52 protein-coding genes (1 of these 52 only partly in view) are annotated in these 56080 nt (G+C 70.2%); 30 read left to right on the top strand and 22 right to left on the bottom strand.

Annotated features, from left to right (window positions below; translation table 11 throughout):
• The 3 genes in view from ACZ7LS_RS07410 to ACZ7LS_RS07400 are tightly spaced (at most 34 nt apart) and all read left to right on the top strand, a layout consistent with a single transcriptional unit that may run on beyond the window.
• Positions 1–71 carry the 3' portion of a hypothetical protein gene (locus ACZ7LS_RS07410; RefSeq protein WP_382528440.1) on the top strand. It extends 778 nt beyond the left edge of the window, so 71 of the gene's 849 nt are visible here — the last part of the coding sequence; its start codon lies off the left edge, out of view; the stop codon is at positions 69–71.
• Between the two features lie 34 nt (positions 72–105).
• Positions 106–2241, top strand: a complete 2136-nt coding sequence (locus tag ACZ7LS_RS07405; RefSeq protein WP_385135134.1) for a fumarate reductase/succinate dehydrogenase flavoprotein subunit — start codon at positions 106–108, stop codon at positions 2239–2241.
• Positions 2238–3041 carry a succinate dehydrogenase/fumarate reductase iron-sulfur subunit gene (locus ACZ7LS_RS07400; RefSeq protein ID WP_382664439.1) on the top strand — a complete coding sequence of 268 codons (804 nt, stop codon included), beginning with the start codon at positions 2238–2240 and terminating at the stop codon, positions 3039–3041. Before ACZ7LS_RS07405 ends, ACZ7LS_RS07400 begins: the two co-directional genes overlap by 4 nt.
• 80 nt (positions 3042–3121) lie before the next feature.
• Here ACZ7LS_RS07400 and ACZ7LS_RS07395 read toward each other — a convergent pair whose 3' ends face one another.
• The 3 genes from ACZ7LS_RS07395 to ACZ7LS_RS07385 all read right to left on the bottom strand — a co-directional run bounded on the left by ACZ7LS_RS07395 (position 3122) and on the right by ACZ7LS_RS07385 (position 5789).
• Positions 3122–3676 (bottom strand): isochorismatase family protein, encoded by a 555-nt coding sequence (locus ACZ7LS_RS07395; RefSeq protein WP_385135137.1) that lies wholly within the window; start codon positions 3674–3676, stop codon positions 3122–3124.
• 177 nt (positions 3677–3853) lie between these two features.
• Positions 3854–5254: an MFS transporter gene (locus ACZ7LS_RS07390; RefSeq protein ID WP_385135180.1), complete on the bottom strand. Its 1401-nt coding sequence runs from the start codon at positions 5252–5254 to the stop codon at positions 3854–3856.
• 76 nt (positions 5255–5330) lie between these two features.
• Entirely contained in the window at positions 5331–5789 is a 459-nt protein-coding gene (locus ACZ7LS_RS07385; protein WP_382881798.1) for a MarR family winged helix-turn-helix transcriptional regulator, read from the bottom strand.
• Between the two features lie 190 nt (positions 5790–5979).
• Between ACZ7LS_RS07385 and ACZ7LS_RS07380 the strand changes: the two genes are divergently transcribed.
• Positions 5980–7047: a LacI family DNA-binding transcriptional regulator gene (locus tag ACZ7LS_RS07380; protein WP_382528431.1), complete on the top strand. Its 1068-nt coding sequence runs from the start codon at positions 5980–5982 to the stop codon at positions 7045–7047.
• A 31-nt stretch (positions 7048–7078) separates the two neighbouring features.
• Here the strand turns inward: ACZ7LS_RS07380 and ACZ7LS_RS07375 are convergent, their stop codons facing one another.
• From ACZ7LS_RS07375 to ACZ7LS_RS07365, 3 genes are all read right to left on the bottom strand, one after another.
• Positions 7079–7312, bottom strand: coding sequence for a hypothetical protein (locus tag ACZ7LS_RS07375; RefSeq protein WP_385135140.1), 234 nt, complete (start codon positions 7310–7312; stop codon positions 7079–7081).
• 300 nt (positions 7313–7612) lie between these two features.
• Entirely contained in the window at positions 7613–7813 is a 201-nt protein-coding gene (locus ACZ7LS_RS07370; RefSeq protein WP_382528426.1) for a DUF397 domain-containing protein, read from the bottom strand.
• A gap of 9 nt (positions 7814–7822) precedes the next feature.
• On the bottom strand, positions 7823–8671 hold the full coding sequence (locus tag ACZ7LS_RS07365; RefSeq protein WP_382528424.1) for a helix-turn-helix domain-containing protein: 849 nt from the start codon (positions 8669–8671) through the stop codon (positions 7823–7825).
• Positions 8672–8918: 247 nt separating this feature from the next.
• On the opposite strand from ACZ7LS_RS07365, the gene ACZ7LS_RS07360 reads away from it, so the two are divergent.
• Together ACZ7LS_RS07360 and ACZ7LS_RS07355 are read left to right on the top strand one after the other, a co-directional pair.
• On the top strand, positions 8919–9446 hold the full coding sequence (locus tag ACZ7LS_RS07360; RefSeq protein ID WP_385135142.1) for an ATP-binding protein: 528 nt from the start codon (positions 8919–8921) through the stop codon (positions 9444–9446).
• 77 nt (positions 9447–9523) lie between these two features.
• Complete coding sequence (locus tag ACZ7LS_RS07355; RefSeq protein WP_385135144.1) at positions 9524–9742, top strand: hypothetical protein; 219 nt, start codon at positions 9524–9526, stop codon at positions 9740–9742.
• Between the two features lie 1426 nt (positions 9743–11168).
• Here the strand turns inward: ACZ7LS_RS07355 and ACZ7LS_RS07350 are convergent.
• Positions 11169–12152, bottom strand: coding sequence for an acetylxylan esterase (locus ACZ7LS_RS07350; RefSeq protein WP_385135146.1), 984 nt, complete (start codon positions 12150–12152; stop codon positions 11169–11171).
• A gap of 322 nt (positions 12153–12474) precedes the next feature.
• Here ACZ7LS_RS07350 and ACZ7LS_RS07345 point away from each other — a divergent pair, with 322 nt between their 5' ends.
• From ACZ7LS_RS07345 to ACZ7LS_RS07325, 5 genes are all read left to right on the top strand, one after another.
• Positions 12475–13719 (top strand): sugar ABC transporter substrate-binding protein, encoded by a 1245-nt coding sequence (locus tag ACZ7LS_RS07345; RefSeq protein WP_382528412.1) that lies wholly within the window; start codon positions 12475–12477, stop codon positions 13717–13719.
• 5 nt (positions 13720–13724) lie between these two features.
• Positions 13725–14699 carry a carbohydrate ABC transporter permease gene (locus ACZ7LS_RS07340; RefSeq protein WP_382528409.1) on the top strand — a complete coding sequence of 325 codons (975 nt, stop codon included), beginning with the start codon at positions 13725–13727 and terminating at the stop codon, positions 14697–14699.
• Positions 14696–15574, top strand: a complete 879-nt coding sequence (locus ACZ7LS_RS07335) for a carbohydrate ABC transporter permease (protein WP_382528406.1) — start codon at positions 14696–14698, stop codon at positions 15572–15574. Before ACZ7LS_RS07340 ends, ACZ7LS_RS07335 begins: the two co-directional genes overlap by 4 nt.
• Before the next feature lie 131 nt (positions 15575–15705).
• Positions 15706–17559: a GH39 family glycosyl hydrolase gene (locus ACZ7LS_RS07330; RefSeq protein ID WP_385135149.1), complete on the top strand. Its 1854-nt coding sequence runs from the start codon at positions 15706–15708 to the stop codon at positions 17557–17559.
• 234 nt (positions 17560–17793) lie between these two features.
• Positions 17794–19293, top strand: a complete 1500-nt coding sequence (locus tag ACZ7LS_RS07325; protein ID WP_385135150.1) for a glucoamylase family protein — start codon at positions 17794–17796, stop codon at positions 19291–19293.
• Positions 19294–19360: 67 nt separating this feature from the next.
• Here the strand turns inward: ACZ7LS_RS07325 and ACZ7LS_RS07320 are convergent, their stop codons facing one another.
• Complete coding sequence (locus tag ACZ7LS_RS07320; RefSeq protein ID WP_385135152.1) at positions 19361–20437, bottom strand: glycoside hydrolase family 18 protein; 1077 nt, start codon at positions 20435–20437, stop codon at positions 19361–19363.
• A gap of 259 nt (positions 20438–20696) precedes the next feature.
• Between ACZ7LS_RS07320 and ACZ7LS_RS07315 the strand changes: the two genes are divergently transcribed.
• Positions 20697–22763 (top strand): TPM domain-containing protein, encoded by a 2067-nt coding sequence (locus ACZ7LS_RS07315; RefSeq protein ID WP_385135154.1) that lies wholly within the window; start codon positions 20697–20699, stop codon positions 22761–22763.
• A 102-nt stretch (positions 22764–22865) separates the two neighbouring features.
• The gene (locus tag ACZ7LS_RS07310; RefSeq protein WP_382528391.1) at positions 22866–23576 is read left to right on the top strand and encodes a PspA/IM30 family protein; all 711 of its coding nucleotides are present in this window, start codon (positions 22866–22868) and stop codon (positions 23574–23576) included.
• Positions 23577–23682: 106 nt separating this feature from the next.
• Here ACZ7LS_RS07310 and ACZ7LS_RS07305 read toward each other — a convergent pair whose 3' ends face one another.
• From ACZ7LS_RS07305 to ACZ7LS_RS07285, 5 genes are all read right to left on the bottom strand, one after another.
• Positions 23683–26238 carry a SpoIIE family protein phosphatase gene (locus ACZ7LS_RS07305; protein ID WP_382528389.1) on the bottom strand — a complete coding sequence of 852 codons (2556 nt, stop codon included), beginning with the start codon at positions 26236–26238 and terminating at the stop codon, positions 23683–23685.
• Between the two features lie 147 nt (positions 26239–26385).
• Positions 26386–26856, bottom strand: a complete 471-nt coding sequence (locus tag ACZ7LS_RS07300) for an ATP-binding protein (RefSeq protein WP_382664412.1) — start codon at positions 26854–26856, stop codon at positions 26386–26388.
• Positions 26857–27140: 284 nt separating this feature from the next.
• Positions 27141–27560, bottom strand: coding sequence for a (deoxy)nucleoside triphosphate pyrophosphohydrolase (locus ACZ7LS_RS07295; RefSeq protein WP_382528383.1), 420 nt, complete (start codon positions 27558–27560; stop codon positions 27141–27143).
• 59 nt (positions 27561–27619) lie between these two features.
• A complete protein-coding gene (locus tag ACZ7LS_RS07290; protein ID WP_356514563.1) occupies positions 27620–27799 on the bottom strand; it encodes an SPOR domain-containing protein in 180 nt (59 codons plus the stop codon).
• A 388-nt stretch (positions 27800–28187) separates the two neighbouring features.
• Positions 28188–28940, bottom strand: coding sequence for a GntR family transcriptional regulator (locus ACZ7LS_RS07285; RefSeq protein WP_129770539.1), 753 nt, complete (start codon positions 28938–28940; stop codon positions 28188–28190).
• 219 nt (positions 28941–29159) lie between these two features.
• Between ACZ7LS_RS07285 and ACZ7LS_RS07280 the strand changes: the two genes are divergently transcribed.
• The 3 genes from ACZ7LS_RS07280 (at position 29160) to ACZ7LS_RS07270 (ending at position 31645) form a co-directional block, all read left to right on the top strand.
• Entirely contained in the window at positions 29160–30380 is a 1221-nt protein-coding gene (locus tag ACZ7LS_RS07280) for a threonine synthase (RefSeq protein ID WP_385135156.1), read from the top strand.
• Positions 30381–30481: 101 nt separating this feature from the next.
• On the top strand, positions 30482–30826 hold the full coding sequence (locus ACZ7LS_RS07275; protein ID WP_385135157.1) for a hypothetical protein: 345 nt from the start codon (positions 30482–30484) through the stop codon (positions 30824–30826).
• Positions 30827–31045: 219 nt separating this feature from the next.
• On the top strand, positions 31046–31645 hold the full coding sequence (locus tag ACZ7LS_RS07270; RefSeq protein ID WP_385135159.1) for a DoxX family protein: 600 nt from the start codon (positions 31046–31048) through the stop codon (positions 31643–31645).
• An 84-nt stretch (positions 31646–31729) separates the two neighbouring features.
• On the opposite strand, the gene ACZ7LS_RS07265 is transcribed toward ACZ7LS_RS07270, so the two are convergent.
• From ACZ7LS_RS07265 to ACZ7LS_RS07255, 3 genes are read right to left on the bottom strand one after another with little or no spacing between them, the layout of a single operon-like run.
• Positions 31730–32731: an alpha/beta fold hydrolase gene (locus ACZ7LS_RS07265; protein ID WP_385135161.1), complete on the bottom strand. Its 1002-nt coding sequence runs from the start codon at positions 32729–32731 to the stop codon at positions 31730–31732.
• A 12-nt stretch (positions 32732–32743) separates the two neighbouring features.
• A complete protein-coding gene (locus ACZ7LS_RS07260) occupies positions 32744–33694 on the bottom strand; it encodes a YncE family protein (protein WP_385135163.1) in 951 nt (316 codons plus the stop codon).
• A 50-nt stretch (positions 33695–33744) separates the two neighbouring features.
• A complete protein-coding gene (locus tag ACZ7LS_RS07255) occupies positions 33745–34761 on the bottom strand; it encodes a cupin domain-containing protein (protein ID WP_382664403.1) in 1017 nt (338 codons plus the stop codon).
• A 562-nt stretch (positions 34762–35323) separates the two neighbouring features.
• On the opposite strand from ACZ7LS_RS07255, the gene ACZ7LS_RS07250 reads away from it, so the two are divergent.
• From ACZ7LS_RS07250 to ACZ7LS_RS07240, 3 genes are all read left to right on the top strand, one after another.
• Positions 35324–35773 (top strand): Uma2 family endonuclease, encoded by a 450-nt coding sequence (locus ACZ7LS_RS07250; RefSeq protein WP_385135165.1) that lies wholly within the window; start codon positions 35324–35326, stop codon positions 35771–35773.
• 236 nt (positions 35774–36009) lie between these two features.
• Positions 36010–36279, top strand: a complete 270-nt coding sequence (locus ACZ7LS_RS07245; RefSeq protein ID WP_385135167.1) for a type II toxin-antitoxin system Phd/YefM family antitoxin — start codon at positions 36010–36012, stop codon at positions 36277–36279.
• Positions 36272–36535 (top strand): type II toxin-antitoxin system RelE family toxin, encoded by a 264-nt coding sequence (locus ACZ7LS_RS07240; protein WP_385135169.1) that lies wholly within the window; start codon positions 36272–36274, stop codon positions 36533–36535. Before ACZ7LS_RS07245 ends, ACZ7LS_RS07240 begins: the two co-directional genes overlap by 8 nt.
• Positions 36536–36668: 133 nt before the next feature.
• On the opposite strand, the gene ychF is transcribed toward ACZ7LS_RS07240, so the two are convergent.
• Positions 36669–37757 (bottom strand): redox-regulated ATPase YchF, encoded by a 1089-nt coding sequence (gene ychF / locus ACZ7LS_RS07235; RefSeq protein ID WP_382528356.1) that lies wholly within the window; start codon positions 37755–37757, stop codon positions 36669–36671.
• Between the two features lie 205 nt (positions 37758–37962).
• Between ychF and ACZ7LS_RS07230 the strand changes: the two genes are divergently transcribed.
• Positions 37963–38616 (top strand): DUF6542 domain-containing protein, encoded by a 654-nt coding sequence (locus ACZ7LS_RS07230; protein ID WP_382528354.1) that lies wholly within the window; start codon positions 37963–37965, stop codon positions 38614–38616.
• A gap of 80 nt (positions 38617–38696) precedes the next feature.
• On the opposite strand, the gene ppgK is transcribed toward ACZ7LS_RS07230, so the two are convergent.
• The gene (ppgK, locus tag ACZ7LS_RS07225; protein WP_382528351.1) at positions 38697–39434 is read right to left on the bottom strand and encodes a polyphosphate--glucose phosphotransferase; all 738 of its coding nucleotides are present in this window, start codon (positions 39432–39434) and stop codon (positions 38697–38699) included.
• A 145-nt stretch (positions 39435–39579) separates the two neighbouring features.
• Positions 39580–40608: a 4-hydroxy-3-methylbut-2-enyl diphosphate reductase gene (locus ACZ7LS_RS07220; RefSeq protein ID WP_382664396.1), complete on the bottom strand. Its 1029-nt coding sequence runs from the start codon at positions 40606–40608 to the stop codon at positions 39580–39582.
• Between the two features lie 85 nt (positions 40609–40693).
• Between ACZ7LS_RS07220 and ACZ7LS_RS07215 the strand changes: the two genes are divergently transcribed.
• The 4 genes from ACZ7LS_RS07215 to ACZ7LS_RS07200 all read left to right on the top strand — a co-directional run bounded on the left by ACZ7LS_RS07215 (position 40694) and on the right by ACZ7LS_RS07200 (position 44658).
• Positions 40694–42196, top strand: coding sequence for an APC family permease (locus tag ACZ7LS_RS07215; protein ID WP_385135173.1), 1503 nt, complete (start codon positions 40694–40696; stop codon positions 42194–42196).
• A 93-nt stretch (positions 42197–42289) separates the two neighbouring features.
• A complete protein-coding gene (gene xseA, locus ACZ7LS_RS07210) occupies positions 42290–43510 on the top strand; it encodes an exodeoxyribonuclease VII large subunit (RefSeq protein WP_385135175.1) in 1221 nt (406 codons plus the stop codon).
• 96 nt (positions 43511–43606) lie between these two features.
• Positions 43607–43858, top strand: a complete 252-nt coding sequence (locus ACZ7LS_RS07205) for an exodeoxyribonuclease VII small subunit (protein ID WP_382528342.1) — start codon at positions 43607–43609, stop codon at positions 43856–43858.
• Positions 43859–44067: 209 nt separating this feature from the next.
• Positions 44068–44658: a malonic semialdehyde reductase gene (locus ACZ7LS_RS07200; RefSeq protein ID WP_385135177.1), complete on the top strand. Its 591-nt coding sequence runs from the start codon at positions 44068–44070 to the stop codon at positions 44656–44658.
• 164 nt (positions 44659–44822) lie between these two features.
• Here ACZ7LS_RS07200 and ACZ7LS_RS07195 read toward each other — a convergent pair whose 3' ends face one another.
• Positions 44823–45392 carry a DUF4245 domain-containing protein gene (locus ACZ7LS_RS07195; RefSeq protein WP_382528337.1) on the bottom strand — a complete coding sequence of 190 codons (570 nt, stop codon included), beginning with the start codon at positions 45390–45392 and terminating at the stop codon, positions 44823–44825.
• 123 nt (positions 45393–45515) lie between these two features.
• Here ACZ7LS_RS07195 and glpX point away from each other — a divergent pair, with 123 nt between their 5' ends.
• A complete protein-coding gene (gene glpX / locus ACZ7LS_RS07190) occupies positions 45516–46547 on the top strand; it encodes a class II fructose-bisphosphatase (protein ID WP_382664383.1) in 1032 nt (343 codons plus the stop codon).
• A 91-nt stretch (positions 46548–46638) separates the two neighbouring features.
• Here the strand turns inward: glpX and ACZ7LS_RS07185 are convergent, their stop codons facing one another.
• Both ACZ7LS_RS07185 and ACZ7LS_RS07180 read right to left on the bottom strand, forming a co-directional pair.
• Positions 46639–47013 (bottom strand): WhiB family transcriptional regulator, encoded by a 375-nt coding sequence (locus ACZ7LS_RS07185; protein ID WP_129770557.1) that lies wholly within the window; start codon positions 47011–47013, stop codon positions 46639–46641.
• Between the two features lie 174 nt (positions 47014–47187).
• Positions 47188–47886: a DUF1707 SHOCT-like domain-containing protein gene (locus tag ACZ7LS_RS07180; protein WP_382528331.1), complete on the bottom strand. Its 699-nt coding sequence runs from the start codon at positions 47884–47886 to the stop codon at positions 47188–47190.
• Positions 47887–48102: 216 nt separating this feature from the next.
• Between ACZ7LS_RS07180 and ACZ7LS_RS07175 the strand changes: the two genes are divergently transcribed.
• From ACZ7LS_RS07175 to ACZ7LS_RS07155, 5 genes are all read left to right on the top strand, one after another.
• A complete protein-coding gene (locus tag ACZ7LS_RS07175; protein WP_382528328.1) occupies positions 48103–49767 on the top strand; it encodes a fumarate hydratase in 1665 nt (554 codons plus the stop codon).
• A gap of 172 nt (positions 49768–49939) precedes the next feature.
• Entirely contained in the window at positions 49940–51337 is a 1398-nt protein-coding gene (locus ACZ7LS_RS07170; protein ID WP_382528325.1) for a class II fumarate hydratase, read from the top strand.
• Positions 51338–51400: 63 nt separating this feature from the next.
• Positions 51401–52075 carry a cytidylyl-2-hydroxypropylphosphonate hydrolase gene (fomD, locus tag ACZ7LS_RS07165; RefSeq protein ID WP_382875851.1) on the top strand — a complete coding sequence of 225 codons (675 nt, stop codon included), beginning with the start codon at positions 51401–51403 and terminating at the stop codon, positions 52073–52075.
• 391 nt (positions 52076–52466) lie between these two features.
• The gene (locus ACZ7LS_RS07160) at positions 52467–54344 is read left to right on the top strand and encodes a SpoIIE family protein phosphatase (RefSeq protein ID WP_382528319.1); all 1878 of its coding nucleotides are present in this window, start codon (positions 52467–52469) and stop codon (positions 54342–54344) included.
• Positions 54345–54527: 183 nt separating this feature from the next.
• Entirely contained in the window at positions 54528–55991 is a 1464-nt protein-coding gene (locus ACZ7LS_RS07155; RefSeq protein WP_382528317.1) for a catalase, read from the top strand.
• The last annotated feature ends 89 nt before the right edge of the window (positions 55992–56080 follow it).

Genomic DNA, 56080 nt, shown 5'->3' with positions numbered 1-56080 from the left:
GCGTCGCCGTCTGCGACTTCTACGTGTACCTGCTCGCCACCGGGGCCTTCGCCGACCCGCGCCTCTTCTGACGATCCGCGCCTCTTGTAGGGAGAGCCTTCCGATATGACGCAACTCGAACGCCGGCAGTGGGACGTCGTGGTGGTGGGTGCGGGAGGAGCGGGCCTGCGCGCCGCCATCGAGGCACGCGAGCGGGGCGCTCGTACCGCCGTCATCTGCAAGTCCCTCTTCGGCAAGGCCCATACGGTGATGGCCGAGGGCGGAATCGCCGCCTCCATGGGCAATGTGAACTCCGGCGACAACTGGCGGGTGCACTTCCGCGACACCCTGCGCGGCGGGAAGTTCCTCAACCAGTGGCGGATGGCGGAGCTGCACGCCCAGGAGGCGCCGGACCGCGTCTGGGAGCTGGAGACCTGGGGCGCGCTGTTCGACCGTACGCCCGACGGAAAGATCTCCCAGCGCAACTTCGGCGGGCACGAGTACCCGCGGCTCGCCCATGTCGGCGACCGTACGGGCCTGGAGCTGATCCGCACCCTCCAGCAGAAGATCGTCGCGTTGCAGCAGGAGGACTTCCGCGAGTACGGGGACTACGAGGCGCGGCTCAAGGTCTACCAGGAGTGCACGGTCACCCGGATCCTCAAGGAAGGCGGCCAGGGGGACGGCGGCGCGCAGGACGGCGGCGGGGCCGAGGGGGCCGGGGACGGCAGCCGGGTCGCGGGGGCCGGGGACGGCGGCCGGGTCGCGGGGGTCGGGGACGGCGGCCGGGTCGCGGGGGTCTTCTGCTACGAGCGGGAGTCCGGCCGCTTTTTCGTGCTGGAGGCCCCGTCCGTCGTGCTCGCCACGGGCGGGATCGGCAAGTCCTTCAAGGTGACCTCGAACTCCTGGGAGTACACGGGCGACGGCCACGCGCTGGCGCTGCTCGCGGGCGCTCCCCTCCTCAACATGGAGTTCGTGCAGTTCCATCCGACGGGAATGGTCTGGCCGCCGTCGGTCAAGGGCATCCTGGTCACCGAGTCGGTGCGCGGCGACGGCGGGGTACTGCGCAACTCCGAGGGCAAGCGGTTCATGTTCGACTACATCCCGGACGTCTTCAAGGAGAAGTACGCGGAGTCGGAGGACGAGGGCGACCGCTGGTACGACGACCCGGACCACAACCGGCGTCCCCCCGAGCTGCTCCCCCGCGACGAAGTGGCCCGCGCCATCAACTCCGAGGTCAAGGCGGGCCGCGGCTCTCCGCACGGCGGTGTCTTCCTCGATGTCTCGACGCGGATGTCCGCCGACGTGGTCAGGCGCCGGCTGCCGTCGATGTACCACCAGTTCAAGGAGCTGGCGGATGTCGACATCACGGCGGAGGCGATGGAGGTCGGCCCCACCTGCCACTACGTGATGGGCGGGATCGCCGTCGACTCGGAGACCGCCGCGGCGCCCGGGGTCGCCGGGCTGTACGCGGCGGGCGAGGTCGCGGGTGGAATGCATGGTTCCAACCGGCTCGGCGGGAACTCCCTCTCCGATCTGCTGGTCTTCGGCCGTCGGGCGGGACTGCACGCCGCCGCGTACGCCGCCGGGCTCGGCGCGCGTCCGGCCCTGGACGAGGGACAGATCGACGCGGCGGCGGCCGAGGCGCTGCGCCCGTTCGGCGCGGGTGGGACGCCGCGGGGCGACGGGGGCGGGCCGGGGGCTTCGGGCGACCGGCCCGCGGAGAACGCCGAGTACGCGGAGTACGCCGAGAACGCCGAGAACGCCGAGAATCCGTACACCCTCCATCAGGAGCTCCAGCAGACGATGAACGACCTCGTCGGCATCATCCGGCGGGAGCACGAGATGGAGCAGGCGCTGGAGAAGCTGGCGGAGCTGCGCGTACGGGCGGGGCGGGCGGGGGTCGAGGGCCACCGCCAGTTCAACCCCGGCTGGCACCTGGCGCTCGATCTGCGGAACATGCTGCTGGTCAGCGAGTGCGTCGCACGGGCCGCCCTGGAACGGACCGAGAGCCGGGGCGGCCACACCCGGGAGGACTGGCCCGGCATGGACGCCGACTGGCGCCGGGTCAATCTGTACTGCCGGCTCATCGGTACGGAGGAGGGCGCGACCGCCGGTACGGAGAGCGGCGCGGCCACCGGTCTCGCGGCCGGCCGGATCGCGCTCACGCGCCGGACGACCGAGCCCATACGTCCCGACCTGCTCGCTCTGTTCGACAAGGAAGAGCTGGTCAAGTACCTCGCCGAAGAGGAGCTTCACGAGTGAGTGCGAGTACGGGTACGAGCGCGAGCGCGTCGACGACATACGAGGCGAAGTTCCGGGTCTGGCGAGGCGACGCCGACGGCGGGGAGCTGAAGGACTTCGCCGTCGAGGTGAACGACGGGGAGGTGGTCCTCGACATCATCCACCGGCTCCAGGCGACCCAGGCGGCGGATCTGGCGGTGCGCTGGAACTGCAAGGCGGGCAAGTGCGGTTCGTGCAGCGCGGAGATCAACGGCCGGCCGCGGTTGATGTGCATGACCCGGATGTCGGTCTTCTCACGCGAGGAGACGATCACGGTCACCCCGCTGCGTGCCTTCCCGGTGATCCGCGATCTGGTGACGGACGTCTCCTTCAATTACGCGAAGGCGCGGGAGGTGCCGTCGTTCGTGCCGCCGCCTGGGGTGGCCGCCGGTGAGTACCGGATGCGGCAGGTGGACGTGGACCGCTCGCAGGAGTTCCGTAAGTGCATCGAGTGCTTCCTGTGCCAGGACACCTGTCATGTGGTGCGGGACCACGAGGAGAACAAGACCGCGTTCGCCGGGCCGCGCTTCCTGATGCGGGTGGCCGAGCTGGATATGCATCCGCTGGACGCGGCGGAGGAATCGGGGCTCGACCGTAAGAAGACCGCCCAGGACGAGCACGGCCTCGGCTACTGCAACATCACCAAATGCTGCACCGAGGTGTGCCCGGAGCACATAAAGATCACCGACAATGCGCTGATTCCGCTCAAGGAGCGGGCCGTGGACCGGAAGTACGACCCGCTGGTGTGGCTGGGCAACAAGATCCGGCGGCGCGGCGAATGACGTAGCTGTAGATACGGGAGGGGCCCGTGGCTCCGGGCCCCTCCTGCTTTCGCGCTGTGGCGCGTCAGCTCTCTGGCGCGTCAGCCGAGGAGCTTCACGATCGCCTCGGTGGTACCGGTCTCCCCGAGCCGCGGAAAGATCTTCTCGACGCTGTTCCGGTGCGCGTCCTCGTCCATGTCGGCGACCGCGTCGACGGCGACGGTGACGTTATAGCCGTGCTCGTACGCGGCGCGGGCGGTGGACTCGGCGCCGATGCTGGTGGCGATGCCCGTCACCACGACCTGGGTGACGCCCCGGCGGCGCAGCTGGAGGTCGAGATCGGTGGCGTGGAAAGCGCCCCACTGCTGCTTGGTGACCACGATGTCGCCGTCCTGCAAGCCCAGTTCGGGCACGAGGTCGGCCCAGTCGGCGGCCGGCTGCCCACCGCGCATCGGAGCCTCGGTACGGCCGGGCGCGCCGCTGGTGACGCGGACGAACACGACGGGCAGCCCCTTGGCGCGGAAGGCGGCGGCGAGCTCGGCGGAGCGCGCCACGACCTCGGCGGCCGGGTAGGGGGCGGTCGGCAGGGCGACGACGGCCTTCTGGAGATCGACGACGACCAGGGCGGTCTTGGGGTCGAGGGTGGTGACGGTCATGGTGGTGCTCCTTGCGGTACGGAATGCGGTACAGGATGCGGTAGGGGGTGTGGGTCTCGGACGTGGTCTCGGACGGTGTCCTGGACGTGGTCCCGGACGTCGTCTCGGACGTGGTCCGGGACGTCGTCTCGGACGTGGTCCGGGACGTGGTCCGGGACGTGGTCCGGGACGTGGCGGTTATCGGTGGTGGGCGCGGAGCGCCCGGTCTGTGACGGTCAGGATGATCAGCAGCACGCAGAGGACGGCGGAGGCGCCCGCCATCAGATGCAGTCCGCTGTCGCTCGCCGCCTGGCCATAGGCGAGCGCGATCAGGCTCGATGCCGATATGGCGCCGATGTACTGCGCGGTGCGCTGGAGCCCGGCCGCGGACCCGATGGACTCGGGCGGGGCATGCGCCTGGACCGCGGCCTGGTTGCTCGTACCGATCAGCCCCTGCGGAACGCCGAAGCACGCCCCCGCGAGGAGCAGTACGGCGATCGGGGTGCTGTCGTCCACGAAGAGCAGCAGGCCCGCGCCGCCGGTGAGCAGCAGACAGCCGAGGACGAGCGGGCCGCGGATGCCCTTGGTACGGGCACCGAGCAGCGAGCAGACGAGCGCGGTCACCGACATCGGCAGCATGAGGAGTCCGCTCTCGCCGGCGGAGAGGCCGCGGCCGTCCTCCAGCCACTGCGTGAAGCCGTACATGACGCAGTAGATGACCAGATAGCTGACGCCGTGCCGCAGATAGGTACGGGCGAGCGGGCCGTTGCGCATGATCATCCGCAGATCGATGAACGGCTTCGGCGTACGCAGCTGCCACCACACGAGCACGGCCGTCAGTACGCCGAAGGGCGCGAGCAGCCACCACATCGGATGGGCGAGATCGAGCAGGAAGAAGACGAGGAGCGTCAGGGCCGTGGCGAACAGCCCGATGCCGAGTGGGTCGAGCGTGAGGCGCGGTGAACGGCCGGGGGCTCCGGCGCCGGTGGGCTCGCGCGGCGGGTCGGCGGGGATCCAGATGAGCCCGGCGACGAAGGCGATCAGCGCGATGGGCAGATTGACGGCGAAGATGCCGCGCCACCCGACCAGGGCGACAAGGAGTCCGCCGAGCGTGGGTCCGACGGCCGCGCTGCCGAGCGAGGCGAAGGAGAGCCGGGCCAGCACGGTACGCGGGGCGGGGTGGCCGACCCGTCGGCCCTCGTCACGTAGTACGGACATGGCCGCCGGATAGGCGGCGGAGGTACCGACGCCGAGCAGCAGCCGGGAGACGATGAGCCAGCCGAAGGACGGTGCCACCGCGCCGACCAGTCCGGAGGCGAAGACGATGACCAGGCCCGCGAGGAAGATCCGGCGCGGGCCGAGCGCGTCGGCGAGCTTGCCGAGAACGGGCTGCGCGACGGCGCTGGCGAGATAGAGGACGGAGATCAGCCAGGCGGTGTCGGCGGCGCCGATCCCGAAGCTGTGTCCGATCGCCACCAGCGCGGTGGAGATCATGGTGGTGTTGAGCGGGTTGAGCAGCGAGCCCAGGAGCAGCGGGGCGGTGAGCCTGCCTCGGAAACCGGGGGCCTCGGGGCCGCTGGGCTCACCGGGAGCCGTCAGCCCCGGATGCGTATGCGGTTGTGTCTGTGTCTGCCGTACGTCGGGTGCGCCTTCTTCCGTCCCGCGGGCTTCCGTGTCACTCACTCCTCTCCACCAGCCGCCCCAGCAGGGCCGCCGCCTCGGCCAGCGCGCGGCGTTCCGCGCCGTCCAGTTCGCCCGCGATCGCTTCGGAGAGCCAGCCCTGCTTGGCCGCGCGGGCCGCGGCGAGCGTGGCGTGGCCGGCGTCCGTGACCGAGACGACGGACTGCCGCCCGTCGTCGGGGTCCGGCGTCCGCTCGACCAGGCCCTGTTCCTCCAGGACGCCGAGGGTCAGCCGCATGGACTGCGGACGTACGTACTCCGCGCGGGCCAGCGCGGCCGTGGTCGACGGCCCCTCGCCGTCCAGTCGCGCCAGGACCGATTGCTGGGACGGCGTGAGCCTGCTGTCCGGCGTCGCCGTACGCAGCCGCCGCACCAGCCTGCGGACCACCGCGGTGAGATCGGCGGCGACCTGCTCGGCGGTCGGGTCTTCGGGCCGCTCGGAGTCCTCGTACATACGTCCACCGTAGGAGTTAGACAGGCAACCTTGCAAGTTTCCCTGTCAATCTTGGCTGGATACCGGCCCCGGCCAGGAGAGCCCGCCTTGCTCCGCGGACAGCGCGGCGCCTAGGGTGAATGCGCTTTCATGAGTCACGCGAGTAACAGTGCACGCGCAACAGGGAAGAAGAAGGGGACGGGTCGGTCGGGTGAGTGCCCCTACGGTCTACGACGTCGCCGAGCGGTCGGGCGTCTCCATCGCGACGGTCTCGCGGGTCTACCGGAACCCCGATTCCGTACGCGCCCAGACCCGCGACCGGGTACTGGAAGCGGCGCGCGCGCTCGGTTACGTACCGAGCGGCAACGCGCGCGGTCTGGCCAGCAGGACCACCGGCGTGCTCGGGCTCTGCTTCCCCGACTACTCCGATCCGGACGCCGAGACGGACGCCGAGGCGGACGACACGTACGACGACTCCGCGGTGATGCTCTACTCGGACCAGATCATCCGGGGCATGGAGCGGGCCGCGCGACGGCACGGCTACGCGCTGCTGATCGCCGCGTCCCTGAAGGGCGGGCCGGAGTCGCTGGTGGCGAAGGTGGCGGGGCGGGTCGACGGATTCGCCGTGCTGGCGCGGACCGTCCCGACCGAGGACCTGGAGGTGATCTCGCGCCGACTGCCGGTGGTGATGCTGGCGGGGCCACGCGAGATCGACCATCTCGACCACATCGAGGTGGCCAACTCCGACGGCGAACGGGAACTGACCCGCCATCTGATTCGCGACCACGGCCTGCGCGGACTGGTCTTCGTCGGGGGCGAGAAGGACTCACCGGACGCGGAGGCGCGGTTCCGGGGGTTCAGGGACGCCTGCGCCGAGGCCGGGCTGCCGGTCCCGGACGAACCCGATCTGCGCACCGCGATGATGACCCAGGCCGAGGGGGAACGGGCCGCGGAAACGCTGCTCGACCGCGCCGACCGGGACGGGGGCCGCCCCCAGGCCATGCTCTTCGCCAACGACCAGATGGCGATCGGCGCGCTCCACGCGCTGGAGCGACGCGGAGTACGGGTACCCGAGGACATCGCGGTCGCGGGGTTCGACGGGATCCCCCTGAGCCGCATGGTGCGCCCGGCGCTGACGACCGTACGCCAGCCGATCCGCCGGCTCGGCGAGGAGGCGGTGGAACTGCTCGTACAACGACTCGCGGAACCGACGCGCGAACCGGTCTCCCTGATGCTCCCGGTCTCGGTGGCCCGCAGGGCGAGCTGCGGCTGCGGGTAGCGGGGGGCCGGGAGAGCGAGCGGCTGGGGGCTCATCGCGGTGGCGAGTCACCAAAGATCCTCCTGAACAGCTCGGCTTCGTTCAGGTCGCTCAACTCGGGGGCGGGCAGCGGTGATTCAGCAGGTTCCGACGACGGCGACGGTCCCGGCGACCCAGACGGCTCAAGCGGCTCAGGCGGGGCGTTCTTGGGGATGACGAGCGCGCCGTTCATTCCGAATGTGGCGAACAGCCACGACAGGCGCTGCCGCGCCTCACTGGCCGTCATACGACCAACTCCTCAGCATGTGGTGCGGGACGGGGCGTGGGGATGGGGTGCGGGGGATCCGGGGAGGGAGTGGCCCCCTGTCCACGCGCCGGCATGACGAGCGGCGGACAGGGGGCAACCCTGCGACGCACCACTCGGGGCGCGATCCCGCTGAGGATCCGACCCGGAGGGGCGACGCACAGTGAAGTTAGCGTCACAGAAGAGCATGGCGCAACTGTGGGACGTACCAATTTTGGGGCCACAGACGCCAAACGCCCCCCATCCATGCAGGGATGGGGGGCGCGAGGGGGTGCGCGTTCATCAGATCAGGTGATCGAACTCCCCCGCCTTGACGCCCAGGAGGAAGGCGCGCAGCTTCTCGGGGCTCGTGGTGACGACTGCGTCCGGGACGTCGCTCTCACGCATCACGATCTGCCCGTCAACACTGGCCAGTTCGACACAGTTCGGATTGTTGTCAGCCCCTGAGAAAGAGGACTTCTGCCAGACAATGTGATTGGTCATGCCACTCACTCACATTTCTTGTGCGATACGTTGGATGAATTTACTCGACTCGGCAGCACTGAGTGAGATCGCTTCGACCGAATCGATGAGCGCCCGGTACTTGACGAGTTGAGCCTCGGCGTCCAGATAAGCGGCGTCGAAAGCGCTGTCAATCTGAACGGTGTCCAGTTGCGGTATCACGGCGCCCGCATAAAGCACCGAGTGGGCCGACCCAGTGATCCGTGCCTCGAAAGGGATGACGCGGATCGTCACACTCGGCCAGAGCGAGACGTCGTGCAGAAACTCCAGTTGCGCCCGCATGACGTCCGCGGAGCAGTACCTCATGCGAAGTGCGGCCTCATGAATGAGCGCCTCGAACTTCGGCGGGTTCGGACGGTCCAGAATCTCGCGACGCCTCATGCGATGCTCCACGCGCGCATTGACCTCAGAGGCTTGAAAACTGGTCACGCCGCTCGCGATCAGCTCACGAGCGTATTCGGCCGTCTGAAACAACCCCGGCACGTAGAGCGTTTGAACGGTGCGCATATAGGTCGCGTGGTGTTCCAGCTCCGCCTGATCCCGGAAGCCCGGTGGAAGGATCCCGCGATACTCGTCCCACCAGCCCTTGCCACGCTCCTCCGCCATGCTCGCCAGCACATCGACGAGGTGCTTGTCCGTGGCCGAGCAGTAGGCGGCGATCCGACGGACGCGCTCCGCGCTGATTCCGTACCGGCCCGACTCCAAGTGGCTGACCTGGGCTCGCTCGCCGCCGAGGAAAGCCGCGACCGCGCCTCCCGACAAGCCGGCCCGTTCGCGGAGCTTTCGCAGCTCGGTGCCCAGCCGTTTCTGACGGGCGGTCGGGTGTGGCCTGGGTGGCATGTGCCCCTCCTCGTTTCTCGTGCCCTACGAGTGTGCCGCCCCACGGCGTCCTGGGTCCACTCGTATGGGTGCGACATTCGTACCACTGTTGCGCCGTACCCATGTTGCACCCTACGGTCAGTGGCGCGAGGCACCGCGCTACCGGTCCGAAGTGCAGTCACCCGTATGCCCGTTGAAGGCTCCGGCGTGGCCAGGGACACGGGCCCGCGCGCAAGCAGCCCGCTACGTTCCGCGTGGAGAGGACGACATGGCCCCCGTGACCGCCACCGCAACTCCCGTACCCCCGCCACCCCGAGGCTGCGAGGTCTATCGGCTCGCCCTGCCTAACACCGCAAGCGCGGCCAAGGTCTCGCGTGACTTCGTCACATCGGTCCTCGGCATCGGACGGCGCCGCGACCTCGGCCTCGTCGACGACGCGCGTCTGTGCGTGACGGAGGTCGTCACCAACACCCACCGCCATACCCGCACGCCGCTGATCCGCCTGCATGTGGCCGTCGACGGCAGACAGATCACCGTCTCGGTGACGGACGACAAACCCTGGGCCGTGCCCGTACCGACCGCACCCGCCGCACTCCCTCTGCGTGCGGAGCACGACAAGGAGGAGGAGTGCGGGCGGGGACTCGCACTCTTGGACAACCTGGCCCGCGCGTGGGGGTGGACGGTCCACGGCGGCTGCTCGCCCAGGTCGAAGTCGGTCTGGTTCATGCTGACCGAGACCGACGGCGACGGCGGTTCCGGTTCCGGGCCCGGAACTGGAACCGGGGCGGTCGACTGATGGAACCCGTAACCGACCGGACGCTGTGGGGCGTTGTAGTGATCGCTCTCGCCCTCATCATTCTGGCGTGGGGAGTCATGTACGCATCGACCCCGAGCAGCAACCGGCACACGAACCCGGACCTGTCCGAGCTGCGGGTGCCAGTAGACGCGGAGAAGGGATACACGTACACCTGCCACTGCTACCGGGACCCGGTCCGCGTCACCATCCGAACCCCCCGCCCCCACCAAGTGGGCCACGCGGAGGTCCAGGCCAGGGCGGGTGGGTGGCGGGTGCGGGTCAGGACCGAGGGGTAGCTGGGAAAGCTTCCCCGTTGCGCGGGTCCAATGCCGGCCTGCGGGTCGGCGGGTGGGGCGCGGGGGTGGAGTGGGGCGGCGGGGCTCCGGCTCGGCGGGCTGGTGTGGGTGGGGGGTTGGGATGCATGCCCCGCTGGTCCGGGAGGGTTCTTCGACGACCGGTCAGGACCGAGAGGTAACCGGGGTGACCCGGGGGGTTTGGTGGCGGGTGGGGGCCGCCCCTTGGGTTTCAGTGTCGCGGCTCCGGGTCGGGCGTCAAGGGCGCTCCTTTGTCGCGTCGGCTGCGCCGATTCCGCTTCGCTCCACCCTTGACACCCAACCCTCCACCACAAGTGCTGCTTTGAGGGGGGCGGCCCGGGGGAGGGGTCCCCGGGGAAGCACCTCTGTTCCGGGGGCCGGTTGCCGACCGCAGGTCGGTGGGCCCTGCGGGGCTGCGCGGCAGTGGTGTGGGGCGGCCCGGCACCGGCTCGGCGAGCAGGGGTGAGTGGGTAGTTGGGGCGCATGCCCCGCTGCTGAGGGTCCGTTGTCGGCTGCTCCTGTAGCCCGAGGCGGACGAGACTCGCAGCTTGCACCCTATGTCCCAGTTTGGTGAGCCTTTCGGGGGGTCGTCGGGTCGGTCATGCGTCCTGGTGCCAGCTAACCGGGCCCCCTGGCGTTCCATGGCTCTCCGACCGGCGCACTGCCGTCTGCTGGCGCGCGGAGTGGAGTGGGGTGGCCTGGCACCGGCTTGGCGAGCCTGCGTGGGTGGATGGTTGGGGCGCATGCCCCGCTGGTGAGGGCCCGTTGTCGGCTGCTCCTGTAGCCCGAGGTGGACGAGACCCGCAGCTTGCCCCTTATGCCCAGTTTGGCGGGCCTTTCAGAGGCTCCTCGGTCCGGTGATGCGTCCTGCGGCCACTTGACCTGGCTCCACGGCACATCACGGTCTCTCAGAGGCCCACTCACCGCCTCTCCCGTCACACCCGCCCCACCACCCACACACCCTCACCAGCGGGGCATGAATCCCGGCTCTCCACGGGGGTCAGTCGCCGAGCCGGGGCCGGGCCGCCCCACACCACTGCCGCGTAGCCCCGCAGGGCCCACCGACCTGCGGTCGGCAACCGGCCCCCGGAACAGAGGTGCTTCCCCCGGGGACCCCTCCCCCGGGCCGCCCCCCTCAAAGCAGCACTTGCGGTGGAGGGGCGGGGGTCAAGGGTGGAGCGCAGCGGAATCGGCGCAGCCGACGCGACGGAGGAGCGCCCTTGACGCCCGGCCCGCAACCGCGAAACTCAAAGATCAGGGGCGGCCCCCACCCGCCATCACACGCCCCGGGTCACCCCGGCTACCCCCCGGTCCTGACCCGCACCCCCACCCGCCATCACACGCCCCGGGTCACCCCGGCTACCCCCCGGTCCTGACCCGCACCCCCACCCGCCGCCGCCCCGCCCCCTCACCCCAGCCTCGCCCCGAAAAAGCGTCCGTCCGCCGTCCGCAGTTCCCGTTCCTCCCGTTCGCTTCCCTCGTGCTCGAAGTGGCCGGCCGTCAGTACGTGCAGTTCACGCGGCCCCGCGAGCGCGTTGTAGACGGCGAACTGGCCCGGTGGCGGGACCGATGGGTCGAACAGGGCCGGGGCGACCAGCATCGGGATCCTGATCCGGCTCGCCGCCGTGGCGGCGTCGAAGTACGCGAGCACGTCCATGATCCCGGGGTGATCTCGGTAGTGGGCCCGTACCGCCTCGCCGCTCCCGGCGCAGGGCAGCGTCAGCCGCAGCGGATGGTTGCCGAACGTCGGTACGGTCAGCCGGCCGCAGGCGAAGCGGTCGTCCCAGGGCAGTGCCAGCGCGCCGAGGCCGCCGCCGAGGCTCTCGCCCGCGTAGCCCAGCCGGGGACCTCCCGCCGTCACCAGTTCCGGTACCAGATCGAGCAGCGCGGACGCGGCGCACCACAGGTCGGCCACGCAGTCGCCGATGACATATGTGTCACGGGACTCGACGCCGTGCAGGACATGGCGGTCGGCGTCCCCCGGGATGCCCGGTCTGCGGCTGCGCGCCCCCATCCCCCGTACGCACGGCAGGATCGCCGCGCCGCCCGGCAGTGGAAGCGGAACGTCCCGGCCGGCCTCCTGGCGTCCGCCGTAGCCGTGGCCGATGACGAATCCGTACCGCACCGGCCCTTCGGCGGGCAGGACGAGCCAGCCGCCGAGGCGCAGCCCGCCGACCGATGTGAACGACACCCCGAAGATCCGGAATCCGTCGCGCGCGTCCTCCTGGGGGCCCACCGCCGGCGCCGCCCCCACCCGTAGCGCCGCCTCGTAACGATCCCGCCAGAACGTGTCGAACCCGTCAGGCGGGGCAGGCGCCGCGATGACGAGCAGCTCATCAAGGGTCCGGCCATACGCCGGATCAAAGGGAAAGCCGTGTACGAACGCGGACATGATCACGACAGTAGCCCACAGGACATAACCGGACACGCCCGGCCGTACGACACTCGGCCGGACACAAGCGGAAGCCGCCCGCACACGCGCCGCACGTACGCCTCCCGCACGCGTGGACACACGCACGGCCACCCCACGCACAGCCGCCACCCACACCCCCGCCGTACCGCCGCCGCACCCACAGCCATCGCACGCACAGATGTCGCACATGTTGCACGAGCGTGACCAAGCGACCTCTTGCGGTTTCCCGAAGCGTGACGACAGAGTGATGTATGCGCTTACAGGCAGCGCATACATCGGGGAGCTCAAGGAGGAGCCGTCCATGCACCGCACCGCCAGAACCGCCTCTGCCGCCACCGCGCTCGCGGTGGCATTCGGACTCACCGCGTGCGGAAGCTCGGGTGGTGAGGGTGTCGCCGCCGACAAGGAGCAGACGCTCACCGTCTGGGCCATGGGCGCCGAGGGCGAGAAGCTCGCGGACGTCGCCAAGGTGTACGAGAAGGCCAACCCGCACATCACCGTCAAGGTCACCCCCATCAGCTGGGACGTCGCGCACCAGAAGCTGGTCTCCGCGGCCGCCGCCGGCACCCTGCCCGATGTGGCGCAGATGGGCGGCACGTACATCGGCGAGTTCTCCGAGCTGGGCGTTCTGGAGCCGGTCGACACGAAGGTCTTCAAGAAGGACGACTTCTTCCCCGCCGCCTGGAAGCAGGGAGAGGTGGACGGCGAGGTGTACGGCGTCCCCTGGTACGTCGACACCCGCGTCCTCTACTACCGCACCGACCTCGCCGAGAAGGCCGGCGTCGGCAAGGCGCCCGCCAACTGGCAGGAGCTGGGGCAGCTCGCCACCGCCTACCAGGACAAGGCCCGTACGAAGTGGGGCCTCTACCTCCAGCCCAGCGGCCTGGACACCGTACAGAGCTGGTACCCCTTCCTGTACTCGGCCGGCGGCGAGATCGTGTCCGAGGACGGCAAGGCGGTCTTCAACAGCCCCGAATCCATCCGGGCCATGACGGAGTACGCCTCGTACTTCGACAAGGGGCTCACCAAGAAGAGCACCCCGCCCGGCTACGAGGTGCTGAAGGACTTCAACTCCGGTGATGTGCCGATGTTCTTCTCCGGCCCCTGGATCATGACCCTGATCAATGACGACTACCCCGACCTCAAGGGCAAGTGGGGCGTCGCGAAGGTCCCCGGGGACAAGGCCTCCGTCTCGATGGCGGGCGGCTCCAGCCTGGTCGTCTCCAAGGACAGCACGCACAAGGCCGCGGCCAAGGACTTCATCACGTACCTCACGGACACCGAGGGCCAGAAGGACTGGTTCACCCGCACCAGCGATCTGCCCGCCAACACCAGCGCCTGGGACTCCGGCAAGCTCTCCGACGACCCGGGGCTCCAGATCTTCCGTGAGCAGATGGAGACCGCCAAGGGCACACCGGTCCTGGCCAAGTGGAGCGAGATCACCTCGAAGGTCGACGAGGCCCTCGGCGCGGTGACCCAGAACAAGTCCTCGGCCAAGGAGGCCGCCGACAAGGCGCAGTCCGAGATCGAAGGGCTCGTGGAGTAGCCGCCATGACCACCACGACCGAATCCGCCGCGGACGCCGCCCCGGCGCCGGCCGGGGCCAGTCCGCCGACGAGCGGCGCGAAGGGCCGTGAGCCGCGCTCCCTGGGCGTGCAGAATCTGGCCGGGTGGCTGTTCTCCACCCCCTTCCTGGTGCTGTTCTCGGTCTTCATGGCCTTCCCCATCGTCGCCACGCTCGCCATGAGCTTCACCGACTTCGGGCTGCGCAATGTGACCGACCCGCTCTCCGCGGAGTTCATCGGTTTCGAGAACTACACCAAGCTCTTCGGCGACGAGAAGTTCCTGAAGGCGCTGTTCAACACGGCGTACTTCGTGGTCATCGGCGTACCGCTCACCATCGGCGCGGGACTCGCCGCCGCCGTCCTGCTGAACAGCGGGATCGACCGGGCGCGGACCCTGTTCCGGGTCGGCTTCTACGCCCCGGTGGTGACCAGCATCGTCGCCGTCGCCGTCGTCTGGACCTTCGTCCTCGACCCGTCCGAAGGACTGATCGCGGGCCTGGCCTCCGAAGTCGGCCTCACCACCCCCGACTTCCTCGGCTCCGAGGCGCTGGCCATGCCGTCACTGATCCTGATGGCGGTCTGGCGCAACCTCGGCACGGTCATGGTGCTGTTCATCGCGGGCCTCCAGGCCATTCCCGCCGACGTACGGGAAGCCGCGCGGCTGGACGGCGCCGGTCTCTGGCAGGAGTTCCGCCGGATCACCGTGCCGCTGCTGCGGCCGACGATGCTGTACGCCACGGTCATCACCACGATCGGCTACCTCAATGTCTTCGAGGAGCCGTTCGTGATGACCGAGGGCGGCCCCTCGAACAGCACCCTCACCGTCTCGCTGAACATGTACCGCGAAGGCTTCAACTTCTTCCACATGGGTTACGCGAGCGCCATGGCGTATGTGCTCTTCGTCGTCATCATGGGCATTACGGTGCTCCAGCTCCGTCTGCTGAAGGACAACACGAAATGAGTGCCGCGCAGACTTCGGCCCAGCAGGCCACGCCGCGCCGGAACGGGCGTACCGGGCGGCGCGGGAAGACCGGCGTGTACGTCCTGCTGTCGCTCGGTGTGCTGGTCATGTCGGCGCCGTTCCTCTGGATGGCGCTGTCCGCCTTCAAGACCGACCGCGAGCTGGCGGCCAGCCCGCCGGTGTGGCTGCCCACCGAGTGGACCCTGGCGCACTTCTCGCGCCTGCTCGACCGCCTCGACCTGCCGCTCTACTTCTTCAACTCCGTGCTCGTCGCCGTGCTGGTGACGGTCTCCAATCTGGTGTTCTGCTCGATGCTGGGATACGCCCTGGCCAAGCTGCGGTTCGCCGGCCGGAACAAGCTGTTCGCGCTGGTGCTCGGCGCGCTCATGGTGCCCGGCAATCTGATGCTGCTGCCGCTCTTCGTCCTGATGAGCAAGTTGCGGCTGATCGACTCGTACGCGGGTCTGGTGCTGCCGTTCGCGGCGGGGGCCTTCGGGGTCTTCCTGATGCGGCAGTTCATGCAGTCGATCCCGGACGAGCTGCTGGAAGCGGCCAGGATGGACGGCGCCGGTGAGTGGTACATCTTCTGGCGGATCGTGATGCCGCTGGTCAAACCCGCCCTGGCGACGCTCGCGATCCTCACCTTCCTGGGCTCCTGGAACAATTTCGTCTGGCCGCTGATCGCCACCAACGATCCGGGCAAATACACCCTCCCGGTGGCGCTGGCGACCTTCGCCACCGACCCCAATCAGTCGGAGGGCTCCAACGGAATGCTGATGGCCGGCTCCTTGCTGGTCGTGCTGCCGGTGCTGCTCGTCTTCATCGTGCTGCAGCGGTACTTCACGCAGGGCATCGCCACGGCAGGCATCAAATGACCGCCGAGGCCGGCCTCACGTAGCGGCCGGCCCTTCCACGTATCTCCGGCGCGCTTTCGCGGCTCCGCGCGCCTCCGTGACTCCGCACTTCTGTGCTCCACACCCCCCTCCGAGAAAAGGTTTGTACAGTCATGACCGAAAAGTCCGCCGCTCGCGCCGACTGGGAGTCGCGCATCGGGAAGCCCAGTGACGGGCGGCTCCTCGGCATCGGGGAGCTTCCCGCCCCCGCCGGTGTGTCCGCCGACGACGGCACCGGCCATGTGCTGCTGACCTGGCGTCCGGTGCCGGGCGCGCTCGGATATCTGGTGCACCGCTCCGACTCGGCCGAGGGCCCCTTCGAGCCGCTCGACCACCTCGGCGGCGATGTGCTCGCCGTACCGCACCCGCCGTACGCGGACACGCTGGCCGAGCCGGGCCGCGGCTACTTCTACAAGGTCGCCACCTGGTCGGACACCGGTGCCGGCGCCCTGTCCGAGGCCGTGCCCGGGTCCGCCAGGGCCGCCGGCTCGCGCGCGGCCGAGGTCACCGTGGCCGTGGACGCGGCGGCCCCGGCCACCGAACTCCCCGGCGTCTGGAACCGGATGATCGGCGCCGAGCACTTCTCGCTGCTGACCTGGGACAAGCCGGGCGCGGGCGGCTCCGATGTCGCCAAGGAGTACGGCGAGGCGCTGGCCATCGTCCGCGACGAGATCGGCGTACGCTCCGTCCGCGCGCACGGCACCTTCCTGCCCGAGACCGTGACCGTACGCGGCGACGGCTCGTTCGACTTCTCCGGTCTGGACGCCGTCTACGACCGCTTCCTGGCCACCGGCCTCACTCCCGTCGTCGAGCTGTCCTTCATGCCGAGGGAACTCGCCTCCGACCCGCAGTACACGGTCTTCGACTACAAGGCCCTGGTCTCCACCCCCGCGCGGTGGGAGCGCTGGGGCGATCTCTGCCGCGAGCTGACCGTCCACCTCCAGGAGCGGTACGGCCGCGACACCGTCGCCGGCTGGGAGTTCGAGGTCTGGAACGAAGCCAATCTGGAGGTGTTCTGGAACGGCACCCAAGACGACTACCACCGGCTGTACGAGGTCGCCGTACGCGCCGTGAAGGGCGTGGACGACCGGATCAAGGTCGGCGGGCCCTCCTCCGCCGCGGCCGGCTGGGTCGGCGCGCTGCTGGAGTACTGCCAGGAGCACGACGTACCGGTCGACTTCGTCTCCACCCACACCTACGGCAACGCCCCGCTGGACTTCCGCCCGATGACGCGCGCTTTCGCCGAGGCCACGGGCAGGCCCGAGCCGAAGATCCTGTGGACGGAGTGGGGCGTCACGCCCACGCACTTCCACCGCGTCAGCGACTCCGTCTTCGCCGCGCCGTTCGTGCTGCGCGGCATGAAGAGCGCGCTGTCGTCCACCGACTGTCTCTCCTACTGGGTGGCCTCCGACCAGTTCGAGGAACTGGGCTGGCCGCCCCGGCTGTTCCACGGCGGATTCGGGCTGCTGACGGTGGGCAATCTGCGCAAGCCGCGTTTCTGGGCGCTGTATCTCCTCTCCCAGCTCCAGCTCACCGGCGGCCGGATCCCCGCGGCGGTCGGCGGGGACGGCGCGGGCGCGCTCGTCGAGTCCCTCGCCACCCGTACGGAGGACGGCTCCACCGTGGACGTCCTGCTCTGGAACGGCACCCTCGACCAGTCCAAGATCGACGGCGCGGCCGTGCTCGACCGCGCCGCGACCGTCCGCGTCACCGGCCTCGAACCGGGCGCCGTCCACACCGTCGAGTCGCGCAGGGTCGACGAGCACCATGCCAATATCCAGGCCGTCTGGAAGGACCTCGACGGCGGTGACTGGCCCGATGACCAGCAGTGGCGGAAGCTGCGCGCCGCCGACGAGCTGCCCGTCGAGACGCTCGCGCCCGTCACCGCGGACGCCGGGGGCACCGCGGTGCTGACCGTCGAGCTGCCCAATCCCGGCATCCGCTTCCTGCGGCTCGCCCGCGGCTGAAACCTGCGGCTGAAACCCGCGGCCGAAACCTGCGGCTGAAACCCGTGGCCGACACTCTCGGCCGAGCCGCCCGCCGCCACAGACCCGGGGGCCGACGGCACCTGACCGTCGTCGGCCCCCGTCCGTACCACCCCTACACGGCCACACCGCCACACGACCACACCGCCACACGACTACACCACCGCACGGCCACACCACCACAACTCCACACCCGCCAACAGGAGCTGGACTCTCATGGACCGTCGCACGTTTCTCGCCGCAGCGGGAACCGGGGCCGCCGCCCTGTCCCTCGGAGCCGTATCCACGCCCGCCCTCGCCGCACCCGCCGCACCCGTCCCGTCCGGACGAGGCGTCCCCGCGCCCTCCTCCGACATCTCCCTGCTGCACCGCTGGTTCCAGGACACCTACCGCTCGATCGAGGCGATGACGACCGACCACGGTCTCACCGCCGACAAGATCGATGTCTCCGGGTCCGGTACGCCCGTCCCCTCACGGAACACCTCACCGACCAATATCGGCTGCGGCCTGTGGTCCACCGTCGCCGCCGCGGGCCTCGGAGTCATCGGCCGGGACACCATGTACCGCAGGCTGGCGCACACCGTCTCGGCGGTCGAGCGGCTCGAACGCCACCACGGCTTCTGGCTCAACTGGTACGACGCGTACGACGGTTCGGTCCTCACCAGCTGGCCCGGCACCGGCGACCCGGTCCGCCCCTTCCTCTCCTCCGTCGACAACGCCTGGCTCGTCACCGGCCTGCGGATCGCCGCCGACGCGGAGCCGCGGCTGCGCGGCCGGGTCGCCGCGATCCTCGCGACCGCGGACTGGTCGTACTACTACACGCCGTACGACCCGGCCGACCCGGTGAAGGGCCCCGGCCAGCTGCGCGGCGGCTTCTGGACCGACACCGGCGAACCCACCGCGCACCACTACGGCGCTCTCAACACCGAACCCCGCATGGCCAGTTACCTGGGCATCGCCGACGGCACGCTCCCCGGCGAGCACTACTGGCACATGCTGCGCACGATGCTCCCCGAGCACGGCCAGGAGCAGCCGCCTGGCGGCGCGTACGAGACCATCGACGGTGTCCGCCTCTGGCAGGGCCACTACACCTACCGGGGCCGCAAGCTCGTCCCCACCTGGGGCGGTTCGATGTTCGAGGCGCTGATGGTGCCGCTCTTCGTGCCGGAGACCGAGTGGTCGCCGCGCTCCTGGGGCACCACCCACCGCCGCTACGTCCGCTCCCAGATCGAACACGGTCTGGAGGAGGCCGGGTACGGCTACTGGGGCTTCTCCCCCTCCAATGTGCCCGAGGACGGCTATCAGGAGTACGGCGTCGACGCGATCGGCATGCAGACCGACGGGTACGCCTCGAACACCGACCGCACCTTCGTCACCCACGGCGAGCCGCTGCCGCCCGCGTCCGCTTACACGAACGGGGTCGTCACCCCGCACGCGTCGTTCCTCGCCCTGCCGCAGGCGCGCGGGGAGGCCATCGCCAATCTGAAGGCGATCGCGGCCGACTTCGGCGCGTACGACGAGCGCTACGGCTTCCGTGACTCCGTCAATGTGGGGACGGGCCGGGTCAGCGACTTCGTCCTCGCCCTCGACCAGGGCATGATCGCCGCCGCGCTCGCCCAGGAGCTGCGTCCAGGACTGCTCCAGCGGCCGTTCCGCACGGGCGGGTTCGCCTCGCGGGTACGGCCGCTGCTGGCGAAGGAGCGCTTCAGCATCTGAGGCCGGAGCCAGTCGCCGGACCCCGCTCCCCGGCCCCGGACCTACCCGCCGGACACGCCCGCCGGACCTACTCGCCGGTCCTGTCCAGACGTCCCCAGCCGTCGCGGTAGGACGTCCAGTCCTTCTCGGTCGCCGCAAAGTCGACGTAGATCGCGACGCCGAAGCGGTCCCGGTCGCGGTCCGTGCGCCCCAGGCCCAGCCTGACGCCGCGGACCGCGGCCGCGACGGTCTCCGCGTGGCCGTGGTGGCTCAGGTCGTCCTCGTAGTAGAAGGGCAGCCCCATCAGCAGGTCGGTCCCCTCCGGTGTGACTTCGAGGGCGAGCGTGGTCTGCTGCGCGACATAGCCGCCGTACAGGCTCTCCAGCGGCATCGCCGTGTCGTACGACATGACGGCGATCTGGTCGACCCGCCGGGCGACCTGCGCGAAGAACGCCTGCGACCACCACTTGGGGTGCCCGGTCAGCGCGTCGGCGACGGAGTGCAGCGCGGGCAGCGGATCGATCTGGTGGGCGGCGATGGAGAGCGGCACCTTCCGGGCCCGGGTGAGGGCGCGCAGGTCGTCGAGGAGCGAGAGATAGTCGCGGTCGCCGGAGTGCAGCGGCTCCAGGTCGAAGTGGACGCCGTCGAAGCCCGCGTCCAGGATCTGCCGGGCGGAACCCACCACGGCGGCGCGGGACGCGGCCCGCTCCAGACGCAGCCCGTCGGGCGTCTCGGTCGCCAGCTTGTCGCCCAGCCAGGCATGGACGCGTACGCCCGGGATCTCGCGGTGGACGGCGTCGATCAGCCACCGTGCCCGGGGGTAGCGGGCCGTGGGGAGGGTGCCGTCGTGCTCCAGCGGCCCGGCGTGGACATACAGGTCGCGTATCCCGGTACCACGGACCCGCTTCGCGAAGGCGTCGAGATCGGCGTCCTTCTTCCGGCCGTCCACCCAGGCGTGGCCCAGCCAGATGGCGTCCTTGCCACGGGTGCGGGTGCCGTCCTGGAGGTCGCCCGCGTAGGTGAGGCGCAGGGCGGCGGCGCCGGTGAGCGCCGGAACGAGGAGCAGGACGGCGAGCGCCAGCGCGACCCGCTTGGGCCACCGCGCGCGGGGCGCGCGCCAGGCCCGTATCAGTGTCCGTCCGAATCCGCGCAGCTGTGTACGCAAAGCCGTTACCTCCCCCGTGTGCGCATGACCGGCCGGTCATGGAGACGCTCAGGCTATGTGCCGGGGGCCACCTGATGACGGCCCAGCACCCCGTTCCAGCAGGCGCTACGTCCGGTCGCGCCCGCCGGTGACGGGACATAACCTCCCAAATGTGACGTCACTCGTAAGCCGCCCCTGGCCTTGCCGCCCCGGGTCCCGTCGCCCCACGCCCTGTCGCCCCAGGACCCGTATAGCCGCCAGGGTTCTCCTGGCCACGCTGGTGACGGCGTGGTGGCTTGTCGTCCCCACCGCTCAGCGGGCGGCCGCGGAACAGCCGATCCCCCTCGACCGGCAGGGCCAGATCACCGACAAGGTGGGGGCGCTCGGCGATCAGCGGGCCGCGGTGAGCCGGGCGCTCGACCGCCTCTACAACGACCGCCGGGTGCAGCTCTTCGTCGTGTACGTACGTGACTTCTCCGGGCACTCGCCACAGAGCTGGGCCGACGCGACGGCCACCCGCAACGGCCTCGGCCGTGACGACCTCCTGCTCGCGGTCGCCACCCACGACCGGCAGTACGCCTACTCCGCGGACATCGACTCGCCGCTCACCGCCGACCAGCTCGCCACGGTCGCCGGCACCGCCGTCGAACCCGCGCTGCGGCAGAACGACTGGTCGGCCGCGGCGATCGGCGCAGCGAACGGATTCGGCGCGGTGCTCGCGGGCCGGCCGGTGCCCACGCCCGCCATCACGCCCGGGGAGGCGGACCCGGGGGGCCCGGCGGCCGACGGAGGCGCGGCGACCAATCTGGTGCTGCCCGTCGTCGTGGTGGTCGGGGCGGCGGCCATCGGCGCGTACAGCTTCGCCAAACGCAAGCGGCGGATGGCGGTCCGTACGACACCCAGGGGCGAGCGGCAGGGCTGGGGCTCCCCCGGCGGTACGGAGCGGCCGGCGCCGACTCCGCTGCCCGAGCTCGACGGCCGGGCGAAGCAGGTCCTGGTCGAGACGGACGACGCGCTGCGCACCAGCCAGGAGGAACTGGGCTTCGCCACGGCGCAGTTCGGCGAGGAGGCGGCGGCGCCGTTCACCGACGCCGTGGCCTTCGCGAAGGGCCAGCTGACGCTCGCCTTCCGGCTGCGCCAGCAACTGGACGACGCTTTCCCGGAGGACGACGAGACCCGCCGCCGGATGCTGGACGAGATCATCGCCCGCTGCGCGGAGGCCAACAGCCGGCTCGACGCCGAGTCCGAGGGTTTCGACCGGCTCCGGGCCCTGGAGCGGAACGCGCCGGGGGCCGTCGAGACGGTCGGGAGCACCTTCCGCGAGCTGACCGGGCGGGTCGCGACGGCGCGGGACACGCTCGCCACCATGCGCGCGCGGTACGCCGACTCGGCCTCCGCGCCCGTCGCGGACAGCGTCACGCAGGCCGAGGACCGGCTCGTCTTCGCGTCCACCGCCCTGGACGAGGCACGTGGCTTCACCGGCGCGGGCGACAACGGCAGGGCGGCCGTGCATGTGCGGGCGGCGGAGGCGGCCGTCGGGCAGGCGACCACGCTCGTCGAGACGGTCGAACGGCGCGCGCGGGAGCTGACGGAGGCGGCCGGGAAGCTTCCCGGCGCGCTGACCGAGACGGAGACGGATCTCGCCGACGCGCGCGGGCTGTTGAAGGGCACGACGCCGGGGGTGCCCACGGCCGATCTCCAGGGCCGGATCGGCCGCGCCGAGGCGGTGGTCTCGGGGGTACGGCGCGAGCTGGGCTCGGGACGGTACGACCCGATCGACGCGCTGCGCCGGGTCGAGGAGGCGGACGCGGTACTCGACGAGGCGCTGACCGGGGCGCGGGAGCGCGAGGAGGGCAGCCGCCGGGCCGGCACGCTCCTCGATCAGGCGATGCTCACCGCACGCTCGGCGATCGGCGCCGCCGCCGACTACATCGGCACGCACCGCGGGGCGGTCGGCAGCCAGGCCCGTACCCGTCTGACGGAGGCGCAGCGGCGGCTGGAGCTGGCGCACGCCACGTCGGTGTCGGGCGACACGCAGGGCGCGCTGGCCGAGGCGCAGCGGGCGGACGCGCTGGCCAGGACGGCGCAGGACCTCGCCGAGCAGGACGTGCGGTCGTTCGGGAGCCGGTACGGCGGCGGCGGTGTCCAGGGCACGGGGGGCGGGCTCGGTGGTGCCGTGCTCGGCGGAATCCTCCTCGGCGGCCTGTTCGGCGGCGGGGGCGGCCTCGGTGGAGGCGGCATAGGAGGCGGCGGCGGGTTCGGCGGGGGTTACGGGGGCGGCGGCGGCCCCGGCAGTTTCGGCGGCGGGGGCACGCGCGGCCGGATGGGTGGCGGCGGCCGGTTCTGACGTCATCACCTTTCCCCGCCACCGCCATTCCCCGTCACCTTTCCCCACACGGCCACACGGCGTACGGGGCCACGAGGCAACAAGGCCATAAGGAGAAGAGCCATGACCAAGCAGACCATCCTCGGCCGGGTCAGCCAGCTGGCGAAGGCCAATATCAACGCCCTGCTGGACCAGGCGGAGGATCCACAGAAGCTGCTGGACCAGCTGATCCGCGACTACACCAACAACATCGCCGAGGCGGAGGAGGCGGTGGCCGGCACCATCGGCAATCTGCGCCTGCTGGAGCAGGACCACACGGAGGATGTTGCCGCGGGCCGTGAGTGGGGCGAGAAGGCGCTCGCGGCCAGCAAGAAGGCGGACGAGCTGCGCGCGGCCGGACATACCGGGGACGCGGACACGTTCGACAACCTCGCCAAGGTCGCGCTGGAACGCCAGCTCCAGTCCGAGAAGGAGGCGAAGACAGCGGAGCCGACCATCGCCTCCCAGACGGAGGTGGTGGACAAGCTGAAGACCGGTCTGGAGCGGATGAAGGCGAAGCTGAACGAGCTGAAGGCGAAGCGCGACGAGCTGGTGGCCCGCTCCAAGTCCGCCCAGGCGCAGAACCGGATGATGGACGCGGTCAAGAACATCAACGTCATGGACCCGACCAGCGACCTCGGCCGGTTCGAGGACAAGGTGCGGCGCGAGGAGGCGAGGGCGATGGGCAAGCAGGAGCTGGCCGCCTCGTCGCTGGACGCGCAGTTCGAGCAGTTGGACAGCATCGGCGACAGCGCGGAGGTCGAGGCGCGGCTGGCGGCGCTGAAGAGCGGCTGACGGGAAGGCCGACTGACGGCGCGGCACGGCACGGGCCCGATCGTCCCGGGCCGACAGCCGACAGTTGCAGGCCGACAGCCGTGGGCCGGCAGCCCCGGGCCCGGCGTCAGAACATGCTCAGCAGCTGCTCGACGGTCGGCTCGGCCGACGAGTCACCGTCGGGCAGGGCCAGTTCGAACCAGACGGTCTTGCCGCGCGGCGTGCGGCGCGAGCCCCACGCCGCGCTCAGCAGTCCGACCAGCTGGAGGCCCCGGCCGCCCTCGTCGGTGTCACGGGCCCGCCGCCGCCTCGGCTGCACCAGCCCCGCGTCCCACACCTCGCAGACGAGGGTGCGGTCGCGCAGCAGCCGCAGCCGGATCTCCCCCTCGCCGTAGCGCATGGCGTTGGTGACCAGCTCGCTGACGAGCAGCTCCACGGTGTCCACCAGCGGTTCGAGATCCCAGGCGAGCAGTTGCGTACGGGCGAGTTCCCTGGCCCGGCCCACCGAACGCGGCTCGCGGGGCAGCAGCCAGTCACCGACCGCTTCGGCCGGCAGCCCCTGGATACGGGCCATCAGGAGGGCGATGTCGTCCTCGCCGTGCCGGGTGTCGAGCGTGTTCAGCACGTGGTCGCAGACGTCCTCCAGCGGCCGGGACGGATGGGCGAGAGCCGCGCGGAAGGCGTCCAGGCCCTCGTCCAGCGGCTGGTCCCTGGACTCGACCAGCCCGTCCGTGTAGAGCGCGAGCAGCGCGCCCTCCGTCACATCGACCTCCACCTGCTCGAACGGCTCACCGCCCACACCGAGGGGCATCCCCGGCGGCACGTCGAGCATCAGCGCCTCCTCGCCCGGTTCGACGAGGACGGGCGGCAGATGGCCGGCGTTGGCGAATGTGCAGCGCCGGGTCACCGGGTCGTAGACGGCGTAGACGCAGGTGGCGAGATAGACCTCGGCGAGGTCGGCGTCGCGCGACTTGTGGGCGACGCGCGAGGCCTGCTGGGCGCCGCTGGGCGAGCCCAGTCCACGGGCGATCTCGTCCAGCGCGGAGAGCACTTCCGCGGGCTCCAGATCGAGCAGCGCCAGCGTGCGTACGGCGGTGCGCAGCTCGCCCATGGCGACGGCGGCCCGCAGGCCGCGTCCCATGACGTCGCCGACGACCAGCGCGGTGCGGTGGCCCGGCAGTTCGATGACGTCGAACCAGTCGCCGCCCACTTCGGTGGCCGTGTTGCCGGGCAGATAGCGGCAGGCGATGTCCAGCCCCGCGGCCTCCGGGTCGCCGGGCGGGAGCAGGCTGCGCTGCAGGATCAGGGCGCGTTCGTGCTCCCGCCGGTAGAGGCGGGCGTTGTCGATACAGACCGCGGCGCGCGCGGCGAGTTCCACGGCGAGGGCCCGGTCCCGTTCCCCGAACGGCTCGCTGCCCTTCGTACGGGAGAACTGGACGAGCCCGATGACGCTGTCGTGAGCGACCATCGGGACGGCGAACGTGGACTGGACGAGGCTGCCGGTCTCGCCGGGGATGGTCTGCACGCGGCCGGTGCGCAGCGCGCCCGCGCTGAGCGAGCTGAACGGGAAGCGGTGGACGGCGCCGACCTCGGGCGGGACGTATCCGTCGCCCTCGCCGCCCGGCCCTGTCAGCGGTACGTCGGAGACGGCGCTGGCGAAGGCCACCCGGCGGAGCCGGGCGCTGCCGCCGCCGGAATCGGCCCCCGAGGAGCCCCAGCGTCCTGGCGGCGCCTCCTCGCCGGTGAGCAGGCTCTGGTAGAGGTCGACGGAGGCGAGGTCGCAGAAGCCGGGGACGGCCACGCCGAGCAGCTCGCGCGCGGTGGTCTCCAGGTCCAGGGAGTTGCCGATGCGGGCGCTGGCCTCGTTGAGGAGAGCGAGGTTGCGGCGGGCGCTCGCGGCTTCCCTGGCGGCTATATGACGGCGTGTGACATCGGTGCCGACCCCGGCGACCCCGATGGAGCGGCCGGAGCCGCTGTGGACGCGGTAGAGGTTGACCGACCAGTGCCTGCGCTCCGCGTCGCCCGGCCGGGTGCCCACGATCTGGAGGTCGGTGACGGACTCCCCGGTCTTCAGGACGCGTTCCAGGGCGGCGGTCATCCGCTCGGCCTCGGGGCGCGAGAGATAGTCGTGGACCGTACGGCCGCGGTGGTCGTTGGCCTGGCCGCCGAAGACGGTGGCGAAGCGCTGGTTGGCTCGCTGGACCTTGAGGTGCGTGTCGAACAGCAGGAAGCCGAACGGAGATTGGCCGAAAATGGCCTGCGAGGAGGCGAGGTCGGTCTCGATCCGGCGCAGCGCCCTGACGTCGACGACGATACAGAGCGCGGCGCGTTCGCCACGCTCCGTCTCGCTCGGCATCACATAGACCTCGGCGATGCCGTGCCGTTCGGTGCCGCCGTCCGTACGGAAGGGAACGAGCCCGGTCCATTCCTTGCCGTCGAGGATCTCCTTGACCTTGCGGTGGCCTCGCGACCGCTGGTCGGCCGGCATGAACACCTCGACCGGGTCCCGGCCCCTGACCTTGTCGGCACCCACTCCGAACAGCTCGGCGGCACGCTCGCTCCACTGATCGACCAGCCCGTCCGGACCGATCGAGAACGAAGCGACCTTGATGTAGTCATAGATCGAGCCGGGCGGACTGCTCTGCCATACGACGTCGCCCGCCGCCCCAGATATCTCGCTCACGCGACCGTCCCCTCCAGCTCACGCACCGGACCGGCCATGCCCGCAGTATTCAGCACTACGGCCCCAGCCGACACGGCGTTCACGATCACAGCACGGTCTCGTTCTTTTTGAGCCGAGCCCGTCGTGATCGTTCTCCCTCCCAGACTTCTAACCAGGGAGGGGCAGCTCGAACCACACGGTCTTGCCGGTCTTCCCACGGCGTGTACCCCAACGCCGGGCGGAAACCGCCAGAAGCTGGAGTCCCCGGCCTCCTTCGTCGTCGGGACCGGCGGGACGTTCGGTCGGCGGATCGGGCAGCGGGTCGGAGACTTCCACCAGCAGCGCGGCACGCTCCGTGACGGCGGCGGCCTCGGCGCCGTCCGGACCGCCCGGGTCTCCGGGCCCCGGCTCGACGGGGCGGACGGCGAGCCTGACCCCGATCGGCCCCGAGGTGTAACGCAGGGAATTGGTCACCAGCTCGCTCACCAGCAGGACCGCCATATCGCCGACCGACGGCGGCAGACGCCAGGCGCGGAGCGTGTCACGGACGGCATGACGGGCGGAGCGTACGGCATCGAGTTCGGCAGGGAAGGTCCATTCGGCACATGCGTCACCCTCTGTGTCGATCAAGCCGATCACTTCCCCAGACCGACGGCAGACCCGCGTCCCGTTTAGGGGGGTTAATCAGCACATACCCGATATCCGTCGCGGCTACCGTCACAGCCGCCGTCGCAGGGGAGGCCGCACCGGCACAAACGGACTACGCCCCCTCCGCACATGGCGTACCGCACGTCACGCCGCCGCGCACTCCTCACGCGCCCCTGGCGGACTTCACACAGACGTGGCACGGATTTCGCACGGCCTTCGCACGGATTTCCCGCGCACTCCTCCGCTCGTTCTCCGCGCCCCGGCCGGTGCCCAGTTCAGGGGATCCGGGGGTTCCGCGCGGGGGCGGTCGACAGCCTGCGGGCCGCTTCGGCCACGGCCGGACGGTCCTGGTCGAGCCAGTCCACGGTATGGATCTCGTCAGGGCCCAGCCAGCGGAGTTCGTCGTGGTCCTCCAGCGGCCGTGGCTCGCCGGAGAGCAGCCGGGCCGTCCACACCTGGAGCACATAGCCGGGCTTGAGCGGCCATTCGCCGGGAATCCGCTCCACCGGCTCGCTCTCCACGCCGAGTTCTTCCCGCAGCTCGCGCACCAGCGCCTCTTCGGGGGCCTCCCCGGGCTCCAGCTTGCCGCCCGGCAGCTCCCAGCGGCCGGCCAGCTCGGGGGGCGCGCTGCGCCGGGCGGCCAGCAGCCGCCCCCGGTCGTACACGGCGCCCGCCACCACCACACGATCACTCATGCGCCGGAGCGTAACGCGCGCTCGGCCAGGGGCGTGACGTACGGCCACGGGAGACCGGCCTACCCTGCGGCCTGGCTGACGCGCTCCACCCAGTAGATCCGCTGTTGTCCGCGGCCGTCGAGGCTCTCGACTATCTTCTGCGCCTCGTCCTGGGTGGCGTATCTGCCGACGCGATAGCGGTTGCCGTTGTCGTCCTCCCGTATGACGAGCCACGGGAGCATGGCTCCGCCGTCGTTCATCGCGCTCCTCCCTGCGCCGACCTGCATCTCTCCGAAGATCCTCGGGAAACCGCATTCCGCATATGCCGGAGCCTACGCCTGACCTTCACAGAGCGGATACAGGTTTGTACAAAGAGATACGCATCCGGCCAAGAAAACGCCGAAAAACGGAGGCGGCAACCGGCCGCGCGCGCCCCCTGCCGCCCCGGCGCGCCCGATCGGGCCCTGAATCATGCCCGTACGGCCGGACGCGGGCAAGTCCGGCCGGCCCGTACGCGCCGTCGGCTCCCCGCGCGTGCCGGGCCGTCAACTCCCCTCGCCCGCCGGGCAGTCAGCTCTCTGCGCGCCGGGCCGCCGGTCAGGTCAGGTCAGGCAGGACGGCCGGACCGACGGACCGACGGACCGACGGTCACTTGACGGAGAGGTGGTACGCGATGCGGTACCGGTCCGCGGGGACGACGACCTCCGCGGTCTCCACGGCCCTCCCCGACGCGTAGTACGTCCGCTCCAGGACCATCACGACATGGCCGGGCACCCCGCCGAGCGCCATGAGCTCCTCCGCCAGCCCGGGGCGCGCGCCGACCTCCTCCAGCACGTTGTCCACGACGATGTCGATGGCCGCCATCCGCTCGACCACCCCGCAGCCGCCGAGCGGCCCCTCCTCGGGCAGCATCACCGGCGTACGCCCCGTGACCGCGAGGGGCTCCCAGGAGGTGGAGAGCATCATCGGCTCGCCCGCTTCCCGGAAGACGTAGCGCGTACGCATCACGCGGTCGCCCGGCTCGATCCCCAGCCGGGCGGCGATCTCCGGCCCGGCCTCGTCCTGCTCACTGCGGGACTCCCAGGTGCCCCGCGCGCCCGTCGCCGCCTGCTCCTGACGGAACGGACTGGAGCCGGACGGCGGGCGGTACCCGGACCGGGCGATCCGGCGGGGGACGGGGCGCTCACGGACGTACGTACCGGATCCGGAGCGGCCCTCGACCAGCCCCTCGGCCATCAGCACCTTGCGCGCCTCCAGCGCGACCGTGTCGGAGACGCCGTACTCCTCGCGGATACGGGCCTGCGAGGGAAGCCGGGTATGCGGCGGCAGAGCGCCATTGGTGATCTTCTCGCGAAGATCGCTCGCGACGCGGAGATAGGCGGGCTGCTCACCGAAGGCCACGGGCCACTCCCATCAGGTTGACAGACAGCAACAGCGTGGCAACCGTCGGTTGATCACCGCAAGCATGGGCCAAAGTTTCACCCGAAGTGATTACTCGCGTTTAAGCAGGCCTTTACCGCAGGTGCGCCCCATCGCGCCCTGCTGTCACGCCGGGCGCACCACCGCGCGACCGGGCCCGCCCCGGGCCGTGCGGCCCGGGAAACTGCAATGCTGACGATCATGACCACGATGTACGTCTGCCCGGCCGACGGCACCCGCTCACCCGTCGCCTCGCTCGCCTGGTGCTGCCCCGTCTGCCGCGGGCCCTGGGATCTGGACTTCGAGGCGTCCCCCGTACCCCTGAAGTCCCTTTCCTCCCGGGTTGATTCGCTCTGGCGGTACGCGGAGGCACTGCCGCTCGCGGCGCCGGTCACCACGCTCGGCGAGGGCCGTACCCCGCTCGTACCGCTGACCTCGTCCGTCTCCGCCAAGCTCGACTTCCTGATGCCGACGCTCTCCTTCAAGGACCGCGGCGCCGTGATGCTCGCCGAGCTGGCGCGACGGCTCGGCCCCGAGCGTGTGATAGCCGACAGCAGCGGCAACGCGGGCACGGCGATCGCCGCGTACTGCGCGCGGGCGGGGCTGCCCTGCACGGTGTACGTGCCCGAGACCACCTCGCCCAAGAAGACCGAGCAGATCGGGGCCCACGGCGCGCGTCTCGAACGCGTCCCCGGCGACCGTGAGGCCACCGCGCGGGCCGCCCGCGCCGCAGCCGACGAGCCGGGCACGTTCTACGCGAGCCATGTGTACAACCCGTACTTCCTGCACGGCACCAAGACCTATGTCTACGAGCTGTGGGAGGACCTCGGCGGACGGCTCCCGGAGACGATCGTCGTCCCCGTCGGCAACGGCACCCTGCTCCTGGGCGCGGCGCTCGCGATCGACGAACTGTCCTCGCACGGGCTCATCGGCGAACGCCCCGCGCTGATCGCCGTCCAGGCCGAGGCGGTCTCACCTCTCGCGACCGCCTTCCGCGCGGGCGCCGAGGAGTTGCCCGCGCCGGCCGGGAGCGCACCGACCCTGGCGACCCTGGCCGAGGGCATCGCCATCCCGAACCCGCCGCGCGCCCGGCAGATCCTGCGGGCGGTGCGGGCCTCCGGCGGCACGTTCCGTACCGTGACCGAGGATCAACTGCGGGCAGCCCAGCTCGATCTGGCATCCCGGGGGCTGTTCGTGGAGTCCACGGCCGTCGCCTGCTGGGCGGCGGTACGCGACGGGACCGGCGGTGCCGACGGGACCGACGGCGCGGACGGGACCGACCGGGCGGACCGGGCCGGCCAGGCCGCTCGCATGGACCTCTCCGTCGTCGTACCGCTGTGCGGGGCGGGCGCGAAGACCGGGCTCGCGCCGGCCGCCGGGGCGGGCGGGGCAGTTGGGACGGGCGGTCAGGCCGCCCCGTAGGCGCCGTGCCGGACGGGGAAGGCCGTTCAGCCGTTCACCACGCGCCCTGCCCGCCCCCCACCCGCACCGTACCGACGTTCCTACGGTCGTACGGTCGTACGGTGAGCCTCTCGCGTACCGACGTCCTCGCGCGCCTCCTCACGCCCCTTCTCGCGGGCGCGCTCGTGGTCGCCGTCCCCCCGGTCTCGTACGCCGACGGCGGGACCGGCGCCCCGCGCTGCGGGGAGGAGGCCGACCCCGGCTGGTCCCCCGCCGCCACCCGGCTCGACTCCGCCGACGGCTACCACGCGTACACCGGAAACGGCTGTCTCGGAACGCGCGTACCACCCACGGGCGCCGGTTACGCCGAGACCGGCGCCCGACCGCCGGCATGTCCGGGTGACGGTGCACGCGCCGGAGGGCGGAGGCCGATCGGGGATCGGCGAACTCACGGCCGGTACGGCTGACGGAGCCCGCTGACGGTGAGCGCGTACGACGGCACGCCAGGCCATGCCGCCTCGGCGGCCGGCTCGCCGGCCGCCGGCCGGTAGCGGCGTCTCCGGCGACAGAACAGCCACGGCTTGCGTGCCGGACATACGGACGCTGTACTGGACGCTGTACTAAAAGCGACAAATCGCACACCCTCGGATACCGGTCATGCCGCGGCGCGCGAAAGAAGGGTGACCATGCGGTGTCCACATCCCACCACCATCAGACAGCGTTCTCTGCGCGCGGCAGGGGGCACGGCCGCCCCGGGCGCCGGGCGCACCAACGCCGGGCTGCTCGCCCTCCGCGTCGTCGTGGGAGGGCTGATGACCGCCCACGGACTGCAGAAGACGACGCACTGGCTGGGCGGAGAAGGCCTGGCGGGCGGCGCCGAGGAGTTCCGGCACGACGGCTTCCGCGGCGGGCGGCTCACCGCGGTCGCGGCGGGCATCGGCCAGACCGGCGGGGGGTTGCTGCTCGGGGCCGGGCTTCTGACACCGCTCGGGGTGGCGGCCGTCGCCGGCGTCATGACCGTCGCGGTCACGGTGAAGCTGCCGCACGGGCCGTGGGTCCAGAACGACGGATACGAGTACCCGCTGGTCCTGATCCTGGCCGCGGCCGTCACCGGGCTCGCCGGGCCGGGCGACTGGTCGCTCGACCGGCTGGCAGGCGTCAAGTGGCCCGCGGCGGCCGGGATCGTCGGGTGTGCGGCCGGGGTGCTGGGAGGCCTGGCCACGCGGCGTGCGCTGTGGCGGGCGGGCCCGCGGTACGGGGAGCCGGAACGAGCGAACGGCGCCTGAAAGGCACGTCGAGTGCGGGCCAGCCGCGGAGTGAGGGCCAGTCCCGGAGTGAGCGCCAGCCCCGGAGTGAGGGCCAGCCCCGGATCAGCGCTCGGTCCGCGCGAGCAGTTCCCCGAGGTGGTCGCACCACATCTCGGCGACGTGCAGCGTCTGGTGCCCTCGCGTTTTCGGGCCGGCCGGAAGGGTCATGCCTCGTCCGTGCGGAACCTTCGCGACGGCTCGCTCAAGACCTCCGAGTTCGACGGGGTTGAGCCCGTCGTCCTCGAAGTTGAGAGCCAGCAGCGGTGCCCGTATGGCCGGGAGTCCGGGCGCCGGATCGTAGTCACGGGACGCGTCGAACTCCCAGATGACGTCGTTGGCGTCTTCACTGTCCAGCGCCTGCGTCGCGGTTCGGTCGATCTGCGTGTCGGCGGCGTCGATGGAGGGCAGATCGCAGGCCATGCGCCCCGCGCTTCCGGCCATGAGCTGGAACAGCGCCATCGCGTGGCCGAGTCCGGCCGGCTGCTTGTTGTAGCGGCCGTCGGCGTATCCGGGATCCGACTCGATCAGATGGATGAGCATCCTTCGCCAGAGCAGGTTCCGCCCGGTGATGCGCTCGGGCAGGCTGGCGATCGTCATCAGCGCCCGCGGAACGTCGGGATACCGCTCACCCCACATCCATGTCTGCATCCCGCCCATCGAGGTGCCGAGCAGCAGTCGCAGGCGCTCGACGCCCAACCCCTGCACCAGCAACCGGTGTTGCCCCTCGACGATGTCGCCGTAGCCGTAGCGCGGGAAGTCGGGCCCCAGCCCGTCGCGGGGGCGGCTCGATCCGCCGTGCCCCATGGCGTCCGGCATGATCACGAAGAATCTGCCCGCGTCGAGGGGCCCTCCGCTCCGGAACAGGAAGTCGGCGATCGACGGCTCCAGGAACTGCTGTCCGGAGCCGGTCGTACCGTGCAGAAGCATCACGGCGTTGCCCGCGTCCGTGTCCAGGGACCCGAGTGTGTGATACGCCAGGGTCACATCAAGGTGGCGTCCGTCATCGAAGCGGAAGTCGCCGACCGTGTGCCGGCCCGGCTCGGCTTCGCTTTTCCAGTCGGTCATGGCGTGGCCTCTCTAGAAGAACGAGAGGGTCTCGATGCCGACGCCTGCTTGCACGGTACGCAGAACCTCACCGCGTTCGAGATTGCACACGGCCAGCGAGCCCTCGTTGTGATTCGCGATGAGCACCGTTTCCCCGTCCTCGTGGAAGGCCATGTTCATGGGGCCCTGGCCGAGGTGCAGCAGCGTCTGGGATTTGAGGTCTTCGGAGAAGACCGTGGCCAGCGGCTCCTCGAAGTTCGTGACCACGAGGTATCTGCCGTCGGGGCTGTAGCGGGCGATCTGGGCCGCCTTCTCGTGCCCGTCGAGTGTGACCGTCGCGCGGGCCTCGTCCGAGGCCGTGTCCACGATGAAGAGCTGCGGCTGCTGTGCGTCGACCAGGACGAGCGTCTCCCCGTCGGGAGACATGCCGATTCCCGCGGAGCCGTTCGGCGTCGGAATTTTCTTGATCACACGTTTCGTTTCCAGATCGACGACCGACGCGAACGGGTCTTCCTCGTTCTCGGTGTAGAGCTTGCTGTTGTCCGGCAGCACCTCGACGCGGTGTGCCTTGTTGGATCCCACCTCGATCACATTCTCGATCTCGCCGTTGCCGGGGTCCATTTCGAGCACCACACCGCTGTTCTCGCAGACGCAGTACAGCTTTCCGTCCGCGCCCCAGCGCAGGCCGTGCGGGGCGAGATGCGGAAACGTGCTGAGGTCGCCGACGTGCTTCCGTTCCCGCAGGTCGAACTTGGCGACCAGATGGCCGGGATGGGGGTTGTCGCCGTGAATTCCGGCGCCGTATATGGGGACATACGCGAAGCGGCGATCGGGCGAGACGAGAAGCTCGTGCACCCTCGGCGCGAAGCCTTCGAGGGTCAACTCGACCTCGTAGGTGTCCGGATCGAGGAACAGGATATGATTCCCGACCTTGTCGACCGCCACGAGACCATTGCTGCCTGTCAGAAAATTCGCGTCCGGCATGACGCCCTCCTGTTCACGTACATCGACGAGGCACCGTCGTCCGGCGCCTCTCAGCCGCCGACTTCGATACCGAACTGCCTCCCGACGGCCGTCATTCGGTCCAGATCTCCGTCCGGGTCGCTGTCCGGCCCGGGAGCGGGGCGGCACGCACCGCGGTAGTACTCCTCGATGCCACCGGGCACCGTCAGGTCGAACAGCCGCGCCGTGCGATCGGTGCGGTTCAGCACCGAGTGATGAACGCCCCAGGGCACGAGCACCACCGCTCCGGCGGAGGCCTCGTATTCCTGGCCGTCGACCAGCGCGGTGACGGTTCCCTCCAGGACGTAGAAGGCCTCCTCATAGCGGGCATGACGATGGGCGGGCATGCCGCCGCCCGGCTCAAGCGTGATCTCGGTGACCGTATAGGCGCCCGCGGTCGCGAGCCCCGCCGCTTTGATGGTGTACGTCGCTCCGGCGGCGTACCGGCGGTCGCCTTCGCCCGGCAGCACGAGCGTGGGCCCACGCCCTTCCCCGATCGGAAGGGGCCGCGCCGACCCATCGGCGCCGTTCTCCAAGTAGGTGACGCCATAACGCGGAGTCCGGGCGTTGATCTCCCGCACCGGCATGGTCCCGCGTTTCCCCGGAGGCCCGTCGCCCGGTTCGCCCAGCTCAAGGAAGAAGCCCTCATTACCGCCGGGGGTGGTGAAGGTGAGGAGTTGCGCGCTGTCCTCTCCGACATTGCGCCATTCATGAGCGATCCCACGGGGCGCCGCGAAGAACGTGCCGTCACCAACGGTGGTGTGTATTCCCCCCGCCTTCAGCTCAAGTTTCCCGCGGAGCAGGTAAAACCCCTCCTCCTCCCGCGAATGAACATGCCGGGGCGGACCGGTTCCGGCCGGCGGATAATCGACCCAGAACGCGTACTCGCTTCCCGTGTCCTCACTGACAGCGGCGAAGGTGATCAGGTCATCGCCCATCCACCAGATGGAAACGCCCTCGCCCGGCTTCACCAGCTTGCCGCGTCTGAGCAGAGGGGCATCTTGCTCGATCGGCCTGTTCAGGTCCTGTGGTGTCCTGGCCTTGGCCATCGCTCAACCGTCCCATCCGAGGTCTGAGCGCCCTCCATCCACACGTGGCGGGCGATTCCGTGACCTGTTCGATGGGCCAGATCCCGGACCCCGTTGTCGCACACCACATCAATTTTCGCCCGGTACGAGTCGTTGTCAAAACGTACGGACCGGGCTGCTCCTGCATGCTTGAGCAGGCACTAAACGCTGCACCGGAACGCGTAGCACAGGGCTCCCACCTGCGGAAACGTGGTTCTGAGGGGTCCGAGTCAGCACAGAATCAGCACGGGATCGCGTCATCCATCACGCGAGAGCGTCGCCATCACCCAGCGGCTCCACGGGGATCTGCTGGACGGCGGACTCCAACCGCTCTCGCCTGACGTCGGTTGTAGACGAGGGCCCAGAACGCGGCCGTCGTGGAGAAGACGAGGGCCGCCACGGAGATGACCACCGTTGCAATCTGGACCGATGAGTCGCTCATGGATACCAGGTGGGTGGCCGGTTGTAGTGCGGCAAGTTGCCGAAAGGCCTCCGGGGGATCGTTGACTCTCCGGCCTCAGCTGCGGGCCGCTACCGTGAAGCCATGACCGCACTGCCCGACTGGATGCGCCCGCCGCGCGCGGAAGGCTGGTTCGCGGAGGACCTCGACCGCCTCCCCGAGGCACCGCGCCACACCGAGCTGATCGATGGAGCCCTCGTCTTCATGATGTCGCCCCAGAGGTGGTGGCACGGCCACCTCGTCACCATGCTCACCATCGCGCTCATGGAGCAGGTGCCCGCCGACACCAGAGTCGGCCGCGAAATGACCATCAAGCTCGACCCGCGGAACCGTCCCGAACCGGACCTGCTGGTGACGACGGCCGATTTCGACGGCGACCGTACCTGGTTCGCACCGGAGGACGTCCAGCTCGTCATCGAGGTCGTCTCCCCGGAGTCCGCCCATCGCGGGATCTTCCGGGGCACCCTCCAGCGCCCGGTGCCCTTCCAGATCAGCCTGGACCTCGACACGCTCACACCGCCCCTGAGCGGCTGAAAAGTCAGCACGAAACTACCTAACGTAAAGTAAGGAAACGGCTACACGTTGAAGCGGAACATGTAGTACAGGGCCGCGACCTGCGGAAACGAGGTTCACCGAGGTCGTATCCAGCACCGATCCAGCACCGCAGGAACTCATCCAGCACATCCAGCACGTGGAGCTGAGACGAAGGATGCCACCCGGCATTCCCATACCCGCTGTGTACACATGGGACACTTGGTACGCTTGAGCGCATGACACAGCCGCTGCCCATAGAGACCATCCGCGATGTGCGCGCGCATTTGGCGGAGGTCGTGGAGCGCGCCGACCGCGATGACGTACCCACCGTGATCACACGCCGCGGCAAGGAAGTCGCCGCCATCGTCTCCATCGAGGTACTGCGCAAGTACCAGGAGTGGGAAGAGCGCGAGATCAATCGGATCATCGACGAGCGCATGGCCAACCCCGCACCCGGCATCCCGATCGAGGACATCATGAGGGAGACGCTGGCGCGCAGTGACTGAGTACCGAACCGTCTTCCGCCCCGAGGCGCAGGCCGAGCTTCGGAAGATCCCGCGCGAGATGGCGCTGCGCATCCTGGCCAAGCTGACCGAGCTGGAAAGCGATGCGCTCGGCTTCAACACCACCGCACTCGTGTCCCAGCCAGATCGCCGGCGCCTACGGGTTGGCAACTACCGCGTCGCCTACACGATCGACAACGGGGAACTGATGGTCTGGGTCGTTCACATGGGGCACCGGTCCACCATCTACGACACCTGACCCCCGCTGACCACGCGTCAGAATATCCAGCACCCATCCAGCACGGGGACGACGAAGGGGTCGGGCTCGACAGAGCCCGACCCCTTCTGACGTGTACGCTTCACTCAACACGTAACATGCAGTAACCGCATGGCTACACGTTGAAGCGGAATTCAACTACGTCGCCGTCCTGCATGATGTATTCCTTGCCCTCCATGCGGGCCTTGCCCGCCGCGCGGGCGTCCGCCACCGAGCCCGTTTCGACCAGGTCGGCGAAGGAGATGACCTCGGCCTTGATGAAGCCCTTCTGGAAGTCGGTGTGGATCACACCGGCCGCCTCGGGGGCCGTCGCGCCCTTTTTGATCGTCCAGGCGCGGGATTCCTTGGGGCCTGCCGTGAGGTAGGTCTGCAGGCCCAGGGTGCGGAAGCCGACGTGGGCGAGGGTGGCGAGGCCCGGTTCTTCCTGGCCCACCGACTGGAGCAGTTCGAGGGCCTCGTCGTCGTCCAGTTCGGCGAGGTCGGACTCCAGCTTGGCGTTGAGGAAGATCGCCTCGGCGGGGGCGACCAGGGCGCGCTGTTCGTCCTTGAAGGTGTCGTCCGTCAGTTCGTCCTCGTCGACGTTGAAGACGTAGAGGAACGGCTTCGTGGTGAGCAGGTGCAGCTCGCGCAGGGGCTCGGCCTTCTCGGTGCCCTGGAGGATGCCGGCCGAGAAGAGGGTCTCGCCGGTCTCCAGGATGGCCTGGGCCTCCTCGATGGCCTTGACCTGGCCCACGACCTCCTTCTTGATGCGCGACTCGCGCTGGAGGCGCGGGAGGACCTTCTCGATCGTCTGGAGGTCGGCGAGGATCAGCTCGGTGTTGATCGTCTCGATGTCGTCCTTGGGCGAGACCTTGCCGTCGACGTGGACGACGTTCTCGTCCTTGAAGGCCCGGATGACCTGGCAGATCGCGTCCGATTCACGGATGTTCGCCAGGAACTTGTTGCCCAGGCCCTCGCCCTCGGAGGCGCCGCGCACGATGCCGGCGATGTCGACGAAGTCGACCGTGGCCGGAAGGATCTTCTGCGAGCTGAAGATCTCCGCGAGCTTGTCGAGGCGCGGGTCCGGCACGCCGACCACGCCGACGTTGGGCTCGATGGTGGCGAACGGGTAGTTGGCCGCCAGCACGTCGTTCTTGGTCAGGGCGTTGAACAGGGTCGACTTGCCGACATTCGGCAGGCCGACGATTCCGATCGTGAGCGACACGTTGGCGACTTCCTGAAGTGAGGACTGGCTGATGGCCTGTGTGACCCGGGCGGGCCGATCTCCCAGTTTACGGGCGGCCCGAAGCCGCCACCGACGCGCGCCGGGCGCCTCGGTCCCGGCGCCGGACGTCGAACTCAACGCCAAGCTCGCCCAAAGGGCGTGTCCAACGCCCGCGTGGTCGCCCCGGGCCACCTACGTTGGTCCGGTGGAGCAGCACAGGACACGTCAACCGCAGCAACGTCGGCAGCGCCCCCCGAGCACCTTCGCCGGGACCAGACCCGGGACGACCGGCGGCTACCGGGTGCCGGTGACGCGCCGTCCGCGGGTGTCGCCCCTGGCGGCGCGGCGGCGCGGACTGCCCAATCCGCGGTTCACCGGGCTCGGCGCGGGACTGTTCGCCACCGCGACGATGCTGGCCGTCGCGTTTCTGGACCGGCTGCTCCTGGACGGCGCGCCCGTGGTCTACGGGGTGCTGTTCCTGCTGGTCAGCGCGGTGACCGCGCTCTGGGTACGTACCGCCGACCTGGTTACCGCGCCCATCGGCGTGCCGATCGCCTTCGCGGCCGGCGCGTACCCGATCGCCGGTGGCACCGGCGGCTTCGGCGGGCAGGTGATGGCGCTCGTCACCACCCTGGCGGTGCACGCGGGCTGGCTGTACGGCGGCACGCTCATCGCCGGGCTCATCGCGACCGTACGGAAGGTACGGCAGATGGGCCGACGCCAGAGCGCCCGGGACTCGGCGGCCAGGGCGGGGGTGACCCGGGCCGGGGCCACGGCGTACCGAGCCGCCGGTCCGCGCCCCGGCCCCGGGACCAGGGCTCCCCGCGCCACCGTGCCCAGGGCCGCGCGACGGGGCTAGGGCGTGCTTCCCGGGGTCTTGCCTTCGGATCAGGCCGGACAAGATCCAAACGAGAGGCCCTGGAGCGCGTCCGGCTCTGTTTACCTTCCCGCCGCCGCCATCGCCGCGCCCACGATCCCCGCGTTGTTCTGGAGCTCCGCCGGGAGGATCTCCGCCCTGATCCCCTCGATCAGGGGGATGAACTTGTCGGCCTTGCGGCTCACCCCGCCGCCGATGATGAACAGCTCGGGCGAGAACAGCATCTCCACATGGGCCAGATACTTCTGGACGCGGTGGGCCCAGTGGTGCCAGCTCATGTCCGCGTCGTCCTTGGCCTTCGTCGAGGCGCGCTTCTCCGCCTCGTGGCCGTCCAGCTCCAGATGGCCGAGCTCGGTGTTGGGCACCAGCTTGCCGTCCACGAAGAGCGCGCTGCCGATGCCCGTACCGAAGGTCAGCAGGAATACCGTGCCCTTGCGGCCTCTGCCCGCGCCGAAGGCCATCTCGGCCACCCCCGCCGCGTCCGCGTCATTGAGGACCGTGGTGCGCAGACCCAGCCGCTCGCCGAGCACCTGCCCCGCGTCCGTGTCGATCCAGGCCTTGTCGACATTCGCGGCGGTACGGATCACCGAGCCGGTCACCACCCCGGGGAAGGTGATGCCGACCGGGCCCGACCAGCCGAAGTGCCGCACGACCTCCACCACTCCGTCGGCGACGCTCTCGGGCGTCGCCGGGTGCGGGGTCAGCACCTTGTATCGCGGTTCGACCAGATCGCCGCGCTCCAGGTCCACGGGCGCACCCTTGATGCCCGAGCCACCGATGTCCACTCCGAAGACGTTCATGGACACAACGTTACGGGCAGATGCTGACAGCGACTTCCCGGACGGCGGCTTTGGCCTTGTCCACGTACCAAGTCCACGTACCAAGTCCACGTACCAAGTCGGCGTACCGCGTACCAAGTACCGCGTACCGAGTACCGTCCGGGGGCTACTCCCCCGAGAGCGCCGCCGCCTCGGCGCGCAGGTCGCGGCGCAGCTCCTTCGGCAGCGAGAACGTGATCGACTCCTCGGCCGCCTTGACGATCTCGACATCCTCGAAGCCGCGCTGCGCGAGCCACTCCAGCACGCCCTCGACCAGGATCTCCGGGACGGACGCGCCCGAGGTGACACCGACCGTGGAGACGCCGTCGAGCCATGCCCCGTCGATCTCGTCGGCGCCGTCCACCAGATGGGAGGCGCCCGCGCCGGCGCCGAGGGCGACCTCGACCAGCCGGACCGAGTTGGAGGAGTTCTTGGAGCCGACGACGATCACGAGATCGGCGTCGGCGCCCATCTGCTTGACCGCGATCTGGCGGTTCTGTGTGGCGTAGCAGATGTCGTCGCTCGGCGGCGAGATCAGCTGCGGGAACTTCTCCTTGAGCGCCCCGACCGTCTCCATCGTCTCGTCCACCGACAGCGTGGTCTGCGAGAGCCAGACGACCTTCGACTCGTCGCGCACCTGGACGTTGGCGACATCGTCGGGGCCGTCGACCAGCGTGATGTGGTCCGGGGCCTCGCCCGACGTACCGATGACCTCTTCATGGCCGTCGTGGCCGATGAGCAGGATGTCGTAGTCCTCGTCCGCGAACCGGACGGCTTCCTTGTGCACCTTGGTGACCAGCGGGCAGGTCGCGTCGATGGTGGCGAGCCTGCGGTCCGCCGCCTCCTGGTGGACGACGGGCGCGACGCCGTGGGCCGAGAACATGACGATCGAGCCCTCGGGGACCTCCGCCGTCTCCTCGACGAAGATCGCGCCCTTGTTCTCCAGGGTTTTGACGACGTACTTGTTGTGGACGATCTCGTGACGGACGTAGATCGGCGCCCCGTACTGCTCCAGGGCTTTCTCCACGGCGATCACGGCGCGGTCGACACCGGCGCAGTAACCGCGGGGGGCGGCGAGCAGGACGCGTTTGCCGGCGCGGCGCACGGCGTCTCCACTGGGGGTGGCGGCGGGCGACGGGCGGGACGTTGCAGTCATGTCTCCCATCGTAAGGCGTCCACAAGAGGCGGAACGGCGGGCGGCGGCCCGAGACTGGGCCTACGCGGATCGACGGAGGGACGCGATGGCCGAGACCGGCACCGGTACGGACGGGCCGTCAGAAGAGCCGTCAGGAGGACCGTCAGGAACTACGTCGGGAGGGCCGTCCGGAGGGACGCCGAAAGGGACGTCAGGAGAGACCCCCCAAGACCCGCCGGACGCCCGGTCCGGGGCGCTGACCGGGCGGACCGAGGGCGGCGAGCTGCGGCGGACTCTGGGCTTCCGCGACCTCGTCGTCTACGGACTCCTCTTCATCGCCCCCATGGCGCCCGTCGGGGTCTTCGGCACGCTCGACGCCAAGTCCCATGGCGCCGTGGCCCTGGTCTACGTCGTGGCGACCGTCGCGATGGCGTTCACCGCCTTCAGCTACGCGCAGATGGTGCGGGTCGCCCCGCGGGCCGGCTCCGTCTTCGCGTACGCGCGCAAGGGGCTCGGCGAAGGGGCCGGATTCATCGCCGGCTGGATGGCGATGCTCGACTATCTGCTGATCCCCGCGGTCGCCTATCTCTTCGCCGGGATCGCCATGGAGGCGCTGGTTCCGTCCGTGGACCGCTGGGTGTGGACGACGATCGCCGTCGTGATCACCACCCTGCTCAACCTCTGGGGGGTACGGGCGGCGGCCCGGGTCGGGATGGCGGTGCTCGCGATGGAGATCGTCGTCCTGCTGGTGTTCGTGGTGTCGGCCGTCGCGGTGCTCGCGCAGGACGGCGGGACGCGCGGCTGGTCCACCCCGTTCACGAGCGACGTGGGCTTCTCCCTGGCCGCCGTGCTCGGCGGGGTGTCGGTGGCCGTGCTGTCCTATCTGGGCTTCGACGCGATCGCGTCGTTCGCGGAAGAGGTGACGGGCGGATCGCGGGAGGTGGCGCGCGCCGTGCTGTTCTGTCTGGTGCTCGCGGGCGCGCTGTTCATCGCGCAGACCTATCTGGTGGCGCTGCTCGAACCGATGTCCTCGGCGGAGCTGGCCGCGGATCCGGCCGCCCAGGGCTCCGCGTTCTACGACGCGGTGGATACCTCGGTCGGCGCCTGGCTGCACGATCTGGTGGCGGTCAGCAAGGCGATCGGCGCGGCGTTCGCGGCGCTGGCCGCGCAGGCGGCGGCCGGCCGGCTGCTCTTCGCCATGGGCCGCGCGCGCCGGCTGCCGCGCGTACTCTCCCGTACGGACTCGGGCGTGCCCCGGGTGGCACTGCTGCTGGCCGCGGTGGTGACGCTGCTGGCGGCCGTGTGGGCGGCCCGGCGCCCCGACGGGCTCGACCGGCTGGTCTCGGTGGTGGACGTGGGGGCGCTGACGGCGTTCGTGCTGCTGCACGCGTCGGTGGTGGGGTGGTTCGCGGTGCGGCGCCGGGAAGGGCCGGTGCGCTGGTTCACCCACGTGGTGCTGCCCGTCGTCGGCGCGGCGATCCTGATCGCGGTGATCGTGGAGGCGGCGGGCTCGGCGCGGCTGGCGGGTGCGATCTGGCTGGCCCTGGGGCTGGTGGTGCTGCTGGTGCAGAGGGGACGCGGCCGGCCGGCCTCGCTCCTCGACACGTAGCCGAGGCCGGCGGCGGACAGGCCGTAGCGGCGGGTCCGTGCCCGTCATGCCGCTTTCGGAGCGATGTCACAGGCGGCCGATACGCTCCCCGGTATGGCTCTCAATACGTCCGCGGACGCTCCGCTGCCCGTCGGCGAGGTGTCGCGGCTCATCGGCGGGTGGATCGACCGGCTCGGCGCCATCTGGGTCGAGGGGCAGATCACCCAGCTCTCGCGCAGGCCGGGGGCGGGCGTCGTCTTTCTGACGCTGCGCGACCCGTCGTACGACATCTCGGTGAGCGTGACCTGCTACCGGCAGGTCTTCGACGCGATCGCGGATGTGGTCTCCGAGGGCGCGCGCGTCGTGGTGCAGGCCAAGCCGGAGTGGTACGCGCCGCGCGGGCAGCTGTCGCTGCGGGCCACGGAGATACGGCCCGTCGGAATCGGTGAACTGCTCGTCCGGCTGGAGCGGCTGAGGAAGTCCCTGGGCGCCGAGGGGCTGTTCGCCGCCGACCGCAAGAAGCCGCTGCCCTTTCTGCCGCAGCTGATCGGGCTGGTGTGCGGGCGGGCCTCGGCGGCCGAGCGCGATGTGCTGGAGAACGCGCGGCGGCGGTGGCCCGCGGTGCGCTTCGAGGTCCGCAACACCGCGGTGCAGGGGGTCAACGCCGTGGCGCAGGTCGTCCAGGCGGTCAAGGAGCTGGACGCGCTGCCGGAGGTGGATGTGATCGTCGTCGCGCGCGGCGGCGGCAGCGTGGAGGACCTGCTTCCGTTCTCGGACGAGCAGCTGGTACGGGCGGTGGCCGCGTGCCGTACGCCCGTGGTCTCCGCGATCGGCCATGAGCCGGACGCGCCGCTGCTCGACCTGGTGGCGGACGTACGGGCCTCGACGCCGACCGACGCCGCGAAGCGGATCGTGCCGGACGTCGGGGAGGAGCAGGACCGCGTACAGGCCCTGCGGGACCGTGCGCTGCGGACGGTACGGGGGCTGCTCGACCGGGAGGAGCGCGGTCTCGCCCACGCGCTGGCGAGGCCCGTGATGGAGCGGCCGCACCGGATGGTGGACGACCGTGCGGCCGAGGTGGACGCGCTCGCCGACCGCGGCCGGCGCGTGCTGCGGCATCTGCTGGACCGCGCCGACTCGGAGCTGTCGCACACCTGGGCCCGGGTGGTCGCGCTGTCGCCGGCGGCGACGCTGGAGCGCGGGTACGCGGTGCTCCAGCGGCCGGACGGGACGGTCGTACGTTCCCCGGAGGAGGTCACCGCGGCCGAGGAACTGCGGGCCAGGGTGGCGGAGGGCGAGTTCACGGTGCGGGTCGCCGAGGGAGCCCGGGAGTGACGCTGACGTGAGTGACGCTGACGTGATCGCTGATGTGATCACTGACGGAAACGTTGTCGGACCGCGCGTTACGCGCGCGTAACTAGGGTGGATCACATGGCCAGGACGGACGAGGGCACGACGACGCTCGGTTACGAGCAGGCGCGGGACGAGCTGATCGAGGTCGTACGGCGGCTGGAGGCCGGCGGTACGTCCCTGGAGGACTCGCTGGCGCTGTGGGAACGGGGCGAGGAGCTGGCGAAGGTGTGCCGCCGCTGGCTGGAGGGCGCCAGGGCGCGACTGGACGCGTCCCTGTCCGACGAGTCGGCGGAAGCGGAACAGGAAGGCGGCGGCGCCGAAGCGCGGTGATCTGACGTGGAGGGCTTGCGTGGCTCCGGGACCCCCGGGGAGCTCCGGGACCTCCGGGGACCTCCAGGGCCTGGCACTCGCGACACTTCCGGCGCTTCCGGGCGGCTGTGAATCGGATCACCCCGATCCGGTTTTAGTTGAAGGTTCACACATCCGCTTGTACGGTGAAGCTGTTTGTGTGATCCATCGCGCCCCGGAAGGTACTTCAGATGTCCCTCGTTCTCGACCCCGCCGCTCAGGACCTCCTCTTCCGTGAGGCACGTACGGCCAATACGTTCTCCGAGGAGCCGGTGACCGAGGAGCAGGTTCAGGCCATCTACGACCTGGTCAAGTACGGCCCCACCGCCTTCAACCAGTCGCCGCTGCGCGTCGTCCTGGTCCGCTCCGCCGAGGCCCGCGAGCGTCTCGTGCCGCACATGGCCCAGGGCAACCAGGCCAAGACCGCCACCGCGCCGCTGGTCGCGATCCTGGCCGCCGACAACGAGTTCCACGAGGAGCTCCCCCAGCTCTTCCCCGCGTTCCCGCAGGCCAAGGACGCGTTCTTCAGCGAGCGCCCGGCCCGTGAGCAGTCCGCCTCGCTGAACGCCGCCCTCCAGGCCGGCTACTTCATCGTCGGCATCCGCGCCGCCGGTCTCGCCGCCGGCCCCATGACCGGCTTCGACGCCGCCGGTGTCCAGAAGGAGTTCCTGGACGGGGACCACACCCCGCTGGTGATCGTCAACATCGGCAAGCCCGGCGAGAACGCCTGGTACCCGCGCTCCCCGCGCCTCTCCTTCGACGAGGCCATCACCACCGTCTGAGCCGGCCCGGAGCCCGCCGGACGACGAGGCCGACGACGAGGCGGCCGACGAGGCCGCCGTCCCGTGCATGACGAGGCCGCTGTCCCGTACATCCCGTACAGGACAGCGGCCTCGCCCGTCAGGACCCTCCGGCGCCGGGCTTCCCGGCGACAGGCTTCCCGGCCTCAGGCCTTCCCCGACTCCGGGTTACCGGCCTCGGACGTTCCGGCGTCCGGCTTCCCGGCCTCCAGCGCCGCGGCCATCTCCGCCAGTCGCTCGTAGGACGCCGTACCCGTCACCACCGTCGTCGCGTCACCTTCCGTCCGGACCAGGGCGTCGTACTTCGGCCCCTCCCAGCGCTGCCACGTCTCGCCCGCCACTTGCTGCGTCTTGCCGGTGTCCGCGGCCTGCCGGCTGACCTCCGCGGCGTACTTCTCCGGCGCTCCCGTCGACTGCTCGACCGCGACGTACTCGCCGTCCGGGGCCAGGTAGCCGAGGTGCCAGGCGTTGTCGCTCTCTCGCTTGTACGAGACGGACGTCGGCTTCCACGTCTCCGCCAGGCCCGTCGGCGCCAGCACCGGGTACGGCGCCGCGCGCCGCGCGGTCAGCAGCTCGACCCGGTAGTCGACCGCCTTGACCGGGATGCCCTTCTCGTCGTGCGGGATGAACACATAGATCCCCGCGACGACGACCCCGATGACCGCCATCGACAGGAACAGGTCCCGAACCGTCTGTTTGCCTCGCTTACTCGCCACCGCACCATCGTCGCATCACGGCGTGGCGCTCATCCGTGGGGCCCTCTGCTCAATTTGTCGATGTACGGATAGAGTCGGATCACCCTCTTTTCCGGCCGTCGCCGTACAGAAAGGTGCGCTCCGATGACCGAACATCAACTACCTCACCCGCTTGAGGTGTCTCCCGAGGCACCCGACCGCAACCTCGCGCTGGAGCTGGTCCGGGTCACCGAAGCGGCCGCGATGGCGGCCGGCCGGTGGGTCGGGCGCGGTGACAAGAACGGCGCGGACGGCGCCGCGGTGAACGCCATGCGCACGCTCGTCTCCACCGTGTCGATGAACGGCGTGGTCGTCATCGGCGAGGGCGAGAAGGACGAAGCCCCGATGCTGTTCAACGGGGAGCATGTCGGTGACGGCACCGGCGCCGAGGTCGACATCGCCGTGGACCCCATCGACGGCACCACCCTGAACGCCAAGGGCATGCCGAACGCGATCGCCGTCCTGGCCGCCGCGGACCGCGGGGCCATGTTCGACCCGTCCGCGGTCTTCTACATGGACAAGCTGGTCACCGGCCCCGAGGCGGCGGACTTCGTCGACATCAACGCGCCTGTCGCGGTCAATATCCGCCGGGTCGCCAAGGCCAAGCACTCGTCGCCCGACGATGTCACCGTCGTCATCCTCGACCGCCCCCGCCACGAGGGCATCGTCAAGGAGATCAGGGAGACGGGCGCCCGGATCAAGTTCATCTCCGACGGCGATGTGGCCGGTTCGATCATGGCCGCGCGCGAAGGCACGGGCATCGACCTGCTGATGGGCATCGGCGGCACGCCCGAGGGCATCATCTCGGCGTGCGCCATAAAGTGTCTCGGCGGCATCATCCAGGGCAAGTTGTGGCCCAAGGACGAGGCCGAGCGGCAGCACGCGATCGACGCCGGGCACGATCTGGACCGCGTCCTGTCCACGGACGATCTGGTCAGTGGCGACAATGTCTTCTTCGTCGCCACGGGCATCACGGACGGCGAGCTGCTGCGGGGAGTGCGCTACCGCTCGGAGACCGCGACCACCCAGTCCCTGGTCATGCGCTCGAAGTCGGGCACCATCCGGCAGATCGACTCGACCCATCGGCTCTCGAAGCTCCGCGCCTACAGCACGATCGACTTCGACCGCGCCAAGTAGTCATCGCACGTCACGTATACGGTCACGTATACGGAGGGGGCGGCCCCAGCTGTGCGGCGGGGCGCCCCCTCCGTATACGTACCGCGACGCTTCAACCGGCGGCGGCGATCCGGTCGCCCGCCGCGGCGGCCTTCCGCAGCTCCACCTCGCGCCGCCGGCGGCGGGCCAGCACCACCCGGCGCTCGGCAGCGGTCAGGCCGCCCCACACGCCGTACGGCTCGGGCTGGAGCAGGGCATGCTCCCGGCAGTCGACCATGACCGGACAGCGGGCACAGACCCGCTTCGCGGCCTCCTCCCGCGCCAGCCTCGCGGCTGTCGGCTCCTTGGAAGGGGCGAAGAACAATCCGGCTTCGTCCCGGCGGCACACCGCCTCCGAATGCCAGGGCCCGGCCTGATCCTCCCGAGCGGGACTCCGCTGGGGCGGTACGGCGGCGACCTGCAGGGGCTGATGCGGCAGTTGCAGCACGGTCTACTCCTGACGACGGCTTCGCGAGCGAGAGACGATGAAGCTTTCCCTACCCGCTGTACGCACGCCTATGCACTGAGTGGCAGCCAGTTCGGAGTCCGGAACGCGGTACGGCATTCCGGACGCGCCCCCGCGGCGGGACGTCTTCGGCCAGAAGCGGCCGAGCCGGACACGTCAGTGACCGAAGTGCTTGCGGAGCTGATTGCGGAGATCGGCGATGAACTTGCCGCGCTTCGGCTTGGCCTCGACATTGCCGAACACCGAGTAGCCGTTCACGATCACCGTCGGCGCGTCCCGCTCCTCGGCCTCCAGCGTGATCACCTCGAAGTTGCCGAAGATGCCGGTGCCGTTGCCGCGCAGCGAGATGTTCTCGGGGACCGTGATCTCGACATTGCCGAAAATGGACGTCGCGTTGATCACGGTGGTCCGCTGCCCGAAGAGCGCCTCGGTCAGGTCGATCTCGATATTGCCGAAGAGCGAGAAGGCGTTGGTCTTGCGGCCGATACGCCAGCGGCCCCTGCGGGTCGAGCTGCTGAAGATAGCGACGAGGTTCTCGGCGGGTGCCGAGGGGTCCTCCGGGCCGTATCCGTACGAGCCCGACACGGACTCGCCCGGCGCGGCCCGGCGGCCGTCGGCTCCGGGGGCCGGCAAGTCGCGTACCAGCGGCTCCAGTTCGGCAACGGTCTTGGCCCGGTAGACGGAGTCGATCCGCTCGGCGTGCTCCTCGGCGTCCAGCCGGCCCTCCGCGAGGGCCTCTCGAAGGATGTCCGCGATCCGGTCACGGTCGGCGTCGGAGGCCCGGATGGCCGGCGGCTCCGCCGACGCGACCGGCTTCTGCGCGACCGGCTTCTGAGGGTGCTTTTCGAGGTCCACGGACCCAGGGTAGCGAAACGCGATAGATCGCGACTAGGCCCTGTCGCGTCGCGCGTCGTCGCGCGTCGTCGCGACCGAGCCTTGCTCCAGCCCTGCCCCACGGCACTGAGCCTTACCTCACAGCATCGCTGTCGGTATCGCGCCCTAGTCTGGAGAACGCGTCGCGCGTCGCCAATGGAGGCCACGCCGCTGTCTTTCGAGTGAGGAATGGCCGTAATGCCGGAGTTTGCGTACTCGGATCTGCTTCCGCTGGGAGAGGACACCACGCCCTACCGGCTGGTGACCGCCGAAGGTGTCTCCACCTTCGAGGCCGACGGCCGTACGTTCCTCAAGGTCGAGCCGGAGGCCCTGCGTACGCTCGCCGCCGAGGCGATGCACGACATCTCGCACTATCTGCGCCCGGCCCATCTCGCCCAGCTGCGCAGGATCGTGGACGACCCCGAGGCGTCCTCGAACGACAAGTTCGTGGCGCTCGACCTCCTCAAGAACGCGAACATCGCGGCCGCCGGCGTGCTGCCCATGTGCCAGGACACCGGTACGGCGATCGTGATGGGCAAGCGCGGGCAGCACGTACTCACGAGCGGCGGCGACGAGGAAGCCCTGTCGCACGGCGTCTACGACGCGTACACGAAGCTGAATCTGCGCTATTCGCAGATGGCTCCGCTCACCATGTGGGAGGAGAAGAACACCGGCTCGAACCTGCCCGCGCAGATCGAGCTGTACGCGACCGACGGCGGCGCGTACAAGTTCCTCTTCATGGCGAAGGGCGGCGGCTCCGCCAACAAGTCGTTCCTCTACCAGGAGACCAAGGCGGTCCTCAACGAGTCCTCCATGATGAAGTTCCTGGAGGAGAAGATCCGTTCGCTCGGTACGGCCGCGTGCCCGCCGTACCACCTGGCGATCGTGGTGGGCGGTACGTCCGCCGAGTTCGCGCTCAAGACCGCGAAGTACGCCTCCGCGCACTACCTGGACGAGCTGCCGTCCGAGGGTTCCCCGACCGGCCACGGCTTCCGTGACAAGGAGCTGGAGGAGAAGGTCTTCGAGCTGACGCAGAAGATCGGTATCGGCGCGCAGTTCGGCGGCAAGTACTTCTGCCATGACGTACGGGTCGTGCGGCTGCCGCGGCACGGCGCCTCGCTGCCGGTCGCGATCGCCGTCTCCTGCTCGGCCGACCGGCAGGCCGTCGCGAAGATCACCGCGGAGGGCGTCTTCCTGGAGCAGCTGGAGAAGGACCCGGCGCGTTTCCTCCCGGAGACCACCGACGAGCACCTCGACGAGGGACAGGTCGTCCGGATCGACCTCAACCGTCCGATGGACGACGTTCTCGCCGAGTTGACGAAGTATCCGGTCAAGACGCGGCTCTCGCTCACCGGCCCGCTCGTGGTGGCCCGTGACATCGCGCACGCCAAGATCAAGGAGCGGCTCGACGCGGGCGAGGAGATGCCGCAGTACCTGAAGGACCACCCGGTCTACTACGCGGGCCCGGCGAAGACGCCCGAGGGGTACGCCTCCGGCTCGTTCGGCCCGACGACCGCCGGCCGGATGGACTCGTACGTGGCGCAGTTCCAGGCGGCGGGCGGCTCGAAGGTCATGCTCGCCAAGGGCAACCGCTCGAAGCAGGTCACCGACGCGTGCGGCACGCACGGCGGCTTCTATCTCGGCTCGATCGGCGGCCCGGCGGCCCGGCTCGCCCAGGACTGCATCAAGAAGGTCGAGGTCGTCGAGTACGAGGAGCTGGGCATGGAGGCGGTCTGGAAGATCGAGGTGGAGGACTTCCCCGCGTTCATCGTCGTGGACGACAAGGGGAACGACTTCTTCACCGAGCCGGCCCCGGCACCGACGTTCACGAGCATCCCGGTCCGCGGCCCGGGTCTCGCCTGACGCCCCGCACCGGCCAGGCCCCGCACGGCCTCTTCGACGCGCCCTCCCCGGCCTTCCTCCGGGGAGGGCGCTCCCGTCTCCACCACACTCCCGGGGGAACGTCGCTCGGGAACGTCCCACGGGAACACATCGGATCAGCCGGGCGCTCACCCTTGCAGGAGGTACGACGACGATGACGACCGACGAGAACCAGTACCGGACCGAGCACGACTCCATGGGCGAGGTACGGGTCCCCGCGCACGCCAAGTGGCGTGCCCAGACGCAGCGCGCGGTGGAGAACTTCCCCGTCTCGGGACAGCGGCTGGAGCGCGCCCATATCGAGGCCCTGGCCCGCGTCAAGTCCGCCGCGGCCAAGGTCAACGCCCAGCTCGGTGTGATCGACAAGGACATCGCGGACGCCATCCAGGACGCGGCGGCCGAGGTCGCGGACGGCCGCTGGGACGAGCACTTCCCGGTGGACGTCTTCCAGACGGGCTCCGGCACCTCCTCGAACATGAACACCAATGAGGTGCTCGCCACGCTCGCCACCGAGCGTCTCGGCCGTGAGGTCCACCCGAACGACCATGTGAACGCCTCGCAGAGCTCCAACGACGTCTTCCCGTCGAGCATCCACATCGCCGCGACCGCCGCCGTCACCGGCGAGCTGATGCCGGCGCTCGGCCATCTCGCCGCCTCCCTGGAGCGCAAGGCCGAGGAGTTCCGGGATGTCGTGAAGTCGGGCCGTACGCATCTGATGGATGCCACGCCCGTCACCCTGGGCCAGGAGTTCGGCGGCTACGCCGCGCAGATCCGGTACGCGGGCGAGCGGCTGACGGCCTCGCTGCCCCGGCTCGCCGAGCTGCCCCTCGGCGGTACGGCGGTGGGCACCGGCATCAACACGCCGCCCGGCTTCTCCGCGGCCGTCATCGCCGAGGTCGCGCGCGCGACCGGGCTGCCGCTGACGGAGGCCCGTAACCACTTCGAGGCGCAGGGCGCCCGCGACGGGCTCGTGGAGACCTCGGGCCAGCTCCGTACGCTCGCCGTCTCCCTCACCAAGATCGCCAACGATCTGCGCTGGATGGCCTCGGGCCCGCGCACCGGTCTGGCCGAAATCAGTCTCCCCGATCTCCAGCCCGGCTCCTCGATCATGCCCGGCAAGGTCAATCCGGTGATCCCGGAGGCCGTGCTGATGGTCGCGGCCCAGGTCACGGGCAATGACGCCACGGTCGCGACGGCCGGGGCCGCGGGGAACTTCGAGCTGAACGTGATGCTCCCGGTGATCGCCAAGAACCTCCTGGAGTCCGTACGGCTGCTCGCGAACGTCTCCCGGCTGCTCGCTGACCGTACGGTCGACGGCATCACGGCCCATGTGGAGCGGGCCCGCGCGTACGCGGAGTCGTCCCCGTCCGTGGTCACGCCGCTGAACAAGTACCTCGGGTACGAGGAGGCCGCGAAGGTCGCCAAGCGGTCCCTCGCGGAGCACACGACGATCCGCGAGACGGTGCTGTCGGGCGGCTACGTGGAGCGCGGGGTGCTCACCCTGGAGCAGCTCGACGAGGCACTGGATGTCCTGCGCATGACACATCCGTAACACGTGAGACGTGCCGTGGCGCCCCGGACACCACCACCTGGGTCCTGTCCGTAGGATCTGCGCATGACAGCGACGGTGAGGGCGACGAACGGGCAGCACTGGGCGCCCGGCACACAGATCCTGTGGCGGTACCGGGAGAACGCCGGGGACCGCGTGCACATCTGCCGTCCTGTCACGGTCGTGCAGGACACCGACGACCTGCTCGCGGCCTGGCTCGCGCCGGACACGCCCTGCGTGAAGCCGGCCCTCGCGGACGGCACCCCGGTCAACCGCGAGCCGCTGGCCACCCGCTACACCAAACCGCGCAGGGTGGTGCGCGACCGGTGGTACGGGATGGGCGTGCTGAAGCTGGCCAGACCCGGCGAGCCCTGGTCGGTGTGGCTGTGGTGGGAGCGCGGCTGGCGGTTCCAGAACTGGTACGTCAACCTGGAGGAGCCGCGTACCCGTTGGGCCGGGGGTATCGACTCCGAGGACCACTTCCTCGACATCGACGTCTATCCGGACCGCAGTTGGCGCTGGCGCGACGAGGACGAGTTCGCGCAGGCACAGCACGACGGCCTGATGACACCGGCGCAGGCACGCCGGGTCGGGGAGGCCGGGCGCGCGGCGGTCGAGGTGATCAACGCGTGGGGCGCCCCGTACTGCGACGGCTGGGAGCACTGGCGGCCCGAGCCGCACTGGCCGGTGCCCGAGCTGCCGGCGGACTGGGACCGTACGGCGGCGCGGCTGACGCCCTGAGGGAGCCGCCGCCGCACGACCGTGGTGAAGTGACCGATTCACGTCCGGGAACGCGCTCGGGCGCATACGACCTCGTGAGATCCTTGATACGCCCCCGGGGTTGAAACGTAGGATCGTCCTCCGGAAGACCGGAGTGGGGCAACAGGCCGGTGCGGAAAGCCGGCTGACCGTTGGTCACACCGGACACGACACCACACGTCACACTGTTCGACATTATTCGACCCGACACTGTTCGCCCGCAACGACCGCACAACAACGACCGTGAGCCACTACGAGGGGGTGGAGCCGTGCGTAAGGGCTGCCGCCCTGTCGACGCCGCCTGCCGCGCGGTAGTTTCGCCTGTCGGAACGATCGCATCGCACCCCCGGCCCGGACGGACGGAATCCCACGCGTGACGGAGCATCCCCCCTCCCACGAAGGCCGGCAGCCACTGGTTGCCCGGTCGCAGGAACGCACCAGGCCGCGGCAGGAGGCCGGCGCCTCCGCCGTGCCGCAGCCCGTGGTGCCCGCGCCGGCGCCCGACCCCGTCGCGACGGCGCGGCGCGAGGGCGACCGGCTGCGCTTCGTGGGGGCCGCGACCCGGCGTATCGCACGCGGCATAGACCTGGACGAGATCGTGCTCGGGCTGTGCCGGGCGACCGTCCCGACGTTCTCCGACGCCATACTGGTCTATCTGCGCGACCCGCTGCCCGTCGGTGACGAGCGCCCGGTGTCGCCGTTCGTGCTGCGGCTGCGGCGTACGGACCGGCTGCGGCTGACGGACGACGACACGGAGGGCACCGGCGGTATCCCGGTCCAGATCAGCGAAGGTCTGCGGCTGCCGATCCTCGACCCCCAGTCGGATGTGATGCCCGCCGCCGAGCTGTGCGAGGTGCGCTCGGGCGGCGCGCTCTCCGAGGTGCTGCGGGGCGTACGTCCGGTCTTCGGCGACTCGGCCGCGGCCCGCGCCGCGCTGCCCGAGCTGCTCGGCGCCGACCGCACCGTCCCGTCGGGGCACCGCGCGATCCTCGCGCCGCTGCGCGGCCGGCGGCGGGTCATCGGCGCCGCGGTCTTCCTGCGCAGACCGGACCGCGCCGCCTTCGAGCCGAACGATCTGCTCGTCGCGGCGCAGCTGGCGACGCATACGGCGCTGGGCATCGACAAGGCGGTGCTGTACGGCCGCGAGGCGTATATCGCCGATGAGCTGCAGCGCACGATGCTGCCGGAGAACCTGCCCCAGCCGACCGGTGTACGGCTGGCCTCCCGCTATCTCCCGGCCGCCGAGACCGCGCGGGTCGGCGGTGACTGGTACGACGCGATCCCGCTGCCCGGCAGCAGGGTCGCGCTGGTCGTCGGCGATGTCATGGGCCACTCCATGACCTCCGCGGCGATCATGGGCCAGCTGCGGACGACCGCGCAGACCCTCGCCGGGCTCGATCTGCCGCCGCAGGAGGTGCTGCACCATCTGGACGAGCAGGCCCAGCGGCTCGGCACGGACCGGATGGCGACCTGCCTCTACGCGGTGTACGACCCGGTCTCGCACCGGATCACCATCGCCAACGCCGGTCACCCGCCGCCCATACTGCTGCACCTGGGCGGCCGGGCGGAGGTGCTGCGGGTACCGCCCGGGGCGCCGATCGGGGTCGGCGGGGTGGATTTCGAGGCCGTCGAGCTGGACGCGCCCGCGGGAGCGACCCTGCTCCTCTACACCGACGGGCTCGTCGAGTCCCGGCTGCGGGACGTGTGGACGGGGATCGAGCAGCTGCGGGAGCGGCTCGCGGCCACCGCGCAGCTGACCGGACCGGACCATTCGCCGCCGCTGGAGGCGCTCTGCGACGACGTCCTCGACGTCCTGGGCCCCGGTGACCGTGACGATGACATCGCGCTGCTCGCCGCCCGCTTCGACGGGATCGCGCCCAGTGACGTCGCGTACTGGTTCCTGGAACCGGAGGACGCCGCTCCGGGGCGGGCCAGGCGGCTGGCACGGCGGGCGCTGGCCCGCTGGGACCTGGAGGATCTGAGCGACTCGGTCGAGCTGCTGATCAGCGAGGTCGTCACCAACGCCGTGCGGTACGCGGAGCGCCCGGTGACGCTGCGGCTGCTCCGTACGGACGTACTGCGCTGCGAGGTCGGGGACGATTCGCCGCAGCTGCCCCGGCAGCGGCGGGCCCGCGACACCGACGAGGGCGGCCGTGGGTTGTTCCTGGTCAACCGGCTGGCGCGGCGCTGGGGAGCGACCCGGCTCTCCACCGGCAAGGTGGTCTGGTTCGAGATCCCGACGCGAGCCTAGGGAAGACCCAGGGACACAGTGGACAAAAAGTACCAAGGGCACATGTTGCCAATGAGGTGTCGTAGAGGTTAGCTGGGGCAGGCGGCCGTAGTGACCGCTGTCCCAGCCCGGGACAGGGCCTGGGATCGCTCCCCGGTTCCTGGTCCCCGCATCTCCCGGGCTCTATCGACGGGAGGCCCGCTCGTGTCCGTGTCATCCCCCAACACTCCCTACACGACGAACAACGCCGGCATTCCGGTGGAGAGCGACGAGCACTCGCTCTCCATCAGCCCCGACGGCCCGATCCTGATGCAGGACCACTACCTCATCGAGAAAATGGCCCAGTTCAACCGGGAACGGGTCCCCGAGCGAGTGGTCCACGCGAAGGGCGCGGGCGCGTACGGATTCTTCGAAGTGACCAATGACGTCAGCCAGTTCACCAAGGCCGACCTCTTCCAGCCGGGCAGGCGCACCGACATGCTGGCCCGGTTCTCGACGGTCGCGGGCGAGCTGGGCTCGCCCGACACCTGGCGCGACCCCCGTGGCTTCGCGCTGAAGTTCTACACCGAACACGGCAACTACGACATGGTCGGCAACAACACGCCGATCTTCTTCGTACGCGACCCCATGAAGTTCCAGGACTTCATCCGCTCGCAGAAGCGCCACCCGGCCACCGGACTGCGCAACAACGACATGCAGTGGGACTTCTGGACGCTCTCCCCCGAGTCCGCGCACATGGTCACCTGGCTGATGGGCGACCGGGGCATCCCGAAGTCGTTCCGGCATATGAACGGCTACAGCTCGCACACCTATATGTGGGTGAACGGCGCCGGTGAGCGGTTCTGGGTGAAGTACCACTTCAAGACCGATCAGGGCATCGGCCACCTCACCCAGGCCGACGCCGACGCGATGGCCGGCTCGGACGGTGACCACCACCGCCGTGATCTGTACGAGTCGATCGAGTCCGGGAACGCGCCGACCTGGAGCCTGAAGGTCCAGATCATGCCGTTCGAGGACGCGGCCGACTACCGCTTCAACCCGTTCGATCTGACCAAGGTGTGGCCGCACGGCGACTACCCCCTGATCGATGTCGGCCGGATGACGCTCAACAAGAATCCGGACAACTTCTTCATCCACATCGAGCAGGCCGCCTTCGAGCCCTCGAATCTGGTACCGGGCATCGGTCCGTCCCCGGACAAGATGCTGCTCGGCCGGCTCTTCTCGTACCCGGACACACACCGCTACCGGATCGGCCCGAACTACGCCCAGCTGCCGCCCAACAGGGCGCGCTCGCAGGTGAATTCGTACGCCAAGGACGGTCCGATGCGGTACGAGGCGGCGAACGCGGCGCGGCCGTACGCGCCGAACTCGTACGGCGGCCCGGCGGCCGATGTGGACCGGTTCGGCGACCCGGCGGGCTGGGCCGCGGCCGGTGAGATGGTGCGCGAGGCGTACAAGCTGCACCGCGAGGACGACGACTGGGGCCAGGCGGGTACGCAGGTCCGGCAGGTGCTGGACGACGCGGCGCGCGACCGGCTGGTGTCGAACGTCTCCGGGCATCTGGCGCAGGGGGTGTCCCGTCCCGTCCTGGACCGGGCGCTCCAGTACTGGCGCAATATCGACAAGGTGATCGGCGACCGGATCGCCAAGAAGGCGAACGGCGGCTGACGCGGGGACGCGGGGGGGGGGGGGGGGGGGGGAAGGGGGGGGGGAGGGGGGGGGAGGGGGGGGGGGGGGGGGGTGGGGGGGGGGGGAGG

It is taken from the genome of Streptomyces sp. NPDC039430, assembly GCF_055639435.1.
This window is presented reverse-complemented; position numbering and strand designations above follow the sequence as displayed.

Excerpts from the sequence above, each read along its gene's own strand:
- ACZ7LS_RS07245 (WP_385135167.1), top strand. The coding sequence starts at position 36,010 with ATGACACAGCCGCTGCCCATAGAGACCATCCGCGATGTGCGCGCGCAT.
- ACZ7LS_RS07200 (WP_385135177.1), top strand. The coding sequence starts at position 44,068 with ATGTCCCTCGTTCTCGACCCCGCCGCTCAGGACCTCCTCTTCCGTGAG.
- ACZ7LS_RS07405 (WP_385135134.1), top strand. The coding sequence starts at position 106 with ATGACGCAACTCGAACGCCGGCAGTGGGACGTCGTGGTGGTGGGTGCG.
- ACZ7LS_RS07345 (WP_382528412.1), top strand. The coding sequence starts at position 12,475 with ATGCACCGCACCGCCAGAACCGCCTCTGCCGCCACCGCGCTCGCGGTG.
- ACZ7LS_RS07395 (WP_385135137.1), bottom strand. The coding sequence starts at position 3,676 with ATGACCGTCACCACCCTCGACCCCAAGACCGCCCTGGTCGTCGTCGAT.
- ACZ7LS_RS07290 (WP_356514563.1), bottom strand. The coding sequence starts at position 27,799 with ATGAACGACGGCGGAGCCATGCTCCCGTGGCTCGTCATACGGGAGGAC.
- ACZ7LS_RS07330 (WP_385135149.1), top strand. The coding sequence starts at position 15,706 with ATGACCGAAAAGTCCGCCGCTCGCGCCGACTGGGAGTCGCGCATCGGG.
- ACZ7LS_RS07370 (WP_382528426.1), bottom strand. The coding sequence starts at position 7,813 with ATGACCAATCACATTGTCTGGCAGAAGTCCTCTTTCTCAGGGGCTGAC.
- ACZ7LS_RS07375 (WP_385135140.1), bottom strand. The coding sequence starts at position 7,312 with ATGACGGCCAGTGAGGCGCGGCAGCGCCTGTCGTGGCTGTTCGCCACA.
- ACZ7LS_RS07385 (WP_382881798.1), bottom strand. The coding sequence starts at position 5,789 with ATGTACGAGGACTCCGAGCGGCCCGAAGACCCGACCGCCGAGCAGGTC.
- ACZ7LS_RS07350 (WP_385135146.1), bottom strand. The coding sequence starts at position 12,152 with ATGTCCGCGTTCGTACACGGCTTTCCCTTTGATCCGGCGTATGGCCGG.
- ACZ7LS_RS07215 (WP_385135173.1), top strand. The coding sequence starts at position 40,694 with ATGGCCGAGACCGGCACCGGTACGGACGGGCCGTCAGAAGAGCCGTCA.
- ppgK (WP_382528351.1), bottom strand. The coding sequence starts at position 39,434 with ATGAACGTCTTCGGAGTGGACATCGGTGGCTCGGGCATCAAGGGTGCG.
- ACZ7LS_RS07365 (WP_382528424.1), bottom strand. The coding sequence starts at position 8,671 with ATGCCACCCAGGCCACACCCGACCGCCCGTCAGAAACGGCTGGGCACC.
- xseA (WP_385135175.1), top strand. The coding sequence starts at position 42,290 with ATGGCTCTCAATACGTCCGCGGACGCTCCGCTGCCCGTCGGCGAGGTG.
- ACZ7LS_RS07265 (WP_385135161.1), bottom strand. The coding sequence starts at position 32,731 with ATGACCGACTGGAAAAGCGAAGCCGAGCCGGGCCGGCACACGGTCGGC.
- ACZ7LS_RS07310 (WP_382528391.1), top strand. The coding sequence starts at position 22,866 with ATGACCAAGCAGACCATCCTCGGCCGGGTCAGCCAGCTGGCGAAGGCC.
- ACZ7LS_RS07340 (WP_382528409.1), top strand. The coding sequence starts at position 13,725 with ATGACCACCACGACCGAATCCGCCGCGGACGCCGCCCCGGCGCCGGCC.
- ACZ7LS_RS07255 (WP_382664403.1), bottom strand. The coding sequence starts at position 34,761 with ATGGCCAAGGCCAGGACACCACAGGACCTGAACAGGCCGATCGAGCAA.
- ACZ7LS_RS07205 (WP_382528342.1), top strand. The coding sequence starts at position 43,607 with ATGGCCAGGACGGACGAGGGCACGACGACGCTCGGTTACGAGCAGGCG.
- ACZ7LS_RS07270 (WP_385135159.1), top strand. The coding sequence starts at position 31,046 with ATGCGGTGTCCACATCCCACCACCATCAGACAGCGTTCTCTGCGCGCG.
- ACZ7LS_RS07250 (WP_385135165.1), top strand. The coding sequence starts at position 35,324 with ATGACCGCACTGCCCGACTGGATGCGCCCGCCGCGCGCGGAAGGCTGG.
- ACZ7LS_RS07355 (WP_385135144.1), top strand. The coding sequence starts at position 9,524 with ATGTACGCATCGACCCCGAGCAGCAACCGGCACACGAACCCGGACCTG.
- ACZ7LS_RS07280 (WP_385135156.1), top strand. The coding sequence starts at position 29,160 with ATGACCACGATGTACGTCTGCCCGGCCGACGGCACCCGCTCACCCGTC.
- ACZ7LS_RS07220 (WP_382664396.1), bottom strand. The coding sequence starts at position 40,608 with ATGACTGCAACGTCCCGCCCGTCGCCCGCCGCCACCCCCAGTGGAGAC.
- fomD (WP_382875851.1), top strand. The coding sequence starts at position 51,401 with ATGACAGCGACGGTGAGGGCGACGAACGGGCAGCACTGGGCGCCCGGC.
- glpX (WP_382664383.1), top strand. The coding sequence starts at position 45,516 with ATGACCGAACATCAACTACCTCACCCGCTTGAGGTGTCTCCCGAGGCA.
- ACZ7LS_RS07175 (WP_382528328.1), top strand. The coding sequence starts at position 48,103 with ATGCCGGAGTTTGCGTACTCGGATCTGCTTCCGCTGGGAGAGGACACC.
- ACZ7LS_RS07335 (WP_382528406.1), top strand. The coding sequence starts at position 14,696 with ATGAGTGCCGCGCAGACTTCGGCCCAGCAGGCCACGCCGCGCCGGAAC.
- ACZ7LS_RS07325 (WP_385135150.1), top strand. The coding sequence starts at position 17,794 with ATGGACCGTCGCACGTTTCTCGCCGCAGCGGGAACCGGGGCCGCCGCC.
- ACZ7LS_RS07295 (WP_382528383.1), bottom strand. The coding sequence starts at position 27,560 with ATGAGTGATCGTGTGGTGGTGGCGGGCGCCGTGTACGACCGGGGGCGG.
- ACZ7LS_RS07170 (WP_382528325.1), top strand. The coding sequence starts at position 49,940 with ATGACGACCGACGAGAACCAGTACCGGACCGAGCACGACTCCATGGGC.
- ACZ7LS_RS07360 (WP_385135142.1), top strand. The coding sequence starts at position 8,919 with ATGGCCCCCGTGACCGCCACCGCAACTCCCGTACCCCCGCCACCCCGA.
- ACZ7LS_RS07260 (WP_385135163.1), bottom strand. The coding sequence starts at position 33,694 with ATGCCGGACGCGAATTTTCTGACAGGCAGCAATGGTCTCGTGGCGGTC.